The 54,335-nt window shown below is 62.8% G+C and carries 60 protein-coding genes and 1 pseudogene (2 of these 61 cut by a window edge); 33 read left to right on the top strand and 28 right to left on the bottom strand.

Features of this window, described 5'->3' with window-relative positions; all coding sequences use genetic code 11:
* A protein-coding gene (locus tag X268_RS22630; RefSeq protein ID WP_128926974.1) for a nucleoside deaminase crosses the window boundary here: on the bottom strand, positions 1 to 385 show its 5' portion. Its footprint begins 101 nt before the window's first position; 385 of the gene's 486 nt are visible here — the first part of the coding sequence; the start codon lies at positions 383 to 385; the stop codon falls past the left edge of the window.
* A gap of 290 nt (positions 386 to 675) precedes the next feature.
* Here X268_RS22630 and X268_RS22625 point away from each other — a divergent pair, with 290 nt between their 5' ends.
* Both X268_RS22625 and X268_RS22620 read left to right on the top strand, forming a co-directional pair.
* A complete protein-coding gene (locus tag X268_RS22625; protein WP_128926973.1) occupies positions 676 to 1,950 on the top strand; it encodes an allantoate amidohydrolase in 1,275 nt (424 codons plus the stop codon).
* Positions 1,951 to 2,043: 93 nt separating this feature from the next.
* The gene (locus X268_RS22620) at positions 2,044 to 3,417 is read left to right on the top strand and encodes a hypothetical protein (protein ID WP_128926972.1); all 1,374 of its coding nucleotides are present in this window, start codon (positions 2,044 to 2,046) and stop codon (positions 3,415 to 3,417) included.
* A gap of 10 nt (positions 3,418 to 3,427) precedes the next feature.
* On the opposite strand, the gene X268_RS22615 is transcribed toward X268_RS22620, so the two are convergent.
* Both X268_RS22615 and X268_RS22610 read right to left on the bottom strand, forming a co-directional pair.
* Entirely contained in the window at positions 3,428 to 4,747 is a 1,320-nt protein-coding gene (locus tag X268_RS22615) for a dicarboxylate/amino acid:cation symporter (protein WP_128926971.1), read from the bottom strand.
* A 212-nt stretch (positions 4,748 to 4,959) separates the two neighbouring features.
* Complete coding sequence (locus X268_RS22610; protein ID WP_128926970.1) at positions 4,960 to 5,181, bottom strand: hypothetical protein; 222 nt, start codon at positions 5,179 to 5,181, stop codon at positions 4,960 to 4,962.
* A 349-nt stretch (positions 5,182 to 5,530) separates the two neighbouring features.
* Between X268_RS22610 and X268_RS22605 the strand changes: the two genes are divergently transcribed.
* Positions 5,531 to 5,713: a hypothetical protein gene (locus X268_RS22605; RefSeq protein WP_128926969.1), complete on the top strand. Its 183-nt coding sequence runs from the start codon at positions 5,531 to 5,533 to the stop codon at positions 5,711 to 5,713.
* Positions 5,714 to 5,732: 19 nt separating this feature from the next.
* Here the strand turns inward: X268_RS22605 and X268_RS22600 are convergent, their stop codons facing one another.
* The 3 genes from X268_RS22600 to X268_RS22590 form a co-directional block, all read right to left on the bottom strand.
* The gene (locus X268_RS22600; protein WP_128926968.1) at positions 5,733 to 7,112 is read right to left on the bottom strand and encodes a vWA domain-containing protein; all 1,380 of its coding nucleotides are present in this window, start codon (positions 7,110 to 7,112) and stop codon (positions 5,733 to 5,735) included.
* Between the two features lie 5 nt (positions 7,113 to 7,117).
* Positions 7,118 to 8,065, bottom strand: a complete 948-nt coding sequence (locus X268_RS22595; RefSeq protein ID WP_164937868.1) for an AAA family ATPase — start codon at positions 8,063 to 8,065, stop codon at positions 7,118 to 7,120.
* A 148-nt stretch (positions 8,066 to 8,213) separates the two neighbouring features.
* Positions 8,214 to 8,414 (bottom strand): hypothetical protein, encoded by a 201-nt coding sequence (locus X268_RS22590; protein ID WP_128926966.1) that lies wholly within the window; start codon positions 8,412 to 8,414, stop codon positions 8,214 to 8,216.
* A 225-nt stretch (positions 8,415 to 8,639) separates the two neighbouring features.
* Between X268_RS22590 and X268_RS22585 the strand changes: the two genes are divergently transcribed.
* Positions 8,640 to 9,614, top strand: a complete 975-nt coding sequence (locus tag X268_RS22585; RefSeq protein WP_128926965.1) for a quinone oxidoreductase family protein — start codon at positions 8,640 to 8,642, stop codon at positions 9,612 to 9,614.
* A gap of 37 nt (positions 9,615 to 9,651) precedes the next feature.
* Here X268_RS22585 and X268_RS22580 read toward each other — a convergent pair whose 3' ends face one another.
* Both X268_RS22580 and X268_RS22575 read right to left on the bottom strand, forming a co-directional pair.
* On the bottom strand, positions 9,652 to 9,927 hold the full coding sequence (locus X268_RS22580) for a hypothetical protein (RefSeq protein WP_128926964.1): 276 nt from the start codon (positions 9,925 to 9,927) through the stop codon (positions 9,652 to 9,654).
* Positions 9,928 to 10,025: 98 nt separating this feature from the next.
* Positions 10,026 to 10,634 (bottom strand): S24 family peptidase, encoded by a 609-nt coding sequence (locus tag X268_RS22575; protein ID WP_035705094.1) that lies wholly within the window; start codon positions 10,632 to 10,634, stop codon positions 10,026 to 10,028.
* A 164-nt stretch (positions 10,635 to 10,798) separates the two neighbouring features.
* Between X268_RS22575 and X268_RS22570 the strand changes: the two genes are divergently transcribed.
* Both X268_RS22570 and X268_RS22565 read left to right on the top strand, forming a co-directional pair.
* Positions 10,799 to 11,329 carry a GcrA family cell cycle regulator gene (locus tag X268_RS22570; RefSeq protein WP_128926963.1) on the top strand — a complete coding sequence of 177 codons (531 nt, stop codon included), beginning with the start codon at positions 10,799 to 10,801 and terminating at the stop codon, positions 11,327 to 11,329.
* A gap of 42 nt (positions 11,330 to 11,371) precedes the next feature.
* Positions 11,372 to 11,947, top strand: a complete 576-nt coding sequence (locus X268_RS22565) for a hypothetical protein (protein WP_128926962.1) — start codon at positions 11,372 to 11,374, stop codon at positions 11,945 to 11,947.
* Positions 11,948 to 11,993: 46 nt separating this feature from the next.
* Here the strand turns inward: X268_RS22565 and X268_RS22560 are convergent, their stop codons facing one another.
* Positions 11,994 to 12,350: a hypothetical protein gene (locus X268_RS22560; protein ID WP_128926961.1), complete on the bottom strand. Its 357-nt coding sequence runs from the start codon at positions 12,348 to 12,350 to the stop codon at positions 11,994 to 11,996.
* A gap of 648 nt (positions 12,351 to 12,998) precedes the next feature.
* On the opposite strand from X268_RS22560, the gene X268_RS39600 reads away from it, so the two are divergent.
* On the top strand, positions 12,999 to 13,184 hold the full coding sequence (locus X268_RS39600) for a hypothetical protein (RefSeq protein ID WP_007601490.1): 186 nt from the start codon (positions 12,999 to 13,001) through the stop codon (positions 13,182 to 13,184).
* A 140-nt stretch (positions 13,185 to 13,324) separates the two neighbouring features.
* Positions 13,325 to 13,666, top strand: a complete 342-nt coding sequence (locus tag X268_RS22550; protein ID WP_128926959.1) for a phasin — start codon at positions 13,325 to 13,327, stop codon at positions 13,664 to 13,666.
* 291 nt (positions 13,667 to 13,957) lie between these two features.
* Here X268_RS22550 and X268_RS22545 read toward each other — a convergent pair whose 3' ends face one another.
* From X268_RS22545 to X268_RS22530, 4 genes are all read right to left on the bottom strand, one after another.
* Positions 13,958 to 14,275: a c-type cytochrome gene (locus tag X268_RS22545; RefSeq protein WP_128926958.1), complete on the bottom strand. Its 318-nt coding sequence runs from the start codon at positions 14,273 to 14,275 to the stop codon at positions 13,958 to 13,960.
* 37 nt (positions 14,276 to 14,312) lie between these two features.
* Positions 14,313 to 14,519, bottom strand: a complete 207-nt coding sequence (locus tag X268_RS22540) for a hypothetical protein (protein WP_128926957.1) — start codon at positions 14,517 to 14,519, stop codon at positions 14,313 to 14,315.
* A gap of 75 nt (positions 14,520 to 14,594) precedes the next feature.
* Complete coding sequence (locus X268_RS22535) at positions 14,595 to 15,425, bottom strand: alpha/beta fold hydrolase (RefSeq protein WP_128926956.1); 831 nt, start codon at positions 15,423 to 15,425, stop codon at positions 14,595 to 14,597.
* Between the two features lie 155 nt (positions 15,426 to 15,580).
* The gene (locus tag X268_RS22530) at positions 15,581 to 17,377 is read right to left on the bottom strand and encodes a ShlB/FhaC/HecB family hemolysin secretion/activation protein (protein WP_128926955.1); all 1,797 of its coding nucleotides are present in this window, start codon (positions 17,375 to 17,377) and stop codon (positions 15,581 to 15,583) included.
* Positions 17,378 to 17,507: 130 nt separating this feature from the next.
* Between X268_RS22530 and X268_RS22525 the strand changes: the two genes are divergently transcribed.
* Both X268_RS22525 and X268_RS22520 read left to right on the top strand, forming a co-directional pair.
* Positions 17,508 to 18,728, top strand: a complete 1,221-nt coding sequence (locus tag X268_RS22525; RefSeq protein ID WP_128926954.1) for a FecR domain-containing protein — start codon at positions 17,508 to 17,510, stop codon at positions 18,726 to 18,728.
* Positions 18,729 to 18,785: 57 nt separating this feature from the next.
* On the top strand, positions 18,786 to 21,527 hold the full coding sequence (locus X268_RS22520) for an EAL domain-containing protein (RefSeq protein WP_164937867.1): 2,742 nt from the start codon (positions 18,786 to 18,788) through the stop codon (positions 21,525 to 21,527).
* 17 nt (positions 21,528 to 21,544) lie between these two features.
* Here X268_RS22520 and X268_RS22515 read toward each other — a convergent pair whose 3' ends face one another.
* On the bottom strand, positions 21,545 to 21,805 hold the full coding sequence (locus tag X268_RS22515; RefSeq protein WP_128926952.1) for a hypothetical protein: 261 nt from the start codon (positions 21,803 to 21,805) through the stop codon (positions 21,545 to 21,547).
* A gap of 249 nt (positions 21,806 to 22,054) precedes the next feature.
* On the opposite strand from X268_RS22515, the gene rocF reads away from it, so the two are divergent.
* The gene (gene rocF / locus X268_RS22510; protein ID WP_128926951.1) at positions 22,055 to 23,032 is read left to right on the top strand and encodes an arginase; all 978 of its coding nucleotides are present in this window, start codon (positions 22,055 to 22,057) and stop codon (positions 23,030 to 23,032) included.
* Between the two features lie 358 nt (positions 23,033 to 23,390).
* Here the strand turns inward: rocF and X268_RS22505 are convergent, their stop codons facing one another.
* Positions 23,391 to 23,777, bottom strand: a complete 387-nt coding sequence (locus X268_RS22505; protein ID WP_245477606.1) for a hypothetical protein — start codon at positions 23,775 to 23,777, stop codon at positions 23,391 to 23,393.
* Between the two features lie 191 nt (positions 23,778 to 23,968).
* Here X268_RS22505 and X268_RS22500 point away from each other — a divergent pair, with 191 nt between their 5' ends.
* Positions 23,969 to 24,178, top strand: a complete 210-nt coding sequence (locus X268_RS22500) for a hypothetical protein (RefSeq protein ID WP_128926950.1) — start codon at positions 23,969 to 23,971, stop codon at positions 24,176 to 24,178.
* 245 nt (positions 24,179 to 24,423) lie between these two features.
* The gene (locus X268_RS22495) at positions 24,424 to 24,933 is read left to right on the top strand and encodes a PRC-barrel domain-containing protein (RefSeq protein WP_128926949.1); all 510 of its coding nucleotides are present in this window, start codon (positions 24,424 to 24,426) and stop codon (positions 24,931 to 24,933) included.
* Between the two features lie 183 nt (positions 24,934 to 25,116).
* Here X268_RS22495 and X268_RS22490 read toward each other — a convergent pair whose 3' ends face one another.
* Positions 25,117 to 25,452, bottom strand: coding sequence for a nuclear transport factor 2 family protein (locus X268_RS22490; protein ID WP_245477603.1), 336 nt, complete (start codon positions 25,450 to 25,452; stop codon positions 25,117 to 25,119).
* Positions 25,453 to 25,529: 77 nt separating this feature from the next.
* On the opposite strand from X268_RS22490, the gene X268_RS22485 reads away from it, so the two are divergent.
* Both X268_RS22485 and X268_RS22480 read left to right on the top strand, forming a co-directional pair.
* Complete coding sequence (locus tag X268_RS22485; protein WP_128926948.1) at positions 25,530 to 28,691, top strand: LuxR C-terminal-related transcriptional regulator; 3,162 nt, start codon at positions 25,530 to 25,532, stop codon at positions 28,689 to 28,691.
* A 127-nt stretch (positions 28,692 to 28,818) separates the two neighbouring features.
* A complete protein-coding gene (locus tag X268_RS22480) occupies positions 28,819 to 29,100 on the top strand; it encodes a hypothetical protein (RefSeq protein WP_128926947.1) in 282 nt (93 codons plus the stop codon).
* A gap of 17 nt (positions 29,101 to 29,117) precedes the next feature.
* Here X268_RS22480 and X268_RS22475 read toward each other — a convergent pair whose 3' ends face one another.
* The 6 genes from X268_RS22475 to X268_RS22450 all read right to left on the bottom strand — a co-directional run bounded on the left by X268_RS22475 (position 29,118) and on the right by X268_RS22450 (position 33,780).
* On the bottom strand, positions 29,118 to 30,332 hold the full coding sequence (locus X268_RS22475; protein WP_128926946.1) for a mandelate racemase/muconate lactonizing enzyme family protein: 1,215 nt from the start codon (positions 30,330 to 30,332) through the stop codon (positions 29,118 to 29,120).
* 144 nt (positions 30,333 to 30,476) lie between these two features.
* Positions 30,477 to 31,763: an NRAMP family divalent metal transporter gene (locus tag X268_RS22470; RefSeq protein ID WP_128926945.1), complete on the bottom strand. Its 1,287-nt coding sequence runs from the start codon at positions 31,761 to 31,763 to the stop codon at positions 30,477 to 30,479.
* 237 nt (positions 31,764 to 32,000) lie between these two features.
* Positions 32,001 to 32,186, bottom strand: a complete 186-nt coding sequence (locus X268_RS22465; RefSeq protein ID WP_128926944.1) for a hypothetical protein — start codon at positions 32,184 to 32,186, stop codon at positions 32,001 to 32,003.
* Between the two features lie 237 nt (positions 32,187 to 32,423).
* Complete coding sequence (locus X268_RS22460) at positions 32,424 to 33,050, bottom strand: general stress protein (RefSeq protein ID WP_128926943.1); 627 nt, start codon at positions 33,048 to 33,050, stop codon at positions 32,424 to 32,426.
* A gap of 48 nt (positions 33,051 to 33,098) precedes the next feature.
* On the bottom strand, positions 33,099 to 33,419 hold the full coding sequence (locus tag X268_RS22455; RefSeq protein ID WP_128926942.1) for a hypothetical protein: 321 nt from the start codon (positions 33,417 to 33,419) through the stop codon (positions 33,099 to 33,101).
* Between the two features lie 166 nt (positions 33,420 to 33,585).
* Positions 33,586 to 33,780, bottom strand: coding sequence for a hypothetical protein (locus X268_RS22450; RefSeq protein WP_128926941.1), 195 nt, complete (start codon positions 33,778 to 33,780; stop codon positions 33,586 to 33,588).
* A 128-nt stretch (positions 33,781 to 33,908) separates the two neighbouring features.
* Here X268_RS22450 and X268_RS22445 point away from each other — a divergent pair, with 128 nt between their 5' ends.
* The 3 genes from X268_RS22445 to X268_RS22435 all read left to right on the top strand — a co-directional run bounded on the left by X268_RS22445 (position 33,909) and on the right by X268_RS22435 (position 35,229).
* A complete protein-coding gene (locus tag X268_RS22445) occupies positions 33,909 to 34,136 on the top strand; it encodes a hypothetical protein (RefSeq protein WP_128926940.1) in 228 nt (75 codons plus the stop codon).
* Positions 34,137 to 34,567: 431 nt separating this feature from the next.
* Positions 34,568 to 34,816 carry a hypothetical protein gene (locus X268_RS22440; protein WP_128926939.1) on the top strand — a complete coding sequence of 83 codons (249 nt, stop codon included), beginning with the start codon at positions 34,568 to 34,570 and terminating at the stop codon, positions 34,814 to 34,816.
* 143 nt (positions 34,817 to 34,959) lie between these two features.
* Positions 34,960 to 35,229, top strand: a complete 270-nt coding sequence (locus X268_RS22435) for a DUF6894 family protein (protein ID WP_128926938.1) — start codon at positions 34,960 to 34,962, stop codon at positions 35,227 to 35,229.
* Here X268_RS22435 and X268_RS22430 read toward each other — a convergent pair.
* Complete coding sequence (locus X268_RS22430) at positions 35,223 to 35,450, bottom strand: hypothetical protein (protein WP_128926937.1); 228 nt, start codon at positions 35,448 to 35,450, stop codon at positions 35,223 to 35,225. The two genes, X268_RS22435 and X268_RS22430, sit on opposite strands and share 7 nt — an antisense overlap.
* Positions 35,447 to 35,647: a hypothetical protein gene (locus tag X268_RS22425; protein WP_128926936.1), complete on the bottom strand. Its 201-nt coding sequence runs from the start codon at positions 35,645 to 35,647 to the stop codon at positions 35,447 to 35,449. Before X268_RS22425 ends, X268_RS22430 begins: the two co-directional genes overlap by 4 nt.
* Before the next feature lie 335 nt (positions 35,648 to 35,982).
* Between X268_RS22425 and X268_RS39595 the strand changes: the two genes are divergently transcribed.
* The 4 genes from X268_RS39595 (at position 35,983) to X268_RS22410 (ending at position 39,899) form a co-directional block, all read left to right on the top strand.
* Entirely contained in the window at positions 35,983 to 36,156 is a 174-nt protein-coding gene (locus tag X268_RS39595; RefSeq protein ID WP_164937865.1) for a hypothetical protein, read from the top strand.
* 188 nt (positions 36,157 to 36,344) lie between these two features.
* The gene (locus X268_RS22420) at positions 36,345 to 37,124 is read left to right on the top strand and encodes a DUF4261 domain-containing protein (RefSeq protein WP_128926935.1); all 780 of its coding nucleotides are present in this window, start codon (positions 36,345 to 36,347) and stop codon (positions 37,122 to 37,124) included.
* Between the two features lie 315 nt (positions 37,125 to 37,439).
* Entirely contained in the window at positions 37,440 to 37,967 is a 528-nt protein-coding gene (locus X268_RS22415; protein WP_245477601.1) for an imm11 family protein, read from the top strand.
* A 321-nt stretch (positions 37,968 to 38,288) separates the two neighbouring features.
* Positions 38,289 to 39,899, top strand: coding sequence for a hypothetical protein (locus X268_RS22410; protein ID WP_128926933.1), 1,611 nt, complete (start codon positions 38,289 to 38,291; stop codon positions 39,897 to 39,899).
* Positions 39,900 to 40,040: 141 nt separating this feature from the next.
* Here X268_RS22410 and X268_RS22405 read toward each other — a convergent pair whose 3' ends face one another.
* The 3 genes from X268_RS22405 to X268_RS22395 all read right to left on the bottom strand — a co-directional run bounded on the left by X268_RS22405 (position 40,041) and on the right by X268_RS22395 (position 42,539).
* Positions 40,041 to 41,573 carry an FAD-dependent monooxygenase gene (locus tag X268_RS22405; protein ID WP_128926932.1) on the bottom strand — a complete coding sequence of 511 codons (1,533 nt, stop codon included), beginning with the start codon at positions 41,571 to 41,573 and terminating at the stop codon, positions 40,041 to 40,043.
* Between the two features lie 236 nt (positions 41,574 to 41,809).
* A complete protein-coding gene (locus X268_RS22400) occupies positions 41,810 to 42,154 on the bottom strand; it encodes a response regulator (protein ID WP_128926931.1) in 345 nt (114 codons plus the stop codon).
* A gap of 184 nt (positions 42,155 to 42,338) precedes the next feature.
* Positions 42,339 to 42,539 carry a hypothetical protein gene (locus X268_RS22395; protein ID WP_128926930.1) on the bottom strand — a complete coding sequence of 67 codons (201 nt, stop codon included), beginning with the start codon at positions 42,537 to 42,539 and terminating at the stop codon, positions 42,339 to 42,341.
* Positions 42,540 to 42,988: 449 nt separating this feature from the next.
* On the opposite strand from X268_RS22395, the gene X268_RS22390 reads away from it, so the two are divergent.
* From X268_RS22390 to X268_RS22365, 6 genes and pseudogenes are all read left to right on the top strand, one after another.
* Positions 42,989 to 43,372: a hypothetical protein gene (locus X268_RS22390; protein WP_128926929.1), complete on the top strand. Its 384-nt coding sequence runs from the start codon at positions 42,989 to 42,991 to the stop codon at positions 43,370 to 43,372.
* Between the two features lie 144 nt (positions 43,373 to 43,516).
* Positions 43,517 to 44,170: pseudogene (locus tag X268_RS40725) on the top strand (PBSX family phage terminase large subunit); the annotation flags it as partial.
* Between the two features lie 405 nt (positions 44,171 to 44,575).
* Complete coding sequence (locus tag X268_RS22380) at positions 44,576 to 45,004, top strand: GNAT family N-acetyltransferase (RefSeq protein ID WP_128929348.1); 429 nt, start codon at positions 44,576 to 44,578, stop codon at positions 45,002 to 45,004.
* 234 nt (positions 45,005 to 45,238) lie between these two features.
* Positions 45,239 to 46,504 carry a CaiB/BaiF CoA transferase family protein gene (locus X268_RS22375; RefSeq protein ID WP_128926927.1) on the top strand — a complete coding sequence of 422 codons (1,266 nt, stop codon included), beginning with the start codon at positions 45,239 to 45,241 and terminating at the stop codon, positions 46,502 to 46,504.
* Between the two features lie 126 nt (positions 46,505 to 46,630).
* The gene (locus tag X268_RS22370) at positions 46,631 to 47,836 is read left to right on the top strand and encodes an acyl-CoA dehydrogenase family protein (RefSeq protein WP_430648235.1); all 1,206 of its coding nucleotides are present in this window, start codon (positions 46,631 to 46,633) and stop codon (positions 47,834 to 47,836) included.
* Between the two features lie 9 nt (positions 47,837 to 47,845).
* The gene (locus X268_RS22365) at positions 47,846 to 48,403 is read left to right on the top strand and encodes a flavin reductase family protein (protein WP_128926925.1); all 558 of its coding nucleotides are present in this window, start codon (positions 47,846 to 47,848) and stop codon (positions 48,401 to 48,403) included.
* A 22-nt stretch (positions 48,404 to 48,425) separates the two neighbouring features.
* Here X268_RS22365 and X268_RS22360 read toward each other — a convergent pair whose 3' ends face one another.
* Positions 48,426 to 49,334, bottom strand: coding sequence for an NAD(P)-dependent oxidoreductase (locus X268_RS22360; RefSeq protein ID WP_164937864.1), 909 nt, complete (start codon positions 49,332 to 49,334; stop codon positions 48,426 to 48,428).
* 166 nt (positions 49,335 to 49,500) lie between these two features.
* Between X268_RS22360 and X268_RS22355 the strand changes: the two genes are divergently transcribed.
* The 5 genes from X268_RS22355 to X268_RS22335 form a co-directional block, all read left to right on the top strand.
* The gene (locus X268_RS22355) at positions 49,501 to 50,484 is read left to right on the top strand and encodes an ABC transporter substrate-binding protein (RefSeq protein WP_164937863.1); all 984 of its coding nucleotides are present in this window, start codon (positions 49,501 to 49,503) and stop codon (positions 50,482 to 50,484) included.
* A gap of 85 nt (positions 50,485 to 50,569) precedes the next feature.
* Entirely contained in the window at positions 50,570 to 52,264 is a 1,695-nt protein-coding gene (ilvD, locus tag X268_RS22350) for a dihydroxy-acid dehydratase (protein ID WP_128926923.1), read from the top strand.
* A gap of 121 nt (positions 52,265 to 52,385) precedes the next feature.
* The gene (locus X268_RS22345; RefSeq protein WP_128926922.1) at positions 52,386 to 53,231 is read left to right on the top strand and encodes an ABC transporter ATP-binding protein; all 846 of its coding nucleotides are present in this window, start codon (positions 52,386 to 52,388) and stop codon (positions 53,229 to 53,231) included.
* Positions 53,228 to 54,013, top strand: coding sequence for an ABC transporter permease (locus tag X268_RS22340; protein ID WP_128926921.1), 786 nt, complete (start codon positions 53,228 to 53,230; stop codon positions 54,011 to 54,013). Before X268_RS22345 ends, X268_RS22340 begins: the two co-directional genes overlap by 4 nt.
* Positions 54,013 to 54,335 carry the beginning of an ABC transporter permease gene (locus X268_RS22335; protein ID WP_128929346.1) on the top strand. 442 nt of this gene lie beyond the right edge of the window, so only the first 323 of its 765 coding nucleotides appear in the window; it begins with the start codon at positions 54,013 to 54,015; its stop codon lies off the right edge, out of view. The genes X268_RS22340 and X268_RS22335 overlap by 1 nt, the downstream gene beginning before the upstream one ends.

The following is a 54,335-nucleotide window of genomic DNA, read 5'->3' as shown; positions in this document are numbered from 1 at the left end:
ACGGCAGGTCGAGGGTGGGATTCTCCGGATGGTCGCCGGTGAGGCCGCGCAGGCGATGCTCGCTGAGGCCATAGACGACGCGGCCGATGCCGGCCCAGTAGATCGCGCCAGCGCACATCGCGCAGGGCTCAGCCGAGGAATAGAGCGTGGCTGTCGCCAGCACGTCGCGGCTGAGCGTGCGGCAGGCCTGGGTTGCCGCGAGGCGCTCGGCATGTGCGGTGCCGTCGCGATCGGGCATGTAGCCGTTCTCGGCCTCGATCAGCACCTTGCCGCCCGCATCGACGACGATACAGCCGAACGGATGATTGCCGTGGGTGAGGGAGCGGCGGGGGACACCGAAGGACAGGCGCAGAAAGTGTTCGTCCCGTTCGGATGCGCCGGTCATCAACCCTCCACGGTCAGTGTTCCACCACGCGCCGGCCGACCATGGCGAGGTCGCGCGCGCACGCCCATGCTTCATACACGAATTCGCCCTTGAGCATCACCACCGGCTGGTCCGAAGTTCTCGCCGAACGCATTTTCCGGATCGCCGATTGGAAATATTGAATATGCGAGGCATATCCGTTCCTGATAAGAAGAAATGCCGGACAAAATCGTGTCGACCGTGCCCGAGCGTGATGAGGACAGCGGCTGCTGCGGTCCGGAGACGGTTCAGAGAAGAGAGAGCTCATCGAGATGGCGGCCGCCAACGCCGTTCAAAATGCTTCATTCGGCGAAGAGATCGTGCGCCGGATTGACGATCTGGCTGCCATCTCGGAAGGAAGCGGCAACCTCACCCGCGTCTATCTCACCCAGGCGTTGCGCGAGGCGGCGGACCTCATCCTGAGCTGGATGCGCGAAGCCGGCATGAGCGCTCATCTCGACGCGATCGGCAATGTCTGCGGCCGTTACGAAGGCGAGCGGCCGGGCTCGCCCTGCCTGATGCTCGGCTCGCACTACGACACGGTGCGCAATGCCGGCAAATGGGATGGACCGCTGGGCGTGATCACGGCGATCGCTTGCATCGCCGACCTCAATCGCCGCGGCAAGCGCCTGCCGTTTGCGATCGAAGTCGTGGGCTTTGCCGACGAGGAGGGGGTGCGTTTCGCTTCGACCTTGCTCGGCAGCCGTGCGGTGGCCGGTACATTCGACGAGAGCGTCCTGAATGCGCGTGACCGCGATGGCGTGTCGATGCGCGATGCGCTCGTGCAGTTCGGCCTCAACCCCGATCGTATCGGCGCGGCCGCGCGGGCGCGGTGTGAGCTGCTTGCCTATCTCGAATTGCATATCGAGCAGGGGCCGGTGCTGGAAGCGCAGGATCTGCCCGTGGGGGTCGTCACCGCGATCGCCGGCGCTACGCGGCTCGCCGCGCGGCTGACCGGCATGGCGGGACATGCCGGCACCGTACCCATGGCGCTGCGCCGTGACGCGCTCGCCGGCGCTGCCGAATGCATCGGGGCGATCGAGCAGTTCTGCCGCACCGACGTGGCCGGCCTGGTCGGCACCGTCGGCTACATCGAGGCGCGGCCCGGCGCGACCAACGTCATTCCGGGGGAGGTGTCGTTCACCATCGACATTCGCGCGCCGACCGACCTGCACCGCAAGCGGGCGGTGGCCGATGTCGTCCGCCAGATCGAGGCGATCGCCAAGCGCCGGCAGCTTGCCCTTCAGCTTGACGTGACCCACGAGAACCGTACCGTACCTTGCGCGCAATGGCTCAAGGACCAGGTCGGCGAGGCGATCGCTGCGGAGGGCTTTTCTGTGTTCAAGCTGCCGAGCGGGGCAGGGCACGACGGCATGGCGATGGTCGACATCGCCGATATCGGCATGATCTTCGTCCGCTGCCGCGGCGGCATCAGCCATCACCCGGACGAGCATGTGGAGCCGGCCGATGTCGACGCCGGCGCGCGGGTGCTGCTGCGGGTGATCGAGAATTTCAGGCCGCGGGAAGGATCGGCCGGGGCAGGTTGATGCCCGCCGGAGGCCGGCAAGTCATCTGGAAGAAATACGAATCAGGCAAGGTTCGGATGGTGGCCGTACCATCGGAGTGATTCTAGCCCGCATATGAATAGCGATATCCCGTTGTCCTCAGATCGCGGCAACCGATTCTACCAAGGCGTGGCTGCGACGTTCTTCGCCAACGCCCTCCAGGCGGTCAATTTTCTCGGGGATCGTTTCCTGCGAAGATCGCATCATTCGTTGTCGACCATCGCGGACCTTTACCGGCATTCGATGGACAGCGCCTTTTCGCTGACCGAGGCCTTCCTCGTCACGGGCGCGCCGCACGCGTCCGCCTATTACCCGCGCGATTTCGCCTGGTTCTACCCTGATGTTCTCGACCCCGAAACCATCATGGATGCGCAGGATGCGGTGCGGCGGGCGCGGCTGCTCGACAGGAGCATCCGTTTGTTGCTGGAGGCGGTTCGCGCCGACGTCGTCACGACGACCATCGTCCCGGCAGGGCGCGGTCGATATCTCGGCGTGAATTACTTCTCGCGCCCGTCGGATACACTGCTCGGCATTCTGGCCGGCCTGCAGCAGATGATCCTCGCCGAACAGAAGGCGCCGTCCTATCTGGCGATGTCACAATGCGCGCATGCCGGCCGCCTGCTGCTGAGCGAATACGGCGGAGACCTGAAGCGTGCGATCCTGCGGCTCGCAAGCGAGCTCGAGCCGTTCGACCACGACGGCGCCTCCTATTTGCTCTGTGATGCCCGTCGCCCTCGTTCCGCTGCAACGGATACCCGCGCCGAGCGCCGGCGTTTCGTGACCAATGCCTGCGTCCATACGACCTTCGCCTGGAGCGTGCAGCTTGGAATCGTCGAAGAGAACCAGCTGAAGCGGCTGCTCGGGCGCGACCTTGCACAATACAAGAAGGATCTGCTCCATCTGTTCGGCAGGCACGGGTACATCAGGCATTCCCTGGATGGTCCGGAGGGCCCGCCGGCCTCCTCGGTCGCGCTCGATTTCGTCAGCGTGCATCGCGGCTTCTGGGACCTGAGCGATGCGAACGAGCGGGCGTTGTTCGCCGCCACGGCGGATCTGATCATCGCGGAGCCGCGCTTTCGCATCCCCTCTACGTTTCACTTCCTGGTGTCCGCGGATAATCCGCAAAACAAGATGATCCACAAGATCGCGGCGCCGGCCTACCAGGGACGTTCCTCCTGGCCGACGTTCAACGTCGAATTTGCGGATCGCATGCTGGATTATGACGAATTCTCGGGGAGCGATACCTACCGTTCCTGCGCCCAGGGAATATTGAAGGACATTCGGACCGCGACCGAGCTCCACGGCGGATATCAGGAGTTGATCTCGGAGCAGGGCCTTAAATACCGCACCTGGGCTTATAAGGGCGCGGTGGCCCACTCCTGGTTTCCGCGCTTCCTGTCGGTCTGGAGCAGGGCGTATGGAACGCCACTCCTGCAGTGGAGTGACTGACCCGCGCACGCTATCCGGCGGTCACGTCCACCAGTTCACCGCCTTCGAGCGCCCTGGCCGCCTTGGTGCGGTCGAGGTCGCCTTCCCAGGCCGCCACCACGACCGTTGCGACGCAGTTTCCAACGAGATTGCCGAGCGCGCGGGCCATGCCGATGAACCAGTCGACCGACAGCACCAGTACGAGGCCGATCGCGGGAATGCTCGGTACTGCATTGAGCGTCGCTGCCAGGATCACGATGGCCGACCCGGGCACGCCATGCGCGCCCTTTGACGTGATCAGGGAGACGCCGAGCACCAGCAGAAGATCGCCAAACGAGAGCGGCGTGTTGGTTGCCTGCGCGATGAACACGAGGGCAAGCGTCAAATAGATCGAGAAGGCGTCGAGGTTGAAGGAATAGCCGGTCGGGATCACGAGGCCGACGACCGAATCCTTCACGCCCATGCGCTCCAGCTTCTTCATGATCTGGGGCAGCACGGCGTCGGACGATGCGGTTGCGAGCACGATGGTCAGCTCCTCGCGGAGGTAGGCGAGAAACTTGAGGATGTTGATTCCGGCAAGCGACATCACGCCGCCGAGCACGCCGAGCACGAAAATGCCCACCGACACGTAGAACAGCATCACCAGCGAGACGAGCTGCTTCAGCGAGCCGACACCATATTTGCCGACGGTGTAGGCAACCGCGCCGAGCACGCCGAGCGGGGCGACGCGGACAATCAGGCCCATCACGCGGAACAGTACGGTGGAGGCCGCATCGATGATGGAGGTGACGAGTGCCCCCTTCTCACCGCCGACGAGCGCAAGGCCGACGCCGAACAGCACGGCGAAGAACAGCACCTGGAGCACGTCGTTGCGCGACAGTGCATCGAACGAGGTGGTCGGGATCACGTTCATCAGAAAGGCGCCGATCCCGCCACCGGACAGTTTGTGGGCATTATCGGCATAGGTGTTGAGCGCCTTGGCATCGAGCGTCGAGGGATCGATGTTCATGCCGTGGCCGGGGCCGAAGAGATAGGCGAGCAGCAGGCCGACCACGAGGGCGACCGTCGTCATGACCTCGAAATAGACCAGCGCCTTGACGCCGACCCGGCCGACCTTCTTGAGGTCGCCGGCACCGGCGATGCCGTGCACGACGACGCAGAACACGATCGGTGCCACGATCATGGAGATCAGCTTGAGGAAGGCGTCGCTCAGGATCTTGAGCCCGATGGCGAAGTCCGGGACCGCCATTCCCAAGATGACGCCAAGCACCAGTGCGGCAAGAACCTGGACGAACAGCGAGGTGTAGAGCGGCTTTGGCTCGGCCGCGGGTGCTGCGGTGATGGTGGACATGACGGGCTCCCCGTTTGACGCGTCTTGGACGCCATAGGAGGAGCAACTACTGTGCCAGAATGTCGCGGCAATCCCCAAGGCGCCGAACGTGCTGGGGACCGGACGCGGTGTTCGGGGATGCCCTGGACGTCGCTCTCATCCGGGCCCGAAGGCTGATCCTCGATTCAGCGCCCCACGGTGTATCGACCGCCGTTCGTCGTCATGTCTGCTTATCATGCCACAAGGTCGAGCAACCGGCATGAGCCGCGCACGAGAACTCTGCGCCCTGTCGGCGTCATCGCTGGCACGCCGTCATTGATCACAACGAGGTCGAGCTTGACGAGGCTGTCAATCAGATAGGCCTTCGAGAGGCGACCGTTCGATGTCGGTTTACGAAGGGTGCGCAAGGCTTCCCATTGGTCTGGCGAAAGATCGAAGTCGACGTCGCTGCTCATAGTGCCTCAAGCGATAGTTCCATTCCCGCGCCTCTGTTAGCGACGCTGCATGAAGACCATGCGACGACAATGAGTCGGGAATCCGGTGAGCTGCTTAGAACGTCTCTTCACAAATTGCCGCACTTCATTTCGAGACAGGAAGTCGGTCGTTTCATCACGAATATCGACCAGCGCCCCGATCAACAATTGATGATCTGCCATTGATGTTGCGCTGCGAGTTACCGCAGTGCACGGGAAGCATCGCTGTCCCATAATGCGTCGCGATATGCACAGAAATCATGAGGCGAGCAATCCGGGAGTCTGTTACGTTGGTTTCCGGGGAAGACTTCACGCGGCAGGAGTGGAGTGCATGAACAGGCTGGTTGAAATTCGCAGTCAGGAATCCCTGTGTCGGGAGCGTGCGGCGTTCGATTCCGAGCGCCGGGGTTTCTGGCTCGCGCAAGCCGAGGAATGGGAGCAGCGGGCGCTCGACGAAATTGCCTATCACTTCCGGGAGTGTAACCTCGGCGAAGCGGAGCGTGCGCGAAACTGACGTTGGCGGTGAGTGAGACCTACTGGTAGGTCGCCACGATATCCGACACGGCGCGCTCGAGCTGTTGTGCGGTGGCGCATTGGCGCACGACGGTGCAGAAGGTGCCGTAACGCGGCATCTCGGAATCGCCAAAGCCCCAGGCCAGCCGTCCTTCGGGATTGAGCCAGACCAGCCGCTTCGAGCGTTCCGAGATGCGGCGCAAGATGTCCGCGCGCGGGTCGAGATTGTTGCTGCGGGCATCGCCGAGCACGATCACCGTGGTCTGCGGCGTCAGCGCGCCCATGAAGTCCTTCTCGAAATCGCCCAGCGACGAGCCGTAGTCGGACGAACCGAAGCCGACCTTGGACATGATCTCGGCCATTGCCTCTTCCGGCGATTTAGCCTCCAGGATGTCGCTGACCTCGATCAGGTGCGAGGAGAAGGCAAAGGAGCGGACGCCATCGACCACTTCGTGCAACGAATGGATCAGGAGTAGGAAGAAATCGGAGACTTGGGCGACCGACCCGGAGACGTCGCATAGCGCCACGATTTTCGGCCGGTCGCGATGCTTGCGCTTCCATGCCGTGAGGAAAGGCACGCCGCCCCAGGCCGCATTGCGGCGCAGCGTGCGGCGGACGTCGAGATGGCCACGGCGCTGGCGCTTGCGCGGCTTGGAATAGCGCTCGCGCAGGCGGCGCGCGATCTGGCGGATGAGCGCGCGCATCTCGGCGACCTGGCGCCGCTCGATGCGGGCAAGCGGCGCGTTGCGCAAGATCTCGTTGCGGAGATTTTCGGCCTCCTCGCGGGCGTAGAGGGCAAGCCCCTGCGAGACCGTCTCGCGCACGGCTTCGCGCAAGGCGTCGAGCGCAGCGCGCAGGCGCTCGGCCAGCGCGGGATTGGCCGCGGTGAGCTGGTCGAGATCGTCTCGCAGCCGCTGGAGGCCCATGGCATCGAGGATACGGCTGGAAAAAATGCCGCGCTGGGTGGAGTAGCGAATGTCGGACAGGGAGGCCGCGCCGGAGGCGCTGGCAATCGCGGCTGCGACCGCGTTGCGATCTTGTGACAATAGCATCTGCGCCAGCGGACCCAGGCCTTCGGCAGGCTGCCCTTCCCCCGCCTCGCTCGCCGAGCCGGAGGAGGGCGGCTGATCTTCGCCCTTTCCAGCATCGCCGTCGCTGGCAGCTTCAGGCTGATCCTGCCGCGGCTCCGGCTGGCTGAAGAACAGATCGAAGCAGTCGCCGAGCGCGAGCTTCTCGTCCTGCGACTTGGCCAACGTCAGCAGCAGCGCGTCGCGCAGCACGGCGCGGTCGGAGATGCCGACTTTCGCGACCGCGCGCATTGCATCGATGCTTTCGGCGGGCGAAACGTGAACGCCGACGCCCCGTGCCGCCCGAAAGAAGCGATGGAGGTTCTCGCGCATCGGCGTCAACCGAAGACGTTTGATCGCGCCGCCTTGGCAATGAAGGTCGTCACCTGCGGCGCTGCCGCCTCGATATCGGCCTCGTATTTCAGCAGGACGTTGAGTGTGTCCTTGACGATCTCGGTATCGAGCTCCGTGGCCTGAAGCAGCACCAGGACGCGTGCCCAGTCGATGCTCTCACTGACCGAGGGCAGCTTCTTCAGGTCCAGCGAGCGGATCTCGTGGATGAAGCCGACCATCTGCCGGCGCAGCGTCTGCGAGATGCCGGGCACGCGGCTTTCGACGATGCGCTCCTCGAGCCGCTGCTCGGGGAAGCCGATATGCAGATGCAAGCAGCGGCGTTTCAGGGCGTCGCCGAGGTCGCGTTCGCTGTTGGAGGTGAGGATCACCGTCGGCGGCGTGATCGCCGAGACGGTGCCGAGCTCGGGGATCGTGACCTGGAAGTCGGACAGGATCTCCAGCAGCAGCGACTCGAACTCGGCGTCCGACTTGTCGATCTCGTCGATCAGCAGCACGCAGCCGCCCGGCTGCTCCAGCGCCTGGAGCAGCGGGCGCGGTTCGACGAACTCCTTGGAGAAGAACACGTCGCCGAAATCGTGCAACTGGTCGAGCGCGGCATGCAGCGTCTGCGCACCGCCCAAGACTTCGCCGAGCTTGTCCTTGAGGATCTGCGTGTAGAGAAGCTGCTTGGCGTATTTCCACTCGTAGAGCGCCTTGGCCTCGTCGAGGCCTTCGTAGCATTGCAGGCGGATCATCTTCATGCCGCGCCAGGCCGCGATCGCCTTGGCGAGCTCGGTCTTGCCGACGCCCGCAGGACCCTCGACCAGGATCGGCTTCTCGATCTGCTGCGACAAATAAACTGCGGTCGCGATCTGTCGGCTCGCGATATAGCCCTGTGCGGCGAGGCCGCTCTCCACTGCCTCGATCGAGGTCGAGGCCTTCTGATCAGCCACGAAAGGGCGCTCCCAAAGGTCTTGCTTGGGGCTTGTTCTGCCTGCGTTCCCGGCAAAGAACAAGCCTCGTTTGGGAGGCATCAGACCCGCGTGGCCGAAGTTTTTTCCGCTGAACGCAAATACTTGAGCGGATCACCGCTCGCTTGGGTCAGTGCCGCAGAACTTCCGGCTTGCTGATGGTCTGTCTGAGCTCGGCGCCGCAATCGGCGCATTCGTAGACAAAGTCGATCTTGGCAAGGCTCCAATGCGGCTCGACCTCGCGCACATACATCGGCAGGAACCCCATGCAGGTGGGGCAATTCACAGGCGCGATCTCGATATCCTGATGATGCTGTACATAAGCTGGCATCTCGGCTCTCCTTCGCAGGCGACCACCAAACCCCGCGCAGAAGCTACTGCCGCGCGCTCCGGGCGCGTCATCAACTCTTTCGAACGGAGACGGAACGGCGGACGTTTGTCGCTCGCTGTGACATTCTTGTTACGTGTCTGTACTGTAACGGGCGGATTGAATGCCTATTTTTGCGGCCAATCCAGCTGTTTAGGATCCTCACCCAACGATAAGGGAGCAACGCCCATGACGCATGCCATTCGTTTTCACAAGACCGGCGGTCCGGAAGTCCTGGTCTGGGAGGAGGTCAGCGTCGGCAAGCCCGGGCCGGGCGAGGCGCGCATCCGGCATACCGCCGTCGGCCTCAACTTCGTCGACATCTACAACCGTTCGGGGCTATACCCGGCGCAACTGCCGAGCGGCCTCGGCAGCGAGGCGGCCGGCGTCGTCGAGGAAGTCGGGGCCGGTGTCACCGATCTGAAGCCGGGCGATCGCGTCGCTTATGGCGCCTCGCCGCTCGGGGCCTATTCCGAGGCGCGGCTGATCCCTGCGGACCGTTTGCTGAAGCTGCCTGACGGTGTCGATGACAAGACCGCAGCGGCGATGATGCTCAAAGGGCTCACCACACAATATCTGATCCGGCAGACTTATCGGGTGAAGGCCGGCGATACCATTCTGCTGCATGCTGCGGCCGGCGGCGTCGGTCTGATCCTGGGCCAATGGGCCAAGCATCTCGGCGCGACTGTGATCGGCACCGTAAGCAACGACGAGAAGGCCAAGCTCGCCAAGGCGCATGGCTGCGATCACGTCATCATCTACACCCGCGAAGATTTCGTGAAGCGGGTCGACGAGATCACGGGCGGCAAGAAGGTCCCCGTGGTCTACGATTCCGTCGGCAAGGACACGTTCCTGAAATCGCTGGATTGCCTCGCCCCGCTCGGCGTCGCCGCACTGTTCGGTCAATCGTCCGGCGCGGTCGAGCCGCTCAATCTCGGCCTGCTGGCCCAGAAGGGCTCGCTCTACGTCACCCGCCCGACGCTGTTCACCTACGCCGCCAAGCGCGAAAATCTGGTGGCGATGGCGAACGAGCTATTCGACGTGGTCAAGTCCGGCGCGGTCAAGATCGAAGTGCACCAGACCTACTCGCTGAAGGACGCCGCTAAGGCGCATGCCGATCTTGCCGCGCGCAAGACCACGGGATCGACCGTGCTCCTGGTGTAACATCCGGCCGGACGGGGCGCGGGCGACCCGGCCCGCGTCACGCCCGTTCGTGCTTGCGTAGATCGCGGATGTGGTCGAGGCGGGTTGCCTGGAGGTCGACATCTTCGGGCGGGATCTTGGGCAGGGCGGCCTCGCTCAGGATCGCCTCGGTGACGTCTTCGACCACATTTTCCGCGATCTCGTGGATGAACGAGACATTCTGGTATTCGCCCGAGGCGATCCGCGAGATGACCTCGCGCCGCGTGATTTCGGGGTCGACGACCGCTTCGCGGCCGCGCCGTCCATAGTCGATCATCACGACGAAATACTGCATCAAACGACCCTGCCGCGCCCCGTCACCGGGAACGCGGCAGAGTATTTCCGAAAATCGAAATCAAGTCAAGGGATATTTCCGAAAAACGGAAATTTCCGTCACTTGCCCTTCTTGCGGGGACGCGCCGACTTGGCGCGCAGCCGCTCGAGCTGCCCCTTGGGCATCGACAGGCAGATCTCCCCGACCCAGTCCAGCTTGACGCCGACGATCGGCTTGGCATTGAAGCTGGTGAGGTTGACGACCGACGGGCTCTTCCCGCGTTCGATGGTCTTCAAATAGCGCTCGCCGGTCTTGAGCCGGACCACGGCCTCCTCGCCGTAGAAGCTCGAAAGCGGATGGCGCTGGTCCTTGTAGACCACGATCACGTCGCCGCTCTCGTATTTGGGCAGCATCGAATCGCCCACGATCTCGAATGCGACGGTTTCCTCCATGATCGGGAAGGGCAGCGTGATGTCACCGAGCCCCTCCGGCGGAACCTGCTCGTAGTCCGGCTCGATCACGGCACCGGCGCCGACGCGGCCCATGATCGGCGCGAGATTGAGCTCGAGATATTCCATGATCGGAATGATCTCCGAAGCCTTCACCAAGCGCTCGCCGCCGAGGATTTCCGAGACCGCGCCGGGCCGCACGCCCATGGCCGCCGCAAGGCCGCCCTTGCTCTTGCCCGTCTTCTCCAGGCCCCGCTCGATCATTGCAACGTCCAACATGGTGATTCCCTCGATTGCGCACCGTCCTGCCTCTTGTAATCCGAAATTCGGAATTGATGCAATTATGAATATCAGAAATCATACTTGACTCTGTCTTCGGAATAACGGAATGTGGCGTTCTGCCTCCGATCGCTCGATGGGAGGGCGTATCACAGGACAACAACATGGAACCGGGCCATTGGCCGTCGGAGCACTCCGACGCGCTTCGCGACTATTTTCGCAAAGGCATGTCTTATGCGGAAATCGGAAGGCAGATTAACGCAAGGTTTGGAACGGCTTACACGCGCAATGCGGTGATCGGCCGCGCCAAGCGGCTCGGGCTTGTCATATCGGAATGGATCACGAGCCCGTCGCTCGCGCCATACTTGCCGGGAGAGGCTCCAGTCTCGCCACGCCGCGCGGTGTTACCGAACCTGAACGTCCCGCCGAAGTCAGCGATGAAGCCGGCGGCGCCTCTGAAGTTGCGCTGCGTCGGCGTCCGGCCGCGCCTGATCGAACTGGTCGAACTCGAGCCGGCCGACTGCCGCTATCCCTACGGCGGCGACAAGGACGGGGAAGAGATCGCCTTCTGCGGCCATCCGTGTCAGCCGGGCTTCAGCTATTGCGCGCCGCATGTGCGCCTGACGCGCCGCTCCGGTGCAGCGTCCGCCCGTGCTTCCGGTCCCGTGGTGCTGAGGCTGGTTTCCGTCGCCTGAGCTCCCACCCGTTCCATTCTCAATTTCGCAAGGAGTATCCGAGTGGCTCGTGTCCGACGCAGCAAGTCCTACAAATTGGCACAGATCTACGACCGGCGGTCCCGCGAGGTGCCGTTCAATGCCGAAGTGGCGGAGGCCGAGGTCGACAATCCGCTGGCGCTCGATTCCGGCGAGAAGATCCTGGTCGTCCGGTCGATCCGTGGCGATCCGCTGGGACGGCTGCACTCACACCATCAGATCGACGAGGCGCAATATCGCGGCGGTCGTGCCTTTCAGAACGATTGGGAGCGGGCGGAGCGGGGGCCTCAGGCGATGGACCCGACCCGGGAATATGTCGATGGTGCGCGTACGCGCGAGCCGGTCACCGAGAGCCAGCGCCAGGCCGTGTTACGGTTGAACCGGGTCGAGCGCGAACTTGGCACCGACGGTGCCGCGTTGGTGCACGACGTGCTGGTACTGGGCCTGACCATGGACCAGATCGCAGAGCGTCGGACCGTCCGGACGCAACGCTGGAACGATTACTTTGCGCGGCGTTTTCGCGAATGTCTGGACCGGCTTGCGCTGGTCTACGGTTTTGCGACGGAAACGGGGGGCCAGCGGGCAGGACGGCGCAGTTGACGGCGGCAGGCCGGCGGCCTCGACCGCCGGCCTGCCAGTCAGCCCATCATGGATGCGGTACGATCTGGTAGGTCGTCGTATAGGGCTCGACGCGGAGCGAGGCGTTGGCCAGAAGCCCGATCTTGGCGGTCGGCGCCTGCTGCAATTCGCCGTTCGGGCTGCGATGCACGTTGTATTGCCAGACCGTGAGGTCGCCCTTCTGCGCCAGCGCGTGCGCAACGGCGCTCGCATCATTACCGCCGAGCGCCTGAAGCTCATCAGCCGACAATCCCACCACGATTTCGTCCTTGATGGTGATGATCTTGAACAGGTTCATTCTGGTCTCCTGCGCCCATGCGCCTTGTATCGAGAGGGTGAAGAGCGTGAACGCGGCGCCCTTGATGAGATCGCAGCGAGAAATCATTCCGTCGTCCTCTGGTGCTGATACGCGCCCGAATCGAGAAGTCTTCAGCCATGGCGCCCGTTGTCTGCGTGACTGTGTCGCAACGGCTTGGTCGTTCGCTCATGGATAACGGTTCATGGGCGCAAACGTATCCGGACCGACGAATCCGAGGCGACAGCCCGAGATCAGGACGCTGGTGATCGGCTTGCGGGATTGATCGTCGTTCCATCGCTGATACAACCGCCGGGATCGGACTCAACAATTACGTGTATGCACCGGAGGGTGCTAATGCGCGGCCGGTGTCCGTTCATGTCGGAAACAAGCCGAAACGTTGTGCCAATTGACAGCGATCGGGGCTGTGTGCGTGATTGATGCCGCTTCTTGACGCAGGTGGGTGACGGCCGTCGATATTCCTGTTATCCGGAATCGCCGTGGTGCGATGCAGACCAAGCATCGCACGATCCACCGTTGGACTTGCCGGATGGGTTGTTCCTTGGCATAATTGCAACCATCTGGTTGAGCCCGTCGTGTGGACATGTCGTTCAGCGTGCCAGCCGGTCGGGGCCACCCGGCCGAGAATTCGTCGCCATAGGGTCCTGTTGTGGCGTCTTGTTACGGCGTTCGGTTCTTGACTGGATCACGAAGGCCGATGCTTGTCATAGGTGCGAGATGAAGAACCTCAATTTCGCGGCTGAACTGCATCTCAAGCTCGGCGCGCCGGCAAGCGGCACGGTCGAAAGTCTTCGCCTGCTCCGCGCGTTCCTGAAGCTCGCGCCGCGACAGCGTTTCGAGGTCATCAAGCTGGTCGAAGACCTCGCCACCGAAGAAGCGCTTCCCGAGCACCCTTTGTCCTGAGCCCGGCCGCTCGCCGGCCTTTTACCGTCGCTTTCTCATCCTGCCCGGAGCCGGCCTCCGGCGAGGTTTCCCAAGGGCTGGCCGCTGGAAGGCGATCCGGCAAATGTGGTATTCAGTTGGGAAACGGGAGGAGTGCGACCATGATCGAACCGAAGCTCGAAGTTCCGGCCGAACTGCGGGACTTGGCCGAGAAGACGATTGACCAGGCGGAAAAAGCATTCGGGATGTTCTTCGAAGCCGCCACCAAATCGATGTCGTCCGTTCCGGGTGCGGGGACGGAGGTCTCAAAACAGGCGCTGGCTTTCACCGAGCAGAACATGAAGTCGGCCTTCGAGCATGCGCGCAAGCTGGTTCATGCCACCGACCTTCAGGAAGCGATGCGGATCCAGTCCGATTTCCTGCGCAGCCAGTTCACCAGCGCCGGAGATCACATGCGCCAGATGACCGGCAGTCTCATGCAACCGGGCAAGGGCAAATCCTGATTCTCGGCTTGTACACAGCGTGCCCACAAATTGATCTTGCGTGGCGCGGCGATCCGCACTTCGATGTTGGTGCAGATCCATGACGGGCCACCGAGTGACCACATTCGCCGTCCGGCATCCCTTCTGCTGATCCCTGTCGGTCCTCCGGCAGGGATCTTTATTTGGGGCAGGTGTCGCGCTCGGCGCGCGACCAAAGCGCGATGGGATCCAGATGAATCGTCATCGCGCTTTAGGTCGTTGTTTGCGTATGATCTTTCCGGAAAACCGCTTCGCACTTTGCCGGATCATGCTTTAGCGCAGCGATGCGATGTAGGCCGCGATGTCGCCGGCTTCGGTCCGGCTCAAGGGGAAGTTCGGCATCTTCGGGTGTGGATCGAGCAGGAAGAAGGCGAGCCTCTCCGCACTGAAGTCTGGCCTGCGCGCGACGGAGGCAAAGGAGGGGACGTCGGCGCTCGCCTGGGTCTGGCCGTTCGCGACGATATGGCAGCTTGCGCACCAACGCTTGGCGAGGTCGGCCCCGTGATCCGCATCGGCTGCGAACGCAGAGGGCGCGCCTACGCTCGATGTTACGGCAAGCAGCAGGCAGATTCGTCTCAAATGCGCGTACATCGCGTAACCTTCATGCGTTCTTTGGCGGCTGCCATGCCTATCCGCAGCACGATCCCGGAAATTGTGAGAGATCAATGCGGGCGATGATCGACCGCAGCAGCTTGCGGGCCGAACGATAGAGGCGCCGTACGAGTGCCGGCATTCTCGCCGCGGGAAGATCAAGGCTTCCTGCGCCAAGACTGCTTGCATCGAGACTTCTCGTATCGAGACCTTTGGTATCAAGACGTTCGATATAATGCGACACGTGTTTCTCCCAGGCCATAGGGTCTTCTACCCTGCTGCTTCGGAGCCGCCTTGATCTGCCGCAAGGCGTTCCCGGCTAATAATCGCCCGGGTTCATGATCATCGGGCTCTTCGTATCGGCCGGCGCGAGCGCGCTGCTGGCGCTGTCACCCAAAAAGCGGTCGAGCGTTTCCTGGATCTTCTCCTTGACCACGTTGGGGCCGCGATCGCTCATTTCCGTGTGTTGCGCGCCGGTGTGGACGATGACGATACCGCGCGCCTTGGCTTCTTCCGGCGTCGGCAGCACGCCGGGATCGGTCACGAAATGTGGGTCCTTCGACCGGAACGACAAGATCTTCATGCCGTCGTTGAGCACGAAAGGCACCCTCAGATTGTCGAGCGTGATCACCTTCGACACCAGTTCCGGATGCTGATGGGCGACATACATGGAGACATCGCCGCCGTTGGAGTGGCCGACGAGGGTGATGTGGTCGTAATCGACGTTCTCCTGCTGCCGCTTCAATGTGTCCAGCACGAAGAGAATATTGGCCTCGCAGCGGATATAGACCTCGCGCCGACCGACATATTTCTGACCGACATGGGTCATCAGCGGCGGGGCGCTCGGCAGGTCCTGCTGGATGCTCGCAACCAGGTAACCGCGCGCGGCGAGCAAATTGGCAAGGAAGGAATACTCGGTCGCCTTGACTGTGTTGCCGTTGCTGATGACGGCGAGCGGGAGCTTCCAGAGACCGAGATTGGCCTTGGTCTCGTAATCGCGCCGTACCGCCAGCTCGACCGAGATCGGCCGTTGCCGCGAGGCGTCGAACAGCGCCAAAGTCTCATGGCGGATCGCGAACCGACTAACGACAAGATATTCCCCGGCGCCGAGGACGCACAGAAACGCCAGGATTGCAAACACCCTCTTCATGGCTTGGTCTCAAATCACGTTTGGCTGAACATGGATATTGGGGACTCCCGGATCGAGCGATCGTGAGCAGGTTACGGGATTAAATTTAGGCAACTCTGTGAGCAAGGCCGCAAAAGGGCCGCATGCCGGAGCGACTTGCGCAAACGACCGGGCGGCTAGAGGCAGCCCGACCCGCCGCGCTCGGGGCAGAGCCGGAATGCGCTCGACAGCGTGAACAGGAAGCGGGGGCTGCGGCGCTCATTGTCCAACGCCCGGTAGCTCAAAGGCACGGCCACGCCGAGATCGGCCTGAAGATCGTGGGGCAGGAAGAAGCGTACACCGGCTCCAGCCGACGTCAGCGAGAGGCCGTCGCTCAAACGGTAGCCGTCGTTCCAGACGACGCCGGCGTCGCCAAAAGCGTAGAGCTGATAACCGGTCCAGTAGCGGAAATTGAGCTTCTGGTCGAAGCGCAGTTCGAGCGAGCCGGCAAGGCCATTGTCACCACTGATTTCGGCCGCGCCATAGCCCCGCCCGAAGGCCGCGCCGCCGAGATAGAATTGCTGCGAGGTGAACAGCGGCCGCGACGCTGTCTGGCTTGCCGCGACGAGCTTGACCGACCAGGCGTCATTGAGCGTCTGGTAGCGCGTGAACCAGAGGTTCAGCACCGAGAAGTTCGAGGAGGCGCCCTCGCGCGACAACAGATCGTCGCCGAAATGCGAGGCGCCAAAGACGTCGAGGCCCTGGCGGTAGGTCAGAGTCGCGAAATTGGTGCCGCCGAAGTGATCCTGCAGCCTGTAGTCGGCGGTCAGGCCCGCAGTCCTGATGTGGTCGTTGTACCAGGGGCCGTAAAGGTCGTGCTCGGACACATTGCTGAAGGTCGCTGCCGCGGTCAGTGTGAGGGTGGAGGATTGTGATTGCAACGGAACGATGCCGGCCCGCAGCTCGAAGGCCTCGGTCGTCGTGATGTCGCTGTCGAGGCGGCGGGCATCGCCCGGTCGGACCGCGCTGTACAGGATGGAAGCGCCGAGGCGTACGCCGTCGACGCCAACGGGCGCGTCATATGATAGCCGCGCAAAGCCGAGCTCGCGAGGATCGTTGGCAATGCTCGACAGATTGACGGCCAGCGTGTCTCCGGGCGTGAGGTACGAATTGAACGCGCCGGTGGCATAGGTCTGCCACGGGCCGACCGAGGATGACCCGAGATTGTCCAGACCGAACGACGAAAAGACGTGCCAGGTCTTCAAATAGACGATGAGGCGGAAGCGGCCGGTGGCACCACCGATCTCCTCCAGCGCGGTGTCCGAGATCCGGACCCCCGGTCTGCCGTTGATCAGGAAGAGCTGGCGTTCGAGCGTTGCAAGGCGCGACGGCTGCTCGGCCAGAACCGGCCCGAGCATCGGCCTGACGCCAAACTGCTCGGCGCCGTCGCCTTTCAGCTCGGCCTCCACGATGGCGCCTTCGATCACCTGGATCCGGATCCGGCCGTCGGCAATGTCCTGCGGCGGCACGATCGCCCGGCTCAGATGGAAGCCGTCGGCGCGGTAGAGATCGCTGATCGCACCGGCGATCGCGGCGAGATCTGCCTTCGAGACTTTCTTGCCAAGATAGGGCTGGTAGACCGCGGCAACGCGATCGCGCGAGACGGCGTCGGCACCCCGGACGTCAACGCCGCGCAGGACGAATTGCGGCTTGGTATCGCCGCCCGTGTTGGGCTGGCTAACCGTCGGCAACCGGACCGGCGGACGGTTCAGCGTTTCCCGTTCGGTTTGGTTTTCAAAGTATTTCTCGGGCTGGCGCGGATCGAAACCCGGCTGGTTCGCCTGCTGAGCGAGTGCCTGGGGGATTCCCGCAAAAATCGATACCAGCAGCACTGACGCGGTAACGAAATGCCACATCGCCACGCGCGCGGCGAAACGTTCCCCGTAGTCCGACGGAGATGTTGCCACGGGGCGGTAAGAGTTCGTTAGCTGCATGATTTTTCTTAGTTTTTTATGGTCAATGATTGGTTAATGCCGCTCCTCCGCTGGCCGCTTCCTGCTAATCCTCTCTTGAGTGATATCGGATACCCCTCAGATCCGGCGGTAACGGGGACTGAGGATCGTCATGCTCGGCAGAATCGGAATGCGGCGCGCCTTCGTGGCGGCGCTGACCCTTGGAATGGCTTCCGGTGCATTCGCCCAGGAGGATGGCGTCTGGTCGATCAGCAAGGTGACCGGTGAGGCGTGGGTGGCGACCGACGGCGCACAACAGGTCTCGCTGAACCAGGAAGAGACGCTCAAGCCTGGCAATACCATCCGCACCGGCCGTAATGGTCGGGTGCTGCTCGTCCGTGGCGAGGAAACGATCCTGATCTCTCCCAACTCCGTGGTCGGCTTGCCGGCCGAGCAGAAGGAGGGGCTCTCGACCACCATCATCCAGCAGGCGGGTTCGATTCTGCTCGAAGTCGAGAAGCGCAACGTCAAGCATTTCGAGGTCGAGACGCCTTATCTCGCCGCCGTGGTCAAGGGGACGCAGTTCAGCGTCACGGTGGGTGCGCGCAGCACCAAGGTCGGCGTGCTCCGCGGCCAGGTCGAAGTCTCCGATTTCAGGACGGGACAGATTGCCCAGGTCATGCCGGGGCAAGCGGCCACCGTCTTTGAGCACGGCAAGCCCGGTCTCAGCCTAAGCGGTGCAGGGACGTTCAGTCCGATCGAGCACGGAAAGCCGCGCGCGCCGACAATCGACCGTGTGCCGGTGCCGAGATCAGGCCTGTCCGCGCCGCGCAATGCGGCGAACGGCCATGCCATTCACGCGCTCGGTCCAATCGACAAGGGGACTAAGGTAGCCGGCGCGCCGAAGCAATCGCATCAGGCGGCAGGAGGTCATGTTTCCAAGGCCGGCGTCGTGCGCATTTCGAGCTCGCTGGGCGAGGTCAAGCTGAACGTCCACAAGGTCACGCGCGGACTCGCCCACGGCGCCGTTGTTCCCGGCCAGGTCCGCAACGCGAACGCCAACGCAACTGTCGAGACAGTCTGGAGCGACAGCAAGACCAGCACGCCGGCGTCGAACAGCACCGTCCAGACTGCGGTGACGACAAGCGGTGTCGTCGCGGCAGGCAGCAACGGCTCGTCGAACCCAGGCGCCGCAATAGCGGCAGCGGTAGCCAACAACGGAAACGCCGGCGGCAACGGAAACTCCGGCAATGCCAACAATGGCAACGGCAATGGCGGCGGCAACGGCAATGGCAATAACGGCGCCACTGGCAATGGCTGGGCCAACAACGGAAACGGCAATGGCAATGGCGGCGGCCATGGCGGCGATGGCCGTGGCCACAACAGGCACTGAGGCAATTCCCAGGGGATGAGGGACGCACCCGTTGACGCGGGGGCGTGGGAGGATCGGGTGAGACGTTATCGGCCGCATATTCTTGTCGTGATCGCGCTTGCGATCGTGCTGTCCACGGGATGGCATGGTGCGCTTCGCAACGCGCTCACCGATCTGCGGTTCGCCTGGCAATCGCGTGACGCCAGCGGCAAGGTCGTCGTGGTGGCCATCGACGCACTATCCATCGATCAGATCGGAGTGTGGCCGTGGCCGCGTACGCTCCATGCGGAACTGCTGCGCAGGCTTGAGGCGGCGGGAGCGGGGGACATCGCATTCGACGTCGATTTCAGCACGCCCTCAGATCCGGGTTCCGACGAGGCCTTCGTCAAGGCCCTCCGCGATGCCGGCGGCTCGACGATCCTGTCGTCCTTCAAGCAGCCGACACCGAACGGCGGGGGGCCGCACGTCAATCGCCCCTTGAAGCCGTTCAGCAACCAGTCGTGGCCGGCCGTCGTGAACGTCGCAGTCGAATCCGACGGGCTGGTTCGCCGCTATCCCGTCGGCGAGAAGCTCGGCGATGCCTTGATGCCCTCGATGGCCGTCGTACTGGCCGGACAGGACGCCAACCGGCGGTCGCCCTTCCTGATCGATTTCAGCATTCGTGCGGCCTCGATTCCGAGCGTCTCCTATGTCGACGTGCTCCGCGGCGATCCTGCTGCTCTCGACAAGCTGAGAGACAAGAAGGTCATTATCGGCGCCACGGCGCTCGAGCTCGGTGATCGGTTCAGCATTCCTAACGGCAAGATCGTCTCGGGGCCGGTCCTTCAGGCGCTGGCTACGGAATCGATTCTCCAGGGCCGGATGCTGCGCTGGACGTCCGATATCGGCATGATCCTGGGCCTCGGTGTGATCTGCCTGCTCATGATGTATTCGTGGCGCCGCTTCGCGCCGGGAATACGCGTTGTAGCGCTCATTGCCGCCGGAGCAGCCGTCGAATTGGCGGCAATCTTCGTCCAGGCAAGATTGTCCCTCGTCATCGACACATCGCTCCTCCACATCGCGATCATCGCCTATCTGACAGCGATTGCGCTGGACGAAATCGATTTCCGCAGCCTACTCGGGCGCATCGCCGAGAGCCGCTTTCATCGCATCGCGATGTCGCTTGGCGACGGTCTCGTCTGCACCGACGAGGATCACAAGATCACGGTTTGGAATCCCGGCGCGAGCGCGATCTTCGGCTACACGCCGGCCGAGATGATCGGCCGCCCGTTCGAAACGCTGTGCGCTGTGCCGGCGGATGGCCATGCACGACCGTCCATGCACGACGCCGCGCGCCAGGCACTCCTGGTTCCCGGCGGAGCGGTCGTTGTCGAGTTCGAGGGCCGGCGCAAGAATGGTGAGACCTTCTCCGTCGAGGCGAGCTTCTCTGGCTGGCAGGGAACGGACGGCTTTCAATACGGTGCGATCCTGCGCGACATCTCGGTCCGCAAGCGCGAGGCCGAACGCGTCAAATATCTCGCCGAATACGACGCACTGACCGGTCTTGCCAATCGCAACACGCTGCATGCGCGCCTGGTCGGGATGATTGCGGACGCTGAACGACGGCCTCGCGAGGTCGCGTTGCTCGTGATCGGGCTTGACGGCTTCCAGCGCATCAACGACATGTGGGGACATTCGGCAGGAGATCTGGTGCTGCAGGCGGTCGCGGCTCGCCCGCGCGATCACGCCGGAGAAGGAGCGATCGTCGCCCGTCTCAGCGGAGATGAATTCGCCATTGCGCGCGAGGGCGCGGATGGCGGTGAGCCGGTCGTGGCGTTCGCCGAACGGATCGCGGGGGCTTTCGAGACACCGCTCACGACGGGCACGCGTCGGCACCGCGTCAGGATCAGCATCGGCGTCGCGGTCTATCCCGAAGGCGGGCAGGGCGCCGACGATCTTCTCAGCAATGGTCACCTGGCGCTCAGCAGGGCGAAGATGACGCGGCGTGGCAGCCATCTGATCTTCGAGGCTGCGATCAGGCAGGAGCTGGAGAACCGGCTGACGTTGGAGAGCGAGTTGGCGCTTGCCGCGGATCGCGGCGAGTTCGAACTGTTCTACCAGCCCCAGGTTCGCCTGATCGACGGCAGCCTGGTCGGGGCCGAAGCGCTCATCCGTTGGCGGCATCCCGTGCGCGGCTACGTCTCGCCGGGAGAGTTCATGCCGGTCGTCAACACCTCTGCCCTGTCCGAGCGGATCGCAAATTGGGTGATGGAGACGGCCTGCCGTCAGGCCCGTGCCTGGGAGCTCTCCGGCCGCAACGTGCGGGTCGCGATCAACCTCTCACCTTCGCAGCTTCAATCCGGCGATCTCGCGGATTCGGTTGCCGCGCTGCTCGAAACGTCCGGGCTCACAGCATCGCTTCTCGAGATCGAAGTCACGGAAGATATCCTGCTGCAGGACGAACGTCGCGTGCTCGCCATCTTCAAGCGGATTCAGGAGCTCGGCGTCCGCGTCCTGTTTGACGATTTTGGTACTGGTTACGCGAGCCTGAGCTATCTCAAGAAGTTTCCACTCGACGGGCTCAAGATCGACCGCTCGTTCGTGTTTGGTCTACTGGCCAATTCCGAAGACGCTGCCATCGTCAGCTCGACGATCGGCCTCAGCAAGCAGCTCGGTCTCACGGTCGTAGCGGAAGGCATTGAGAACAAAGCCACTGCCGACTTCCTGGTCAGCATGGGATGCGAGGAAGGGCAGGGATATTTCTTCGGCCGTCCGATGCCCGCCGAGGCCTTTGAAAAGCAATTCCTGGCAAGTGAGCTCGACGCGGTCAGCGCAGCCTGAGCAAGCGGGCCGGGTTTCTAGCGTCGGCGCGCGACCGCGACACCAAAGAGAAAAGCGACGAACAGGCTGGCAAGCGGAGCTTCGCGCGTGATGGCTGCAACGGTCGCGAGAGCCCCGCCAGGCTTCCGCGATTCCTCGACGACCGAGGTCAGACGATCGACAGCTGCATGCAGGCCTCCGGCGACTTCACCGATTGTCCGGGATACGTCCGTTGCCGCGTCGATGGCACGTTCGGCCACGCCTGGCGGGGAAGGGGATTGCGGTATCTCCGTGCTCAAGCGCGTGACCTCCAGTCCTGATGATGAAGACCGGCACCTTTGGCTATCCGCGCGAGCGCTCGTTTTGAACAGCGGGCCCGAAGACCTTTGGCTATCCGCGACAGGCGCCGTAGTTTAACGGCGGGTGCCGGCCTTGGATGAGCAATTCAGCGCGCGGGATTTTGTTCCTCCCGCAGTGGAGCCCCCGTGAAACGACGGAGGCGAATCTCTGTTAGGCTGGCTCAACGTTGTTGACGTCAGGAGGCAGCGGTGACCGATCGGACCACGACGGATCGAGCCCGGCGCATCGCCTTGCTGGGTGCTCCCATCGACATGGGGGCATCGCAGCGCGGCACCTTGATGGGCCCTGCGGCGCTGCGGACTGCGGGCCTTGCGACCCTGCTCGAAAGCTTGGACCTTGAGGTCGTCGACCACGGCGATCTTTCCGTCAGCGAGTTCCGGGACCTCACCGACAGGCCGCCCGAAAGAGCCAATCACTACCGCGAGATCCAGCGCTGGACGCGCGTTCTGAGCCGCAGAGGCTATGAGATCGCGAAGACCGGTGCGTTGCCGATCTTCCTTGGCGGCGATCACACGCTGTCCATGGGATCGGTCAATGCCATGGCGCGTCATTGGCAGGAGCGTGGACGGGAATTATTCGTTCTCTGGCTCGATGCCCATGCCGACTACAACACGCCGGAGACGACGATCACCGCGAATATGCACGGCATGTCCGCCGCGTTCCTGTGCGGCGAACCGGGCCTCGACGGCCTCCTTGGTGACGATCCCCGCGCGTCGATCGACCCGGACAGGCTGGACCTGTTCGGCGCGCGTTCGATCGACAAGCTTGAAAAGGAGCTGATGCGCGCGCGCCGGATCAGGGTCGTCGACATGCGCCAGATCGACGAGTTCGGCGTCGCCGTATTGATCCGGCGCGTCATCGAGCGCGTCAGGGCGAGCAACGGGGTGCTGCATGTCAGTTTCGACGTCGATTTCCTTGATCCGTGCGTGGCGCCAGGCGTCGGCACCACGGTGCCCCGTGGCGCGACCTATCGCGAGGCACACCTGATCATGGAGCTGTTGCACGATTCCGGCGTGGTCGGATCGGTCGATATCGTCGAGCTCAATCCGTTTCTGGATGAACGTGGTCGGACGGCGCGCACGGCTGTCGAGCTAATCGGCAGCCTGTTCGGCCAGCAGATCACCGACCGGCCGACGCCGAGCAACGCGATCGCGCCGGGCGAGTAGAGCGATCATGGTATTCTGCCATCTGGGGCGACGTGGCGGTGCCCGGAACATTCTTGCGATTGCCAAGTTTTCCCGATGCCCTTCCCCAAGGGTGACCCCGGTGGGCCCCAGCTCAATGCCCCCACATATCCCCCACGAGCTGGGGCCCCTTTTTCATAGTGAGTAGCAAGGGCGCCCGCCCACCCTCGCAGAGCGGTCTCCCGCGCGAGCCTTCAGACAAAGCTTCGAGGGTAAGCACGCAGACGGTCGGCCATCGATCGGCAAGTGCCGTTCTTCGGCGTCTGGCGAGCGAAAGCCCCCAATGAGATAGGCCGCGCCCATCCGGAGCGCGGCCTGCTTTGCGTCAAATCCGCCGCTCTCACCAATGGCGGTAGTGCCGATACACGTGCCGCCGAACGACCGGATAGGACCCGCCGTAATAGGCGTAGGCGGGGCGCACCACGCGGCGATAGCGATAGCCGTAGGAAACAGGCGCCGTGTAGTACGTGGTGGTGTAGCCGCCGCCCCAGCGATATGGCTCGTCGTAGCCGTAGTCGTAGGCGTAGGGGCCGCCATAATAGCCGGGGCCGCCGTAATAGCCGTAACCGGGTCCCCACCCGTAGGCAGAGGAGGCAAGCCCGCCGATGACCGCGCCTGCGACCAGGCCGCCGGCGATGCCCGGTCCCCAACCTCGCCAATGCGCCTGGGCGGGAGACGTTGCTGCGATCGAGCCCAGACCAAGCGAGCCGATCATCAGAGCTGACATTGCAATCTTCTTCATCGAGACACCTTTCACATGACATTGCTTCTGCCCCTGAATTAACGGGAAGAATAAGCAATGGTTGCTGCCGGTCCCTGGCGGCGAGGCGCATCGCGTTACGTGACAAATCGGGAAAAAGTGGAAACTTTACGAGTGGCTTGAGTTGGCAAGCGACTGGGACGTTTTCGGACTTGGACATGGTTGACGAAGTCGCTCTGAAGAAGGCCGCCGAGACCGCCTGGACGGTGTACCGGGCGCGGCACCCTGACGTCGATGCTCGCGACAGCCGTCGCTGTCTGTTGGAGCGCCACTTGCACAGGAGGTGGGAAGAGAGCGAGAGCGACGCGGAAGAGCTCGCCAGCTTCGGCATCGCCTACCTGCACCGGCTTCCCAGGGACGAATGTTGACGGGCATGAAGATGCTCATCGCCTGCGTGGCCCGCGGAAGCACGCGGCCGACCTGGACCCTGCTTGCGATTTCATCTGTCATCTCTGCGGTCATCGTAATCGCCTTGCGCATCTACTTCGGGGGCTAGATCGAGCAGCCAGATTGCGGCTCGGCTTCCGAGAAGCTCAATAGGGAACAAGTGGAACGTCCGGACGTTTTTGGGCGGGCATCCATTCGGATGCTGGCTCACTGGAGGAGACGATCGATGAAGACAATTTTGGCCGCAGCTCTGATCAGCAGCGCTCTGATCGGCGGCGCCGCGTTCGCGCAATCCCCCCCGCCCGCCAGCACGGCCGCGCCCGCGGCCACCGCACAGCCGGCGGACAAGATGATGCTGAAGGACAATTGGCGCGCCTCGAAGCTGATAGGCCTGAACGTCTATAACGAGGCCAACGAGAAGCTCGGCGACATCAACGAACTGCTGGTCGACAAGAGCGGCAAGATCAACGCGGTGGTGGTCGGCATCGGTGGCTTCCTGGGAATGGGCGAGCACGACATCGCCGTCTCGATGGACAAGCTGAAGTTCGTGGAAGAGCCGGTCAAGACCAGCTCGACCACCACTTCGACGACCCCGCGCGAGACGACAACCGGCGCGGCTTCGACCAACACCGCGAGCCGTAACACCAAGGATTGGGTCCCCGACCACGCCGTCATGAGCGGCAACAAGGAGCAGCTGAAGGCGCTCCCACAGTTCAAGTATTCGGACTACAACTGACAAGACGGAACGCTGTCGAGATCGAGGGCCTCCATCTGGAGGCCCTCTTTCTTTCAGAACGCCTCAGTGAGGACGGTCGAGCTGCGTGAGCCTCGCATCATCGACAAGATCAAATCAGACAGACGTGCACCCCAATTTTTGCGCGTCGCGGAATTTCGCCTCTGCGGGCCCAGTAAGCGCCGCCTAGTGTAAGGGGCTGCAATCCACCAGCTTGATCCTGCCGGCGGCATCAAACGCCAGAAGCGCACTCATGATGCCATTGCTTGTGACGTAAGAGATAACTGTTCCCCTGTCCGAGGGATTGAGGTCGTCCAACATTCCCGCCGGGTATTTTTTGAGGCGATCGATCCAATAGGCGCGAAGCGCCTCGCGGCCGGTGATGGTTTGGACGCCGGCGCAGCCGCAGTGCACCACCGCATCTTCGGCATGTAGCGCCATGATCGTTTCGAGATCACCCGCGCGGTAGGCATCGAGCCAGTCGACCGCCGCAGCCATTGGGTCAAACGAGATATTTGTCACTTCCGCGTCCAATCCGATTTAGGTCGAGGAACCAAATCGACGGATCTAATTTTAGTATCCCACCCGGCCACGGCCATATGCCGAAGGACATAGAGGACCGGGCCGAGGCAAAGTCGATGTTGGACGCGTCCGCCAGGGAAGGGATACTCAAACCTATCCGGCTAGTAATCGTCGATCGGCAGCCGATCGTTCTGCAGGGACTGAAGTCAGTCCTTGGGACCCAACAGGATTTCGACGTCGTCGCAGCGTCCAGCGACGGGGTAAGCTGCCTGGAAGCCATCAGGCGTTTGACACCCGACATCGCGCTGATTGCCGATACCCTGCCGGATCTGACGGCTGCCGAAATCCTCGCGATCGCAAAGGCTGAGAAGCTTTCCACGCGTCTGGTGTTCTTCACCGAGACCGAAGGCGCCTCCGATCTGACCGCGGCGATCGCGGCCGGCGCCTGCAGTGCGATCTCGAAATATGTCGCGCCCGCCAACATGCTGCACGCGCTGCGGTTGATGACGAAGAGCGGTGTCTCGCTGGAGCCAAGTGATCTCTCGCCAAAGCCCGATGACGCCGACGGCGGCAAGATCGAAAAGCTGCTCGAGCTGTTGACGGATCGGGAACGTCAGATTGCCCGGCTGGTGTCCGAGGGACTGTCGAACAAGGAGATTGCCCGCAAGCTGAACGTGTCGCAGGGGACTGTGAAAGTCCACCTCTACAACATCTTTCAGAAGCTTGAGATCACCAACCGCACGGTGCTGGCGACCATCGCGTTGTTGCAACGCACCTCGGCCTTCGGCGCACTCGCGCTGGCCTTCCTGGCGTTCGCTGTTGCGGATGAGCTCAAGGCTTCTGAAGCGAGCGACATGTTTCCGAACGCCGAAGGCGCCGGTCACGCCGGCGAGCACCCCGGCTATGAGGTCTGGAAAAAGGCCATTCTCCAGCGCCTCGTTGTCACGGACTCCCATGAGGCGCCGCAGTTCGCAGAGAGGCACTTTGTTGCCAAGGCGAGCGAGCGTACGAACCCGGCGGCGGCAATCGAAGCCCTGCGCGCGGCCGAGCAGTTCATGGGCGCCAAGCCTTGGAAAGACTACGCTCCTGTCGGGTCGATCACGCCGAATTTTGCAGCGCTCCTGCCGCAGCAAATGAGCGACGCGCGAATTGAAAGCGAGTCGTTCCCGCAACACCAATTCCCGCGGTTTGCAGCCAATCCGACCATTCATGATGGTTACGGCACTTTCGCAGCTCTCGCCGCGGCCTTGATCTACGCACTGAGCGAGTCTGATGCCGTAGCGAAGTCGCTCGATCCGGCGCACGCATCAATCGATAGCATCTGGGCAAGCCTCGGAGAAACGGCGACGACAAAACTGGCCGCCGTCAATCAGGCAGACAAATCAGCCCCGGATTCTCTCTCCCACGATTTTGGATTGCATTCCGTCTCTGTGACCAATGCCAGCGATATCGCGCAAGAAGGCGTTCAGGGCCACGCCGGTCCGGACGCCGCGGGCCTCAATCTTCAGAGATCCGCCGGCGTGTTGGTCTCAGGTCCCGATCCCAGTCCGGCCGGATTCAGCCGCGATCAGCTGATCGGTGGCAACGTCGAGGACTTGGTTTTTCGCACTCCGATCGATTCCAGGTCCGGCCCGTCCGACTCTGTCGTGGATGTCGCATCCGGGCCAGGCCGGCTCAATCTTGCGGCCTTCGGAGCGCTGGCCTGGCTGCATCTGACGGCAGCCGCCAAATCCATTCCGCCGCATACCCTCGCATGGGTCTACGATGCCGCGACCAATGAGACGATCGTGTATGTGAACACCACCGATCGCGTCCTTGATGTCGGAGATCGAGCCCTGATGGAAGTTCATCTGCAGGGGATCGTTTCCATTGCGGAGGCGGACGTCGTTCAGCCGGAAGGTGCCGCTGTCGCGGTCACGCTGGAGCAATTTGAACAAGCGCTGGCGTCGGCGGTCGCAACCGATGAGGCGGGGCTGATGACGGGCAGTCCTCATGTGGATCAGGGTTCGACCGGGTCGGCTGGAGTTTGGAGCGCTTTTGCCGACGGCGGGATGGGCTTCCAATTCGCACAAGTTCGGACGGGCTTCGAGACGTCGGGAAAGGCCAGCGCTTTCACGAGCGAGGCGCCGGATACGACGGACGTTAGCACCGGTGCGTCGAATGGATCGGTTCAGGGGCCATCAACTGCGCCCGGTCAGGGCGCATCCGTTCCAGTCGTTGAAAAGCTCAGCGCGAAGAGCGAGCCGATCAATGCGGGCAACGGCGCTCCTTCGACACCGCAGAACGAGTGGGTCCACCCTGGTCTCGCGTCTGCCGTGGATACCGGCGGTGGGAACTCCTTGCACGCTTCGGAGCCAGGAGCGCAAGAGCCTGCTCCACAATCGAATGAACCCGGCAACGGCGGCGGCAAGGGCGCCGAGCAGGAGGCTTCGGCCTCGAAGGAGACGGCAGAGTCGGCGGTCGAAAAACCATCACCGCCGGTGGAGCATGGCATCTCGGGACAGGGCGAGCACGCCGCCCCTGCCAATGCACAAGCAGCCGACGTCATTGTGGCCGGCGGCAGCCACACGCAACATGCGTCTGAGCAAGGGGCGTCGAAGGCGGCGGCCAGCGAAATGGCCGAGACGGGGGCCACAGCGCCCACCGGCATCGGCAATGACACTGACCCTGAGCCCCCGGCTTCGATTGATTCGGCGGACGCGAAAGCGGAAGTAGAGGCCGGCGGTGATCACGGCAACTCGGCACATGCGAGTTCTGCAAACGCGCAGGAAACAGACCAGAACGTCGTCACCGCGGACGGCGGACAGCATGGTCATTCGCCCGATCCAGGCAACGGCGTCGGCGATCAGCATTCGCCGGCGTCGGGCGATCCGGACAGCGCGCGAGCGGTAGAAAAAGGCGGCGGCGAAAACGGCAATTTGGGTCAACCCGCAGACGGACATGCGCAGCAGGCAGCGCATTCCGGTGCGGCTGGATCACAGACTGCCAAGCCGGCTGAGGTTGCATCTGCGAGTGGTGCAGACCACGAAGCGGTGTTCCGCTTCGGTGGCGAGGTCATTCCTTCCCCGCTCGCCACGATCGAGCCCAACGATCCTGGCGAACCGCACGCACCAATGAGCCAGAGCACGCGCCTCCAGATGATTGTCGAAGGCGTCTTCGTTGCCGCGAACGAACATGTGGTGGAGCAAAGCCATCAGGATCCGCATCACGGGCCTGCTCCCCATGATTGGCAGATCTGAATCGTCCATCCTCATCGAGTGTGGAGGAGTCTGCCCGGGTCCCATGTTGGAACCTGCTTGGCAAAAGCCGGAACCGGGAGGGGCGCCTTCGAGTTAACCTGCGATAGGAAAAACGGCGGCTCCCGAGATGAGTGGTCCTTTCGCGAGATCTTTGACGACCGCCCTGCGGCATCCCGGCGTGATCGCCCTGATCGTGGCGGCCGTGACGATCGCAGCCATGCTGATCGTCGATCACGGGCCGTGGAGCCGCGCCAAGACCCAGCCGGCGCATGTTGCGATGTATGCGACCACGGGCGAAGCGGCGCGGGCCGCCGGCGCCAAGGTGCTACCGACCGCTCCGAAATCGCCGATCGAGCCGACACGGGCGGGGCCCAAGACGTCCCCGACCGTGAATCCCGTGACGCCGTAGCCGCTCGACTCGTCCCGTCAGCTCTTGCGACCGTAGTTCAAAAGCCCGCCGCTGGTCTTCGGCGGATGGGCGCGCAGGGCTTCCTCGTTCGGTTCGGTGCCCCAGCCAGGGCGGTCCGGCACCACCAGATGACCGTTCTCGATCTCCGGCTCATGGGTGAAGAGCTCGCGATCCCAGGCGAGACGATCGATGTCGATTTCCATGATGCGCAGGTTCGGAACGGCGGCGCAGAAATGCGCGTTGGTCATCGAGCAGAGATGACCATAGAAATTGTGCGGAGCGACGTTGACCTCGAAGGCTTCCGCGGCGGCTGCGATCTTCATCGATTGCCAGACGCCGTTCCAGGGTGTGTCGATGATCGCGACGTCCGTGGCCTGCGCATGAAAATAGGGCAGGAATTCGCGCAAGGAGAGCAGCGTCTCGCAGGAGGAGATCGGATGCGGACTTTGCCTGCGGATGTAGCCGAGCGCTTCCGGACTAAAGCTGTCGATCTCGACCCAGAACATGTCGATGTCGGCTATGGTGCGCAGGATCTTCAGATAGCCTTCGGTCTTGGCGTTGAAGTTGCAGTCCAGGAGGATGTCGACGTCGGGGCCCGCACCGTCACGGATCGCCTCCAGATGCATGTGCAGGTCGCGCAGGATCTTGCGGTCGACGTTGATCTCGGGGACGAAGGGGGAGCCGAAGCCGGGGCGCCAGCCGGTCGGCTTGCCGTCGTCATAGGAAAAGATGTTGGTCTTGAGCGCGGTGAACTTCTTCTCGCGCACCTCGCGTCCCATCGCCTTGACCCCATCGAGGCTTTCGATCGGCGGCTTGTACCAGGACGGATGATTGATCCGCCATGTGGCGCAATGCGACCAGTAGACCCTGATGCGGTCGCGGATCTTGCCGCCGAGTAGCTCGTAGCAAGGCACGCCAAGACACTTCCCCTTGGCATCGAGCAGTGCATTCTCGATCGCCCCTAACGCCTGCGCCACCACGCCGCCGGCAGCGGGACGTGTCGCGGCGAACAGTTCGGAATAGATGCGCTCGTGTTGGAAGACGTTCTGCCCGATCACGCGGGCCGAGAGGCGCTGGATTGCAGCTCCGACGCCGGGCGAGCCAAAGCCCTCGTCGAACTCGCTCCAGCCGACGATGCCGTCCTCGGTCGTCAGCTTGACGAAATGGTAGTTTCTCCAGCCAGCATCGCAGGCGAGGATTTCGAGGTTTGTTGCTTTTGATGATTGAACCATGTCGCTCCCCGTCGCCCGGTCGGGCCTCTTTGGCGGACCGATCTGAAGCCGGGCCTGGCCGCATTGTTAGGGCAACCGAAGGCCGGCGTGAAGGGCGCGGCGACGCGGGCCGGGAGCACTCCGATGATGTTTCGCGTGGGCTCGTCAGCCGATCACGGACGAGCCGAGCAAGGCGAGGACGGCCAGCGCCATCAACGCGGTGCCGAGCCAGCCCAGCGCGATCAGCCATGACCGCGCCCTGAAGCGGCCCATGATCGCGCGGCTCGAGACGATCAACATCATCATCGCCATGATCGGCACGGCGACGATGCCGTTGAGCACCGCGCTCCACACCAGCATGTGGATGGAATCTATTCCCGTGAAGCCGAGGCCGAAGCCGATGATGGTTGCCGCGGCAATGATGGTGTAGAAGCCGACCGCCTCGTCGGGCTTGGCCTCCAGCGTCGCGCGCCAGCCGAAAATCTCGGCGACGCCATAAGCGGCCGAACCCGCCAGCACGGGGATGGCGAGCAGTCCCGTGCCGATGATGCCGGTCGCGAACAATGCGAAGGTGAAGTCCCCTGCAAGCGGTCGCAGCGCTTCGGCCGCCTCGGTCGCCGAATTGATCTTGGTGACGCCGTTGGCGTGCAGCACGGACGCCGTGGTCAGGATGATGAAGAAGGCGATGCCGTTGGACAGCAGCATGCCCGAGATGGTGTCGGTCTTGATGCGGTCGATCTCGTGCGTGCCGCCGCGCTTGAGCTCGCGAAGCGGCTTGTCGCGCGTGCCCTGGTTCATCTCCTCGACCTCCTGCGAGGCCTGCCAGAAGAACAGATACGGGCTGATGGTGGTGCCGAGCACGGCAACGACCATCATAAGATAGTCGGCGCTGACATTGGCCTCGGGCCACACCGCGGCGAGCAGCGCCGTGCTCCATGGGATCTTGACGGTGAAGGCGGTCGCGACGTAGGCGAACAGCGCCAGGGTGAGGAATTTCAGTACCGGCGAATAGCGGCGATAGGGCAGGAAGACCTGGAGCAGGGTCGAGCCCGCCGCGAAGATCAGCGCGTGCTCGTGGTTGACCCCGCCGATGACGAGCGAGAGCGCCTCGGCCATCGCGGCGATGTCGGCGGCGATGTTGAACGTGTTCGCGGCGACCAGCATGGCGACGAGGCCCAGCACCGCCCAGCGCGGTGCGACCTTCATGACATTGGCGGCGAGCCCCTTGCCGGTGACGCGGCCGATCTGCGCGCTGACGAGCTGGATGGCGATCATGAAGGGCGTGGTCAGAAACACCGTCCACAGCAGCCCGTAGCCGAATTGCGCGCCGGCCTGCGAGTAGGTGGCAATGCCCGACGGATCGTCGTCGGCAGCACCCGTGATCAGCCCTGGCCCCAGCCGTTGCAGCAGCGTCGGCGTGGATTTCGTCGGGGTGAGGGCGCTGTCGCTCATGGAAGGAGGCCTCGGTCGCAGACGGTGTGGTCATAGCAAATGCTAGAGCGGGAACGTAAGTTCCCTGCCGCAGCGAAGTCTTGCGATTTCTGAAAAGGCTAATTCAACTTGACCGCCGGGCAAAACAGGTGTAGATTGCCATCATCGCAACAACTCGATCACCGAACGGCGGCCCGGCGTTTGTCCGGTCCGGTCGGGGAATCTTGCTCGCCAGGGATGAAGGCTTGCGGCGCGTTGCTACTTGACGCTGACGAATGTGCCCCAGGCGGCAGCCAGCGCCGCGCCGGAAAAGACGATCAGCGGATTGTCGCAGAATGCGCCCCCATAGGTGCACATGGTGACGCCGAGCGAGCCGATCTCGTGATGACTCGCGGAGTAGAACAGTCCCGACAGCACCAGCAATGCAGCGGCGACGTAGTACATGACGGTCTCTCTCCCAAGCTTTCACGCTTGCTTCCGCGCAAGCGGGCCATGTCCCAGGATGGCGCGAAGAGATTTCGTTTCGCCAAATCCGCTTTGCTGCATTTAAGATAAAGTTTGACCTGTCGGGCAAAACACCGGCAAGATATCACGATGGGCGAGCTGCCGCATTGTGATGGTAGCTGGCCGCGACGATAAAAAAGGCCCCGCATGCGCGGGGCCTTTGTCGTGTCAGAGCGCCTATCGCCGCCCGCCGACGCCGTAGAGCTCGCGCTCCCGGCCGATATCCTCCGGAGACAAAGGCGGGCTCGCCGCATCGAAATCGGTCCAGCCGGTCTTCTGCCAGGCCGCGCTGCGGTCCTGCAGGTTCACGGACTTCTCGTGGAGCAGCGCATCGAGGCGCGCGCGGTCCTGGTCGGGCACGCGCGCGGACACCAGCGTGCCGCCGCGGCGAACGCCCTCGGCATAGCGCGAGGCATCTTCCTTGGAGACGCCGGCCTCCGTCAGGGCGCCGACGATTCCGCCCGTGGCCGCGCCGGCGGCTGCGCCGACGGCGGTCGAGGCCAGCCAGCCTGCCGCAACGACGGGCCCAAGGCCGGGGATCGCGAGCAGGCCGAGACCGGCGAGCAGACCGGCCGCGCCGCCGACACCGGCGCCGATGCCGGCACCGGTGCCGGCGCCTTCGGCGCGATCGTCGACGCCGTCGCGGTCACGGTCGACCTTGCCGCGCGACGAGCCGTACCAATTGTCCGAATTGTTGGCGACGATGCTGATGTCGGAGTGCGGCACGCCGGCGCTTTCGAGCCGGGTGACGGCCCGCTCGGCATCGGCGTAATTGTCGTAGAGGCGTGAGATGGTGATTGTCATTATTCTCTCCTGATTGCTTGGCGCGTTATCTTGCTCGTCGCTTGCGCGTTACTTCGCGGGATTGACGTTGCCCTGGAAGTCCAGGCTGACGTCGGTCTTGGTGCCGGCCTTGTCGGCCTTGCCGCGCCACACGCCCTGGTCGTCCTTGTGCAGGCCGGAGACGTTGGAATATCCGGCGCCCTCGATCCGCGACTTCGCCTGTCCCTCGGTGAAGCTGTTGCGGCCCTCGACCGGCTTGTTCGAGTTGTTCTGATCCGAGCTGTTGACGGCGTTGTTGCCCGGCCCGCTTTGCGCAGGCTGCGACTGCGCGCTTGCGGGCACCGCTCCGAGCAGCAAAAGGGTCGTTGCAAGTAGAGTGAGACGTCGCATGTTCTTGTTCTCCGGCAGTGAATGTGCCGGCGACAACAAGCGAGATTCGAATTGGTTGCGAAGCGCGAAGCTGCCGAGTGCCGCAGCCTTTCTCGGGCAAGATGGCCCACGCGCCTCGGAGAATTTAGGAACGTTTGCCGCTTTCTCTCGTTTGGGCGCGCACCAGTTACTTGGTCGACTGGGCTTCGGCTTGCGGCCGGGCGGGCTCCCAAGGTGCGGGAAGGATGACGCGGATGGGGCGAGCTTCACTGGCGCCCTGGGTGGCAGGCCGCGCCTGATCCTGGGCCGGCTCGGCCAGCGCCACCGAGATGAGCGCGATCAGCATCGCCAGCGAGGTCGTTACAAGTCTCACATCCAGCATCGCATCCTCCGGTCTGCGCACCAACGCGAGCCGTGGCGCTTGGTTCGGTTCGCCGTCGGGAACAAGTGGCAATTCTTCGAGTTTGTAGAAGACAGATCCGGACGACCGGGCTGCTGGAGGAGGACACGATGAAGATCAAGACCATCATTGCCGCTGCCGTGCTGACGTCGTTTGCGGCGCCTGCGTTTGCGCAGGCGTTCTACGTGGTGCAGGACGTCAAGACCAAGAAGTGCACGATCACGGAATCGAAGCCGACCACCACGGAGACGACGGTCGTCAGCGGCGACACCGTCTACAAGACCCGGGCTGAAGCCGAGGCCGGCATGAAGACCGTCAAGGTCTGCACGTCGAACTGAGGAGAAGATCGATGCCGGTCCTTCTGCTTTGGGCCGTTCCGGCCGTCATCGTTCTCGGCGGCGGCGTCTATCTGATCGGCCACATGCACTGAGGCGACAATCGGCGTCGCAGACCTGCGATGCCGAGCTTTCGAGGGAGGCCGCGCAAGCGGCAAGCAGAAGCCCGCCTGGAGCGATCCGCGCGGGCTTTTGACGTTGAGAATTGGCAGAGGCGGCTCAGCCCGACGAAACCCGGCTGAAACAATGCTGAAACCCGATTGTCCTGAACTCCGCGCGCCCGGGCCTCGACCAACGGAGCGAAAAGGAGATCATCATGATTCAAGTCGGTTCGAAGGAAGAGGTCGCGCTCTTGCTGGCGCTGTTCGGCACTCACACCCAGCCCGTGAAGCGCCCGCAGCCGAAATCGCAGCAAAGGTGAGAGGCTGAAATCCATGCCTGGTCTGGCCGAATGCCAGAGCCTGCTCAGGCTCCTGATCGCCAGGGGCGATCCCAAGGGCATCCCGCTCGCCAAGGGCGCCATCGATGACTTTCTGAACACTGCGCCGCGCAGCGCCCGCGGGCGCGGCCTGCGCGTGCTGCAGCGCGACGCACTCGACCAGCATGATGTCGCGGTCGGCGTGCAGCGCTCGTTCGCCGAGACGGTGGACGCCTATATCGAAGGCAAGCTCGCCGAGGAGTAGGGAAGACCACGCGATTCTGCGGGTCTGGATCTGCCCGGACCAGTCCCCGGCCCGGTTCCCGGAACATGTTGATGCCCCTGATTTTTTGTTCGGCTAGCAACTTTTGCTCGCGCCGCGCCTAATAGGCGAAAAGGATGCGAGCTATGCCGCGATATTACTTCGATCTCCGGGACGACAAGGGAATTGCGCCTGACGAGGAAGGGCTGGAATTATCAAGCCCGCGCGCGGTTCAGGCCGAGGCCGCCAAATCCGTGGCCGACTTTGCGCGCGACGCGATCTTGTCCGCGCCGCCTTCCGGCGGCAGGCAAACGATGGCGATCGACGTTCGCGATGACAAGGGGCCTGTCATGCAGGTGACGTTCGCGTTTGCGCTCGAGACGTTCACGCCGCGAGCGCCTCGTCGCGATCATTGACGCGTCAGTGTCGGCGGGAATGGCCTCGCCGATGGCGGGGAGGATTGCTCGGAGTCCAGCACGGCGATCTTGCGGCCGAGCTGCCAGACTTCGACCTTGCCGTGTCGCGTGAACTGCTGTGCGAAGATAAGGGCTGCGTCGTCGGACGAAGCTTCGAACGCTTCGGCGGAGCGGAAGACGCCGTCTTCGCCGACGAGGTAAGCGCGATATTGCTGTGTCATGTCGGTGCCCTCAGGCCGGGTGAGCGCAGCCAGGCATCGATCTGCATGGCCGTTTCGTCCTGCCGCGCCCGGCGCAGCAGCATCTCGCGGCGGCGTCCCGGCGCGAGCGCGCGCGCCTCTTCGCGGCAACGTGCGGCTTCATCCGCGAGCCTGTCGTTGAGTGTGGTGGTCTGTTTGAAACGACGGCGCTTCAGCATGGCGGTGCTCCCTCGTTGGAGTGGGGGCGGGAGCGCAACTGGCGTTCTCATCACCGATACTTGCCACGGGCCTTGCGGTGATGGATTAACCCTACGCCCGGCCCGGCGGGGAGTCAGTATCTTTTGATACGGTGCACGAATTATTTTCGGGCGCTCTTCCTGCGCCTTTTGAGCCACTTACTCACCTTTAGCCGCGCGACCATCTACGTTCACTTTTGAACCAAAACCACCCCAGGCTGTTGGCAGGACATCACCGGCCGAGGCTTTCGTGCGTAGGCGCTGGTGGCTGAGAGACCGAGCGCGCTCCCGCCTGCAATGCGAAGGGAGCACGTCGGATGCGTGTCTATCGGCCGTTGCCCGCCGATCACGAGCAGGTGGAGTTCGCGCGACAAGGCGTGCGCGAGGCCCGCGAGCTGCTGAAGCAGCCGCCGCCCGATACGTTTCTGGGACGCAAGACCCACGAGCCCTTCCCGGAAGACCCCGACGCTACGCCGAGCGAGGCGCCTTGACCGTCAGCGCAATGGCGATGGTCGGCGGTAGGCCGGCTTGAAGCGTGCGCGTGGTTGCCCCTCCAGCCGCTGTCGTAACCAAAACGTCGGTTGACGATGTTCTCTTTTTGTTCTATGTAAGCGATGCTTCAACCTTTGGGCGAGTACCCGTCGGTGCTCCGCCTGCGAAAAATTCCGCGGGGCAGTCGATGAGTAGCGCGCTTCTCGCTTTGGTCTTATTGGACAATCCGGCGACGCCGGACATGTCAGCGGTTGCCAAGGCCCTTCACGCCCGGCATCCGGAGTTGGCGACGGAGGCGATCGGGGACGGACGTACGCAGCAGGCGCAGGCAAACTCGCCGCTCATTCGCTGCGGTAACGAGCTTGTTGCCGTCATGTCGATGCCGGCCCCCATTCCGCAGGATCAGGGGCTGTGGGCGCGCGCTGCCACGAATTGGCCGGAGAGCAAGGCGGTGGCCGTCCGGCATCGTGGTCATCTGATCGTATCGATGCTCGGAAAGAGCGAGCAGCCGCTGGTCTCCGCACGCATGACGACCGCGGTGATCGGTGCTTTGATTGCGACGATGCCGGAAGTTTGCGGCGTCGTGTGGGCCGGCGGGGTCGCGCGCCCCGCCGATCTCTGGCTCGATATGTCCCGCGATTCCTTCGCACCGTTTCCTGACTATCCCTTCACGCTCTGGATCGACATTCTTCCGTATCGGTCAGGTGACAAGATCGGCGCGGTCACGATGGGACTGTCCGCCTTTGTCGGCCGCGAGATCGAGTTCGTGACCGGCAAGCTCACGCTGCCGGCGTTGTTCGACAAGGTGGCCGGCCTTTCCGTCTATCTGATCGAGCATGGCAGCGTGGTGAAGGACGGCGACACGATCGGGGCAAGTGCGAGCGAGCGGATCCAGGTGCGTCACAAGAACTCCGATGCTTTTGGTGGGCTGCCGGTGTTTTACTGTGTGGATGAGTTCAAGCACTGATGCCGATGCGCGACTTACGATCGGGACTTGCCGCCAGAGTCATTGCTCGAATTCGAACGTTTGACACGTCGGGCAAGACACCGGCAGAATGGCATTATCGAAGGAGTCCGATGCAAGCTCGCGGGATGCCGCGGGCTTTATTGTTGTGCGGAAGTCTTGAGGGCTTTCAAGCTCTGAGAAGCGCGTGAGCCGCGCGATAGGTCAAGGGAGCGATAAAAGATGCCATTACCAGGTCTTGGAGGGCGAAAGAAAAAGGCGTCGAAGCTCTATAAGATCGGAAGAGATTATAGAATTAGTACGTCGCCCGGTTGGAGCATGGAAAATTTCGACGCCTTGGGCGTTGGCCCCGTGCTGTATTCACCACGTGGCAAGCGGAGCTTTCCTCCGCTCTTGGAAACGCCGCGGCTGCTGATCGCCAGATCTCTCGGGCGGCCGCCGGCCGACTGGGAGCCATTTCACGACTTTTGGCTCGTGTCCGATCGGATGAAGCACGTTCTCGAGACGGTGGACAGAGAGGGGGTTGCTTTTCTGAGATGCGAAACGCGGTCGCTGAGAGGAGAAGCACCGGTATATTGGCTTTGCGATATCGTCCGCGAGCTCGACGCCATTGATGAGGAGAAATCGAATTTCAAGCTCCTGGACGATGGGACTGATTTCAGGCGGTACAACGGCACGGCGATGGACTCCAAATTCGTTTTTCGCGAAGATGTCATCGGCGCGGCTCATGTCTTCCGAGCCCGCTTTTTGAACGAAGTTATTTGTGATCAAGCAATGAAGGACGCCTGTAAGGCTGCCGGCCTGAAAGGCCTAAGATTTGGAAATCCCTACATCAATTGGGGGTAATCCTGGCCTAGCTTTCTTGCACTGAGATACGTCTAAACTCTCATGAGGCTCGGTGATCTATCGACGCACGCGAAATCGTCCGCGTTCGAAGGTCCTTGCGCGTTATCGGCGCTGGGTCTTCTCCCGATCTTCGTGATGTAACCAAACCTCCGCTATCCCGAACGCTTCCGGCAGACGCCGAACGTCGGCCGCAGCTTCGTGCCACAACGTTCTTCCGGCGCGACTGCACCGATACGACGCGCAAATCCAGCCGGTATTCCCGCTGGCCCCCCAAACAGCACTCAAACCAGGAACACCGGCTGCAATTCAGGAGCAGCTCGGATGCTTGCGCACGGCAGGAGCCGCAATTTCATGTTTCATAATCACCACATTTTACTTCAGCATTTCGCCGACCACCCGGTTATCCGCTTCTTACGTGGGCGGTTCGAAGTTGACGGAATTAGAAATCGTATGAATTTGCCCTCCACGCAGTGGGTGGCAACCGATCTGAATGCGAGCCCTCATACTGGCGGTCATCTCGGAGCATATCATGATGGGTTCGGCGATTACATAAAGCAGGTGGAAAGTTCTCCGAGGTACGCAGCGGCTCTCGCGGGTGACGTGCATGAACTCGATGAGCTGGTTTCGGATGTGAACGCGCTTGTGGCGGCTGCCAAGTACGCGCTGGCGAACGGTCATCTTTTTGCCAATACCCCGACGGGGATGACGCCAGAAAACGCAAATGCGGTGAGCAAGCAATGGTTCGACAACTGGAGAAAATATGCCGCCGATAATCAGACGCAGATCCAGCAGATGCAGGAGACAGTGGACCAATATCTCGCCGCTGGTCACCCGGATGCGGCCTTGGCTTTTCCACTTCTCTCACCGACCAGCGGTCTCAGCATGGCAGAGAGAATCGAGATCTTAAAGCGTTTCCCGAAAGGCTCTCCGATCTCGCTGCAATTCACCAACGTTGGACCTGTCCCTGACCTGCCAGGCCTCGTTCCACCCTTCGTCAATACTCATTTGCCAGGCTTTATTCCTCCTTCGCTTGAGGGACTGAACGAACCGGAAGGATTTACGCCCACCAATCCGCTTCTCACGTATGGGGTGCCGGGATTTCCGGCGATCAATCCTCAAGGTTTTGGACAACTACCTCCTACCACCGTGGGGGCTGAGGATCCTTTGGTGCTCAAGTTTGATCCAGTAACTGGTTGGCCACTTCCATTCTCCGAACGCTCCCCGATATTGGACCCCGGCGCTCCGTCTCATGCGACGCCGCCGCCTGGCCTCTATATGGGAGCGGGACTTGCCGCAGCTGCGGTGTTGGCGCCGCAATTCTTGCCTGTCTGGGCTCGGATGGGGGTTGCTGGGCTAGCTGCTGGCGCACCGACGCTGGCAACTGCCGGGACGGAGGGCGGAGGAGTGTTCTCCACCGGGGCGCCCCCATATGATCCCTTCAATCGCGACCAGACGAGCAGCTTCAGCGGCGGCTTAAGCGCGGGCCCTTGGGGGAACGAAGATACCAAGACGATCGCAACGCCCTCAATGGCGGACCACCGCGAAAATCAGGACAAGATCTCTGAGGAACCAACTCAGCAGCCGCACGCGCTTAAATCAGGAGCCTCGCGTTCGACTGGATCAGTCGCGCCCGAAGACGTTCGGCGTCTCGCTCGGGTCAACGAATCCAACGCGGGCAGCGCATTCACGTCCGGGAATGCGCCGGTCCCGTATCTGCCCTCTACGGAATTCGACCAGCGATTTGGCAATTGGGCGGTGCCGTCTGCAAACAGCGAGCAACCGCAGCCGAGAAAGCCGATCGCTACCTTCGCTGGCGAGCCGAGCTATCTCATTCCACCTCCCATCTTCGGAGTGGACGGACGAAGCGGTCCGCACGAGGATGCGGAGGAGTGGTTCTCACGTTGGATACGGCCGTTGCTTCCACCGCAGTAACGATTGGTACGGGATAGCGTACGCCATTCGAGATCGTTCCTTTGACACGTCGGGCAAAACACCGGCAGAATGGCATCGTCGAAAGAATTGGTATGGATCCTGCGGGATGCCGCGGGCCCTTTTGTCTGGATGGCTGTGACGTTAGGCCGCCGCCGGTCCAAACCATCGTATCAATGCCTCCTCGAGCCCATGCTGGCTCTCGTCGCCCACCCACGCGACATGCCCGTCGGGCCGCACCAGCACCGTGCCGGGCGCGACGACTTGTCCGATCGCCGGAAGCTCCCAGGCGCCATCGGTGTCGGCCTCGGCGACATCGACACGGTCTTTCCACGGCGCGATATCGATGCTGCCTTGCTTGCCGAAATTGAGCAGCACGCCGCGCGCGCCGTGCAGCAGCGTGAACACTCTCAGCTTCCGTCCTTCGATCGTCAGATCGAGATCGGGCATGCGCCGGCCGAGCAGCGCCTGGCCTTCGCCGAGATCGTACGCGATGTCGAGCCCGCTCATCATCGCACCAAAGCGCCGGCGCGGTTCGTCCATGGCGAGCAATTCGGAGACGACGTCGCGCGCGGCCTTGAGGCCGTCCTCGCCGCGACGGAGCAGGGCGATCTGCGCCATGGTGTTGCGCAGCACGCGCGCGGCCACCTTTTGGCGTTCGGCGTAGTAGCTGTCGAGCAGGGTGCCCGGCGAGATGCCTTTGACCACCTGCGCCAGCTTCCAGCCGAGATTGACGGCGTCCTGCACACCGAGGTTGAGGCCTTGCCCGCCGACGGAGTGATGGATATGCGCGGCATCGCCGGCGAGCAGAACGCGTCCCTCACGATAGGACGCGGCCTGCCGCGCCGCATCGGTGAAGCGGGAGATCCAGGCGGGATTCTTGACGCCGAAGTCGGTGCCGTAGACGGCGACGAGGGCCTCGCTGAGATCGCGCAAGGTCGGCTCGCCGGTAGCTGCGAGCGTTGCTTCGGTCAGGACGACCAGCACGCGTCCGCTCTCGGTCTTGCTGAGGCCGTGAAAACCGAGCGCATCGTGACGCAGGCCGAACTGCGGCTCATCGCGCATCTCGACCTCGGCCATGAGGTTAAGAAGCGTCGGTGAGGTGCCGGGGAATGCGATGCCGGCCGCCTTGCGCACCAGGCTGCGGCCGCCGTCGCAGCCGACCAGATAGTTTGCACGCAGGCCTTCGCCGTCGGACAGCATGACCTCGACGCCGGTCTCGTCCTGCGCAAAGCCCGTCACCTCGCGCGCACGATAGAAGGTGACCTCGAGCTCCGCGGCCCAATCGGCCAGGATGCGCTCGATGTGGTTCTGCCGCAGCGCGAGCCCGTAAGCGTGCCTTGTGGGGAGATCGCTGATGTCGAGCCTGGTCCAGGCAAAGCCGGCAAGCTGGACGATCTGCCCTTCGCGCAGGAAGCGTTCGGCGACACCGCGCTGGTCGAGCAGCTCGATGGTGCGCGCGTGCAATCCGCCCGCGCGCGTTTCGACCAATGTCTGGTCAGCGCGGCGCTCGACGACGGCAACGTCGACATCGGCGAGCGCGAGCTCGGCCGCCAGCATCAGGCCGGTCGGCCCGCCACCGGCGATCACGACGGCATGGTCGGTCAGCGTCCGGTTGCGCGCGTCGGCATTCTGGGCCCGGCGGCGTGAACGGGACGTCGGAAGCAGGACAGGCATATTGACCCCCTCGGCTGGTTACTTTGGATGCTTGCTGGGTCGGAGGTTCTACGGCATGGCCAAGGGCTTGAAGCAAGCCCGTTGCGCACCACATATTGAGCTGGGAGGAGGGGAGTCCTTCGTGCGCGTTCGCCGCGTTGACACGTCGGGCAAAACACCGGCATATTGGCATCATCAAGAATTCGGTTCATGCCCGCGCGGAAAGCCTCCGCTGCGGGTTTTTTATTGGGCCTGATTCAGTGAATGCCTGTGGTCCGCTGCAGGATCGCGGCGAGTTCCTCGAACGAGAACGGCTTCCTGATCATCGGCAGGCCGCCGCGCCGGGGCTCGCGACCCGACAGTTGCAGCATCGTCAGCTCCGGGCGGACGCGCTTGGCCAGCTCGGCCAGTTCATGACCATCCATGCCGGGCATGTTGATATCGGTGATGAGGACGGAGATGTCCTGGTTCTGCTTCAGCCGGTCGAGTGCATCCTGGCCGTTCTGGGCGCTGATCACCTGGCAGCCGAGATCCTCCAGCATGCCCACGATCACGTCGAGAACGGCGAGATCGTCGTCAACAACCAGGACAGTGTGCCTCATCGCACCAACGTTCCTTCCATGCGAAGGCCTCAACGCGTCGCTCGTCGGGTAAGTTCCGGTGAGCCTAAAGCGCGATGAGATTTAGATGAATCGTCGTCGCGCTTCAGGTTGCTTTTGCGCATGATCTTCCGGGAAACCGCTTCGCACTTTGCGCTAACGCGGCCCTTCGGGTCCGGATCATGCTTTAGTCGTCCTTCGACAAATCGCCGGGCTCGGCGAGAAGGTTGATGGCGCCGCCCTCGCCGTGCACGAGGTCGCGGCCGCTGTCCGCGGTTTCGGCAGACTCTTCGACGACGGACGCTCGGCTGTCGCGCGCCTTGCCGGCGTGCGGCCTGTCTTCGTTGCGCGGCTGGCGAGATGGCTTGCGAGCTGGCTTGGGTGTCATGGCGATCCTCCCGGTCGACTAACTTGCGTCGAGCGCGTTCGTTCGTTTGACACGTCGGGCAAAACACCGGCAGAATGGCATCATCGAAAAGAGTTTGGTTCACCCGCGCGGAACAATCCGCCGCGGGTTTTTTCGTCCTCGTTTTCGCAATCGGACGGCGGCGGCGCATTACGGCCACGCACTCGACAAACCTGGAGCGCCGATCGGCGCGCCGTCGTCCGTACCATTGCTGGCCGTGCACGCGCGAACGTGCCGGTCCGCGGCGCAGGGCCAAGGGCCCGCGCCGCTGCGGTCTCCGGGAGACACGGAGATAGGGTTCGCGCCCGAAACGATCGCGCCTCATCGCGCGATCTGCCGCGCATTTCCTTTCGTGGAGAGATCATGACAGCCTATCTGATATCCTTGGCCCTTGCTGGCCTGGTTGCCATCGTACTGTGGGAGACGTTGTCTTGAGTGAGGAGATCGAATGCGTGCTCGAACGCGAGCCGGCCCGCTTGCCCGTCGCGAGAAAGACGTCGAGGGCGCGCACCCTGACCGAGATTCGCTCGCTCGCGCGCAGCCACACCAGAACGGCCATCAGGGTGCTCGTCGGCGTCATGCGCAGCGAGGACGCAACGCCGGCGGCCCGCGTCTCCGCTGCCAACGCCATCCTCGATCGCGGCTGGGGCAAGGCCGCACAGTCGGTCGAGAACGGCGAAGACGGATTGCTGGAATTGGTTCACCGGATCGAACGCATCATCGTGCATCCGGGGAGCTCGAACAGCACCGACGTCGTTCACGACGCTTGGGGCGGCGGAGATCTCGATTTCAATCCCGTCTCGATTGATCGTTGACCCGTCGGGCAAAACACCGGCATAGTAGCATCATCAAGACGAGTTGGTTCAGCCTGCGCCGAGCGATCGGTCGCGGGTTTGTCGTCTCGATGATGCTTTCCTCAGTTCCTGGTCTGCTTGCTGGACCGGCGTTGCCCAGGGCAGGTGCGCTGCACCCAGGGCGAGCGAGCGCATCCATTGTCCATCCTGAAAATTCCGACGGCGAAGATCTTCGAGCCGCTGCTGAAACCTGCGCGCTACAAGGGCGTTTACGGCGGACGCGGCTCGGGCAAATCGCATTTCTTCGGCGAGCTTCTTGTCGAGACCTGCCAGGCCGAGCGCGGCACGCTCGCGGTCTGCATTCGCGAGGCGCAGCGGACGCTGGCGCAATCGTCGAAGCGTCTGATCGAGGGCAAGATCGCAAGCCTGGGCCTCGGCCACGGTTTCAAGCTGTTCAGCGACAAGATCGAGACGCCCGGTGACGGGCTCATCATCTTCCGCGGCCTTCAGGACCACACGGCCGACTCGATCAAGTCTCTGGAGGGGTTTCGCATCGCCTGGATCGACGAGGCGCAATCCTTGAGCGCGCGCAGCCTCGCACTGCTGCGGCCGACGATCCGTGCCAAGGATTCAGAGCTCTGGGCGAGCTGGAATCCGCGACGCAAGAGCGATGCAATCGACGACTTTCTGCGCGGGCGCAAGCCCGAGGGATCTGTGGTGGTCAAGGCGAACTGGCGCGACAATCCCTGGTTTCCGGACGTGCTTGGGGAGGAACGGCTGCTGGATCAGAAGCTCTACCCCGAGCGCTACGATCACATCTGGGAGGGCGAATATGCCCGCGCTTTCGAGGGCGCCTATTTCGCTTCGCTGCTATCGGAGGCGCGTGCCGGGGGGCGGATCGGAAAAGTCTCGGCCGATCCTCTCCTGCCGCTCCGCGCCTTCATCGACATCGGTGGCGCGGGCGCTGCGGCGGATGCCTTCACGATGTGGATCGTGCAGTGGGTCGGCAGCGAGCTCAGAGCTGACTTTCAGCATCTGCGGCGCTGGCGGAAAAGCGTGGAACAGGCGCAGAGTTATACGTTCAAGGCCGTGATTACTGTGGTCGCCACGGGATTGATGGGGGCCGTTTGGCTAGGCGTCAAGGTCGCGCTGGGCAAGTGAGACGTTTTCGGCGGCGACGTCACCGCACGATGGAATGAGTTGTCCGTCGCCAATGGGTATGGCATGTACAGAATTCGTATCGTCGATGCGTCTGACGAAGACGTCGCCGACACCTTGGCCGATCTGCACCAGCTGACGTTCTTCGATGCTGCGGCAATGCCCCAGTTCGAGCTTGGAGCGTGGTGGCTGGCCTATCACGGCGATGACGCGGTCGCCTTTGCCGGGGTTGTGCCATCGACGCATGTACGAAACAGCGGTTACTTCTCCAGGGTTGGTGTCTTGCGCCGGCATTGGGGGCGCGGGCTGCAAATCAGGCTGATGCGAGCGATCGAAGCGAGGGGGCGGCGCGTCGGATGGGACAGTGTCGTTTCGGATACGACGGACAATCCCGTGTCTGCCAATAACTTCATTCAGGCAGGTTATCGGCTCTATGAGCCCGAGGTACCTTGGGCCTGGTCGCATACACTTTACTGGAGAAAGTGGCTGCGCTGAGCGCTGGGGAGCGTTTCCCGCGACGTGGAACGTGGCATGAAATGGCTCATCAGAGGCGTGGCGCAGCCCATATGCGCAGGATGGCGAGAAGCCCGGCAGCCCGACGGTTGCCGGGCTTCTCTTGCGTTTTAGAGGCATGCGGGTGAAACACTTGCGAAGTGGGCAGCGTCAGGCTTTAAGCATGCTCTTGCAGGAAATTCGGCGGCCATAAGCCGATGTAAGGGAGAACCATCGATGCCCAACAAGCCTCAATTGCCGGAACGTTCGTCGCGGGCGACGGGAGGGCCGACTGCGCTCGATGGTCTGCTGGTCATCGATTTCACGCGTGTCGTCGCCGGGCCGGCCTGCACGCAGACACTCGCCGACTTTGGCGCGCATGTCATCAAGATCGAGAATCCCGACGGCGGCGACGACACCCGCGCCTATGAGCACGCCGAAATCGGTGGCGAAAGCGCCGCCTATCTCAGCCTCAATCGCAACAAGCAAGGCATTGCGCTCGATCTTTCCGTCCCGGAAGCCCGCGAGATCGCGCTGGATCTGATCCGCAAGGCGGATGTGGTCGTGGAGAATTTCTCGAGCGGGGTCATGAAGAAGTTCGGACTCGACTATGAGACGGTGGCGCCCCTCAATCCACGGCTGGTCTATTGCTCGATCTCCGCCTACGGGCGCTCCGGACCGTTCGCCTCGCGCCCCGGCTTCGATCCCATCACGCAGGCGGAGAGCGGTTTTATGTCGCTCAACGGATTTGCCGACGGCCCGGCGGTTCGTACCGGCCCGCCCATAGTGGACATGGCGACGGGGATGTCTGCCTGCAACGCCATATTGTTGGCGCTGCTGGCGCGGGACCGGCTCCGCCGCGGGCAACATGTCGAAGTCGCGTTGTTCGACATCGCAATGGGCATGACCGGTTTCTTCGGCATGGCCTATCTCATCAACGGCGAAAACCCCGGCCGGTTCGGCAATTCGCCGAGCGGATCTCCCACCGTTGGCGTCTACGAGGCCTCCGACGGGCCGCTTTACATGGCTTGCGCCAACGATCGGCTCTATCGCCGGCTCGTGGTCGAGGTGCTGAACCGGCCGGATCTCATCACCGATCCGCAGTTTGCGACGCGCAAGGCCCGTTCCGAGAACAAGGAGCTCTTGCGCGCGGCCATTGCTGAAGTCTTTGCCAGCGATACGCTCGAGAACTGGATGGCGAAGATGAAGCTGGCCAATATTCCGGTCGGCTATCTCCGGACGGTCGAGGAGGGGTTCAACGCGCCCGAAGCCCGCGAGCGCCATCGGTTGAACCGGATTCCGCACCCGACAGCGGAATGGGTGCCCAACATCGAGCCGCCGATCACCATGAGCCTGACCGGCGCTGTCGATCCCATTGCGGCGCCGCTGTTGGGCGAGCATACCGAGAACGTCTTGCGCAATTTGCTCGGTTGTGACGAGAGTCGGATCACGGAATTGACCCAGAAGGGGGTCTTCGGCGCCGGCAAACCCTCGACGAGCTAGGCCCGCGCGGTCAGTCCGCCCACGTGCGAAATCCATGCCGGCTGCATTGGCTTGATTTGGTGAAGCGTCGGCCGCATAAATATGCGAACGTGAGGGACACGAATGGCGCCTGGTCGAAAGCCGAGCATGGGTCAGTCCACGGAGCCGGACGCCGGCGAACGTGCCTATGCGGCAATGATCGCGAAGGCCCGGGCCCTCGTGCCGGGACTACGAGAGCGGGCGGTACGAACGGAGGAGCTGCGGCATCTCCCGTCGGAAACCGAGAAGGATCTCCACGACAGCGGCCTATTCCGAATGCTCCAGCCGGCGCGGATCGGCGGCGCCGAGCTGGACTATGTCGCTCTCGTTGACTGCGCCGAGCTGCTCGGACAAGCGGATGCGTCGGTGGCCTGGAATCTCGCGAATCTGGCGAGCCATCACTGGATGCTCGGCATGTTCGAGCCGAAGGCACAGGATCTGGTCTGGGGCCGTGATGCCGACGCGCTGATCGCCTCTTCGTTCATCTTTCCTGCCGGGCGCGCTACGAAAGTCGACGGCGGATACCAGCTGCGCGGCAGCTGGCCGTTCTCGTCTGGAGTTGCCTCCTGTGAATGGAACATGCTGGCAAGCGTGGTCTATTCCGAAGACGAGGCGGACGGCATCGAGTATCGGATCTTTCTGCTGCCCAAGGGCGATTACAAGGTGCTGGATACCTGGAATGTCGCGGGGTTGCGCGGAACCGGATCTTGCGACGTCGAGGTCAGGGATGCCTTCGTGGCTGACCACATGACGATCGCTGTTGGTGATCTCTCCGGCGGCCCGACGCCAGGAAGCAAGGTCAATCCAAATCCTCTATACGCGCTCCCCGTGTTCTCGCTGTTTCCCTACGTCCTCTCCGGTGTCGCGCTGGGGAATGCGCAGGCATGTCTCGACGACTATACGGAGGTCGCACGTCATCGTATTTCGACCTATAACCGCGCCAAGCTGAGTGATTTTCAAAGCACTCAGATCAAGATCGCGGAGGCCTCGGCGAAGATCGACGCCGCACGCCTGATCATGCGGTCGGCATGCCTCGATGCCATGGAAGAGGCGCGGCGCGGGCGCATTCCCGACATGGCGACCAAAACCCGATATCGGCGCGATGGATCGTTTTCAGTGAACTTGTGTACAGACGCGGTCTCGATGCTGTTTGCGGCGAGCGGCGCGCGCGGCCTGTTCACGACCGGCGCGTTGCAGCGGCAGTTCCGCGATGCCCACGCGATCAACTCGCATCTCGCGTTCAACTTCGATGCGGCCGGGACCAACTATGGACGCGTGGTACTGGGCCTGCCGTCCGAAAATCTCACGCTGTGAGGCCGGCTGATGAATGATCTGCCGCAGCGCCCAGCCGGTCCCGATCCAGCCAATGAACTCGCGAGCGACAATTCGTCGATCGATCCTCGCGACTTCCGCAACGCGCTCGGAACCTACGCAACCGGCGTGACGATCATCACGGCCGCAGCGCCTGACGGCAAGCCCTACGGCCTGACCTGCAATTCGTTCGCCTCCGTTTCGTTAAATCCGCCGCTGGTGCTGTGGAGCTTGGTCGTTTACTCGTCGAGCTTGACTGTCTTCCAGAACGCCAGCCATTTCACCGTCAACGTGCTTGGCGCTTCGCAGCAGGCGCTCGCGAGCAAATTCGCGAAGTCCTCGGATGACAAGTTCACCGGCGTTGATTGGGCGCCGGGCCTCGGCCAGGCGCCGGTGCTTGCTGAGAGCGTCGCCAATTTCCAATGCCGCTCGGTGAATCGCTATTATGGCGGCGACCACGTCATCTTTCTCGGCGCGGTCGAGGCCTATACCTACAACGCGACGGAGCCGCTGCTGTTCGCGCGGGGTGCGTTCGGTCGATTTCTCGCGGACCATGAGCGCAAAAAGTAGCGTGCTCTTGCGCTTTGACAGCCTAGGGCGTTTCCGCTGAAAGCTTGTAGATCTCCAGCGCGTCCGCTTCAGCTCCGCGTGCGGCCTTCGCCAGCCTGAATAATTGTCCCGCGAGCGAGGCCATCGGCACCGGCGTTGACGTCGCCTGCGCGACGTCAGCAACCGTATCGAGATCCTTGAGCATCGTGGCAATGTGACCCAGCGGTGGTGAGTGAATGCCTTGCGCCATCCGCGGGACGAAGAGCTGAAGCGGAATGGAATCCGCAAAGCCGCCGGCGAGCGCTTCGGGCAGGCGGTTGGCATCAATTCCGGCGTTGACGGCGAGGCGCGTGGCTTCGGCCAGCACAGCCATCGCGCAACCGACGATCACCTGATTGCAGAGTTTTGTGGTCTGGCCGGCGCCGATCGGGCCCATGTGGGTGAACCTGCGCGCCATGGCCAGCACGTAAGGTCGGACACGCTCGATATCCTCTGCTTCTCCTCCTGCCATGATCGCAAGCGTGCCTTCCTCGGCACCCTTCGTCCCACCGGACACCGGTGCATCGATCCAGCCGGCACCATTCGTGTCCTTTAGTCGCTTGGCGAGGTCGCGTGCAGCGTCGGGATGGATCGACGAGAAATCGACGACAAGCTTGCCTGCGCCGGATGCTGCTGCCAGGCCGTCGGGTCCGAAGATGACCTCCTCGACCGCCGCCGCATCCGTCACGCACATGAAGGCGATATCGGAGCTCGCCAGGAGATCGCGGGGCGTGAGCGAACGGCTGGCGCCGGCCTCGACAAGCGGAGCCACCTTGCCCTCCGAACGGTTCCAGACCGTCACCTGATAGCCAGCCTTGAGCAGCCGCCGGCTCATCGGCGTTCCCATCAGCCCGAGGCCGAGATAACCGAGCCTCTCGGCGCTTTGCGGGTTTGCCTTGCTCGCATCAGCCATAGGTTGTCTCCTTCTGTCGCAGCGCGGCGCCGCCTTACCATACATTGCGCATCAGGCGGCGAAACCGTCGGCCTCGCATGGCTTGCCTGATTGTTTGAACCATGAAACATTTGCGGCGGTCGGGTTGGGTGGCGCCGGTCGGCGCCGGAGCAGCGGAGTGGGCACGATGCGAACCGTTTCGAAATGGATCCTGGCTTTGGGGGCGGCAGCCGCCGTGAGCGCGGGGGCAAGCTCGTCATGGGCGCAGCAGACGATCCGCGTCGGCTGGACGATCCCTGCCGAGGAGTCCAAATACTGGATGATGCGTCGCCCAGCTGAATTTCCGAGCATCGGGAAGACCTACAACATCGAATGGACCCAATTCCAGGGCACCGCGCCGATGACGCAGGCCCTGGCAGCCGGCGCACTGGACTGCGCGACGCAGGCGCCGCTGTCGCTCTCCAACGGAGTGGTCGGCGGCAATCTCAAAGCCTACATCGTGGCGCAGCATGTGTTCGAGAAGCCTGGCGGCTTCTCGGTGTATTGGGCCGTCAAGGATGACTCGCCAATCAAGTCAATTGCCGATCTCAAGGGCAAGACGGTCGGCATTTCCGTGATCGGCGGTGGCACACAGGGCCCGTTCAATTTGCTTCTGAAGCAGAACGGTGTCGATCCGGCCAAGGATATCAAACTGGTCGAGGTCGGCTTTGCGGTCTCCGAGGATGCGCTGCGCCAGGGCCGCGTCGATGCCGTCAACATGAACCAGCCGTTTGCCGCCCGCGCGGAGGCCAAGGGTGGCACCAGGAAGCTGTTCTCCCTATCGGAGGCCATGCCGAACATCGTGCATATCCTGGAGGCCTGCCGCGCCGATTTCGTGGACAAGAACCCGGAGCTGGTCAAGGCCTATGTCCGCGATATCACGTCGGGCATGAAGAAGGCGCTGGCAAACCGCGAGGAGACGCTCAAGGTCGTCAATGAAGTGCTGAAGGCGCCTATCCCGGTGCTCGAGACCTATCTGCTCAAGGACAATGATTTCGGCCGTGATCCAGGCGCAGCGCCGAACTTCCCGGCGATCCAGAAGATGCTGGACATTTACGCGGAGACCGGAATGCTGCCGAAACTGGATGTCGCGCAGTTCAAACACCCGTCGATCGTCGCTCCGCTGCAGTAGGCGATCGAGTGGATAAACCGGCCCAATCGGCCAAGGATCTCGCGGCGTCTCGGCATCCGGGCCGCTGCATGAAGAAAATGCGTGCATGAAGAAGCTACGATCACGAGTCACGACAGACGGCCTCGACCGGGCCCCGCACCGGGCCTTCATGCGTGCCATGGGGCTCGACGACGCTGCGATTGCCAAGCCGATGGTGGGCGTCGTCAGCATGAAGGGTGAGCAGACACCCTGCAACATGACCCACGACTTCCAGGTGGCGGCGGCCAAAACCGGGATTGACGAGGCCGGCGGCACGCCACGGGAGTTCTCGACCGTATCGGTGTCTGACGGCATCAGCATGAACCATGAGGGCATGAAGTTCTCGCTGTTTTCGCGTGAACTGATCGCCGACTCGATCGAGGCCGTTGTCCATGGCCTCGCCTACGACGCGTTGATCGGATACGGCGGATGCGACAAGACGCTTCCCGGCGTGATGATGGGCATGGTTCGCTGCAACGTGCCCTCCATCTTCATCTATGGCGGGAGTTCGCTGCCGGGCCGCGTTGACGGGCGTATGCTGACGGTGCTCGATTCCTATGAGGCTGTCGGCAGCTTCATGACCGGAGAGATCGACGGCGTCACGCTCGAGCGGATCGAGCGTGCCTGCCTGCCGACGATCGGCGCATGTGCGGGTCAGTTCACCGCGAACACCATGGGCATGGTCTCGGAAGCGATGGGCCTGACCATGCCCAACGTCTCGATGGTGCCCGGCGTCTATGCCGAACGTGCCCAGATCTCGCGACGCGCCGGCCGCCTGATCATGGAGATGCTGGAACGTGGCGGGCCGTTACCGCGCGACATCGTGACGCGGAAATCCCTGGAGAACGGCGCGGCGATTGTTGCGGCGACGGGAGGCTCGACCAACGCCGCGCTGCATCTGCCGGCGATCGCGAACGAGGCCGGCATTGCGTTCACGATCGGCGACGTCGGTGAGGTGTTTGCAAGGACGCCGTTGATTGGCAATCTGCGCCCCGGAGGCAAGTACACAGCGAAGGATGTTTATGACATCGGCGGCGCCGCCGTGGTGATCCGCGAGCTGATCCAGAGTGGGCATATCGAAGGCAGCTGCATCACCATCACCGGTCGTACGCTTGCTGAAGAATACGGCACGGCCAACGCGCCGGACGGTGAAGTGATCTACGCGTCTCGAGCACCGATCATGCCTGACGGTGGCGTGGCGGTGTTGAAGGGCAATCTCTGCCCCGACGGCGCCGTGATCAAGGTCGCAGGTTTGAAGAGTCAGTTCTTCGAAGGCGTGGCGCGCGTGTTCGAAGATGAGGAAGCCTGTGTCAAAGCGGTTCGGGATCGCACTTACAAGGCGGGCGAAGTTCTCGTGATCCGCAATGAGGGACCGGTCGGTGGTCCCGGCATGCGTGAGATGCTCGGCGTTACCGCGCTGATCTACGGGCAGGGCATGGGCGAAAAGGTGGCGCTGATCACCGATGGCCGGTTCTCCGGCGCCACCCGCGGCATGTGCATCGGTTACGTGTCTCCCGAAGCATTTGTCGGCGGTCCGCTGGCACTCGTTCGCGACGGTGACGGGATCCGGATCGATGCCGCCAATCGACGAATGGATGTCCTGCTTGACGAACATGAGCTGACCGCGCGGCGCCGCGATTGGAAGCAGCGTCCACCGCGTCACCGTGCAGGGGCGCTTGCAAAGTATGCCCGGCTGGTGGGGCAGGCGCCGGGCGGAGCCGTTACGCATGAAGGCCCCGCGGAATGGCCCTGGTTCGAATGATGTATTGCGCCTGTGCGAAAACGTCGTCCTGTCTGGCAGGCTTCTTGCTAAGCTCGTGCCGCTGACCGAGCAGGTTCAGCGGGTTCGTCGAGGGAAGTTCGCGTGAGTGAGGCGAGACGGGATGACGGTAGTGCCTGCGAGATCGAAGGAACGGGTGAGCCCGGTGACGTCACGAGAGCCGGCTTCTGCAATCATCGAGATCGACCAGGTCTCGCAGGTCTTCAAGACCTCGGCGCGCAGGGATCATGTCGCGCTTTCGGACATTTCGCTGACGATCGAGGAGGGCGCATTCGTCTCCATTCTGGGCCCGTCCGGATGCGGCAAGTCGACCCTGCTCTATATCGTCGGTGGTTTTATCAACCCGACCAGCGGCGCGGCGAAGATGAAGGGGCGGGGGATCACAGGCCCTGGCCCAGATCGCGGACCGGTGTTTCAGGAGTTTGCGCTGTTTCCCTGGAAGACCGTGCTGGGTAATGTGATGTACGGCCCGCGCCAACAAGGCGTGCGGGCTGCCGAAGCGGAAGCGCAGAGCCGCGTCTTGATCGAAATGGTCGGCCTCAAGGGCTATGAGAACTTCTATCCCAAGGAGCTGTCGGGCGGCATGAAACAGCGCGTGGCGCTGGCACGGACGCTCGCCTACCATCCCGAAGTTCTGCTGATGGACGAGCCGTTCGGTGCACTCGACGCGCACACCAGGACGCGCCTGCAGAACGACCTTCTCAACATCTGGGAGCGCGATCGCAAGACCGTATTGTTCGTCACCCATTCAGTCGACGAAGCCGTCTTTCTCTCCGACAAGGTCGTCATGATGTCGAAATCTCCCGGTCGCATCCGAGAGGTCATCGATATCGATCTGCCGCGGCCGCGCCGCCGAAACGAGCTGTTGCTCGATCCGCGCTACCAGAAGTACGTCGTCGATATCGAGCGCATGTTCGATGAAAGCGACAAATCCGGGCCTGCCTCATGATGTCGCCGAGTGTCTCGATCAGAAGAGCCGCTCCGGTGCTGGCCTGTATCGGTTTGCTGGCGGTGTGGCAGGTTGCCTCGCTCGCGCTGAAGAACGACAGTTTCCCGACAGCGATCGAGGCGATCCGGGCAATCCCCGATATTCTTGGCGACAAGGACTCCCTCATCAACATCCTGGCCTCGCTGCGCCGCATGGCGCTTGGGTTCTGTCTGGCGGTACTGGTTTCGATTCCGCTCGGCCTGTTGATGGGACGCAGCCGGGGCGTCGCGGCGTTTTTCAATCCGCTCCTGATGGTGATCTATCCAGTGCCGAAGGCTGCCTTGATGCCGATCATCATGCTCTGGCTGGGTGTCGGCGATATCACCAAGACGCTGGTGATTTTTCTCGGTGTCAGCCTGCCCGTGATTTACCATAGCTTCGAAGGTGCCAAGGCCGTCGAAGAGAAGATGCTGTGGTCAGGTGCCGCGATGGGGCTCTCGCCCCTACAACGCCTGGTGCGGATCGTGTTGCCTGCGGCGCTGCCGGAAATTCTGACTGGATGCCGCACGGGGCTAGTGCTGGCACTGATCACGATGATCACCAGCGAAATGATCGCCCGCCAGTCCGGCGCCGGGAATATCCTGTTCAATGCGCTGGACATGGGACAATACGACACCGTCTTTGCGATGATCATCGTCGTGGGGGCGATGGGAATCTGTCTCGATGCGATTTTCGAACGGATTCGTGCCAGGCTTGTGCGTTGGTCCGAGCCGCAGTTCGACATGCCGCTGAGCTTTTCGTGATGTCTCGCGTTTTTTCCCCGAATGTTCTTCTTGGGATTGCCCCCCTCGCGCTGGTCATCGCCCTGTGGCAGGCCCTGGTGTCGTTCGGCTTTGCGCCCGCGGTCTTGCTGCCGCCACCGGGCTTTGTCTTCAGCCGGCTGCTTCAACAACTCGTGACGTTTGCGTTTCAGCAGGAGATCGCGGCAACGCTGGTCCGTCTGTTTGCAGGGTTTGCGATTGCGGTCGTGCTCGGCGTCGGTATCGGCATTGCCGCCGCCGCTAGTCCCGCGATCAATGCCGTGGTTCGGCCGATCGTCCGCGTGCTGGCGCCGCTGCCCAAGGT

The sequence above is a fragment of the Bradyrhizobium guangxiense genome (assembly GCF_004114915.1).
GTDB classification, from domain to species: domain Bacteria; phylum Pseudomonadota; class Alphaproteobacteria; order Rhizobiales; family Xanthobacteraceae; genus Bradyrhizobium; species Bradyrhizobium guangxiense.
Note: the sequence above shows the minus strand (reverse complement) of the source record. Positions and strands in the feature narration are given on the sequence as shown.

Excerpts from the sequence above, each read along its gene's own strand:
- X268_RS39600 (WP_007601490.1), top strand. The coding sequence starts at position 12,999 with ATGAAGAACCTCAATTTCGCGGCTGAACTGCATCTCAAGCTCGGCGCG.
- X268_RS22395 (WP_128926930.1), bottom strand. The coding sequence starts at position 42,539 with ATGACACCCAAGCCAGCTCGCAAGCCATCTCGCCAGCCGCGCAACGAA.
- X268_RS22420 (WP_128926935.1), top strand. The coding sequence starts at position 36,345 with ATGAGTAGCGCGCTTCTCGCTTTGGTCTTATTGGACAATCCGGCGACG.
- X268_RS22475 (WP_128926946.1), bottom strand. The coding sequence starts at position 30,332 with ATGGTTCAATCATCAAAAGCAACAAACCTCGAAATCCTCGCCTGCGAT.
- X268_RS22485 (WP_128926948.1), top strand. The coding sequence starts at position 25,530 with ATGCCGAAGGACATAGAGGACCGGGCCGAGGCAAAGTCGATGTTGGAC.
- X268_RS22360 (WP_164937864.1), bottom strand. The coding sequence starts at position 49,334 with ATGGCTGATGCGAGCAAGGCAAACCCGCAAAGCGCCGAGAGGCTCGGT.
- X268_RS22500 (WP_128926950.1), top strand. The coding sequence starts at position 23,969 with ATGGTTGACGAAGTCGCTCTGAAGAAGGCCGCCGAGACCGCCTGGACG.
- X268_RS22450 (WP_128926941.1), bottom strand. The coding sequence starts at position 33,780 with ATGCTGGATGTGAGACTTGTAACGACCTCGCTGGCGATGCTGATCGCG.
- X268_RS22465 (WP_128926944.1), bottom strand. The coding sequence starts at position 32,186 with ATGTACTACGTCGCCGCTGCATTGCTGGTGCTGTCGGGACTGTTCTAC.
- X268_RS22370 (WP_430648235.1), top strand. The coding sequence starts at position 46,631 with ATGGGTCAGTCCACGGAGCCGGACGCCGGCGAACGTGCCTATGCGGCA.
- X268_RS22570 (WP_128926963.1), top strand. The coding sequence starts at position 10,799 with ATGGAACCGGGCCATTGGCCGTCGGAGCACTCCGACGCGCTTCGCGAC.
- X268_RS22410 (WP_128926933.1), top strand. The coding sequence starts at position 38,289 with ATGCTTGCGCACGGCAGGAGCCGCAATTTCATGTTTCATAATCACCAC.
- X268_RS22470 (WP_128926945.1), bottom strand. The coding sequence starts at position 31,763 with ATGAGCGACAGCGCCCTCACCCCGACGAAATCCACGCCGACGCTGCTG.
- X268_RS22615 (WP_128926971.1), bottom strand. The coding sequence starts at position 4,747 with ATGTCCACCATCACCGCAGCACCCGCGGCCGAGCCAAAGCCGCTCTAC.
- X268_RS22435 (WP_128926938.1), top strand. The coding sequence starts at position 34,960 with ATGCCGCGATATTACTTCGATCTCCGGGACGACAAGGGAATTGCGCCT.
- X268_RS22455 (WP_128926942.1), bottom strand. The coding sequence starts at position 33,419 with ATGCGACGTCTCACTCTACTTGCAACGACCCTTTTGCTGCTCGGAGCG.
- X268_RS22545 (WP_128926958.1), bottom strand. The coding sequence starts at position 14,275 with ATGTACGCGCATTTGAGACGAATCTGCCTGCTGCTTGCCGTAACATCG.
- X268_RS22460 (WP_128926943.1), bottom strand. The coding sequence starts at position 33,050 with ATGACAATCACCATCTCACGCCTCTACGACAATTACGCCGATGCCGAG.
- X268_RS22425 (WP_128926936.1), bottom strand. The coding sequence starts at position 35,647 with ATGCTGAAGCGCCGTCGTTTCAAACAGACCACCACACTCAACGACAGG.
- X268_RS22505 (WP_245477606.1), bottom strand. The coding sequence starts at position 23,777 with ATGTCAGCTCTGATGATCGGCTCGCTTGGTCTGGGCTCGATCGCAGCA.
- ilvD (WP_128926923.1), top strand. The coding sequence starts at position 50,570 with ATGAAGAAGCTACGATCACGAGTCACGACAGACGGCCTCGACCGGGCC.
- X268_RS22560 (WP_128926961.1), bottom strand. The coding sequence starts at position 12,350 with ATGATTTCTCGCTGCGATCTCATCAAGGGCGCCGCGTTCACGCTCTTC.
- X268_RS22625 (WP_128926973.1), top strand. The coding sequence starts at position 676 with ATGGCGGCCGCCAACGCCGTTCAAAATGCTTCATTCGGCGAAGAGATC.
- X268_RS22550 (WP_128926959.1), top strand. The coding sequence starts at position 13,325 with ATGATCGAACCGAAGCTCGAAGTTCCGGCCGAACTGCGGGACTTGGCC.
- X268_RS22380 (WP_128929348.1), top strand. The coding sequence starts at position 44,576 with ATGTACAGAATTCGTATCGTCGATGCGTCTGACGAAGACGTCGCCGAC.
- X268_RS22375 (WP_128926927.1), top strand. The coding sequence starts at position 45,239 with ATGCCCAACAAGCCTCAATTGCCGGAACGTTCGTCGCGGGCGACGGGA.
- X268_RS22605 (WP_128926969.1), top strand. The coding sequence starts at position 5,531 with ATGAACAGGCTGGTTGAAATTCGCAGTCAGGAATCCCTGTGTCGGGAG.
- X268_RS22440 (WP_128926939.1), top strand. The coding sequence starts at position 34,568 with ATGCCTGGTCTGGCCGAATGCCAGAGCCTGCTCAGGCTCCTGATCGCC.
- X268_RS22495 (WP_128926949.1), top strand. The coding sequence starts at position 24,424 with ATGAAGACAATTTTGGCCGCAGCTCTGATCAGCAGCGCTCTGATCGGC.
- X268_RS22415 (WP_245477601.1), top strand. The coding sequence starts at position 37,440 with ATGGAAAATTTCGACGCCTTGGGCGTTGGCCCCGTGCTGTATTCACCA.
- X268_RS22580 (WP_128926964.1), bottom strand. The coding sequence starts at position 9,927 with ATGCAGTATTTCGTCGTGATGATCGACTATGGACGGCGCGGCCGCGAA.
- X268_RS22535 (WP_128926956.1), bottom strand. The coding sequence starts at position 15,425 with ATGAAGAGGGTGTTTGCAATCCTGGCGTTTCTGTGCGTCCTCGGCGCC.
- X268_RS22530 (WP_128926955.1), bottom strand. The coding sequence starts at position 17,377 with ATGCAGCTAACGAACTCTTACCGCCCCGTGGCAACATCTCCGTCGGAC.
- X268_RS22590 (WP_128926966.1), bottom strand. The coding sequence starts at position 8,414 with ATGCCAGCTTATGTACAGCATCATCAGGATATCGAGATCGCGCCTGTG.
- X268_RS22610 (WP_128926970.1), bottom strand. The coding sequence starts at position 5,181 with ATGAGCAGCGACGTCGACTTCGATCTTTCGCCAGACCAATGGGAAGCC.
- X268_RS22445 (WP_128926940.1), top strand. The coding sequence starts at position 33,909 with ATGAAGATCAAGACCATCATTGCCGCTGCCGTGCTGACGTCGTTTGCG.
- X268_RS22600 (WP_128926968.1), bottom strand. The coding sequence starts at position 7,112 with ATGCGCGAGAACCTCCATCGCTTCTTTCGGGCGGCACGGGGCGTCGGC.
- X268_RS22575 (WP_035705094.1), bottom strand. The coding sequence starts at position 10,634 with ATGTTGGACGTTGCAATGATCGAGCGGGGCCTGGAGAAGACGGGCAAG.
- X268_RS22405 (WP_128926932.1), bottom strand. The coding sequence starts at position 41,573 with ATGCCTGTCCTGCTTCCGACGTCCCGTTCACGCCGCCGGGCCCAGAAT.
- X268_RS22355 (WP_164937863.1), top strand. The coding sequence starts at position 49,501 with ATGCGAACCGTTTCGAAATGGATCCTGGCTTTGGGGGCGGCAGCCGCC.
- X268_RS22345 (WP_128926922.1), top strand. The coding sequence starts at position 52,386 with ATGACGGTAGTGCCTGCGAGATCGAAGGAACGGGTGAGCCCGGTGACG.
- X268_RS22365 (WP_128926925.1), top strand. The coding sequence starts at position 47,846 with ATGAATGATCTGCCGCAGCGCCCAGCCGGTCCCGATCCAGCCAATGAA.
- X268_RS22340 (WP_128926921.1), top strand. The coding sequence starts at position 53,228 with ATGATGTCGCCGAGTGTCTCGATCAGAAGAGCCGCTCCGGTGCTGGCC.
- X268_RS22525 (WP_128926954.1), top strand. The coding sequence starts at position 17,508 with ATGCTCGGCAGAATCGGAATGCGGCGCGCCTTCGTGGCGGCGCTGACC.
- X268_RS22400 (WP_128926931.1), bottom strand. The coding sequence starts at position 42,154 with ATGAGGCACACTGTCCTGGTTGTTGACGACGATCTCGCCGTTCTCGAC.
- X268_RS22480 (WP_128926947.1), top strand. The coding sequence starts at position 28,819 with ATGAGTGGTCCTTTCGCGAGATCTTTGACGACCGCCCTGCGGCATCCC.
- X268_RS22620 (WP_128926972.1), top strand. The coding sequence starts at position 2,044 with ATGAATAGCGATATCCCGTTGTCCTCAGATCGCGGCAACCGATTCTAC.
- X268_RS22585 (WP_128926965.1), top strand. The coding sequence starts at position 8,640 with ATGACGCATGCCATTCGTTTTCACAAGACCGGCGGTCCGGAAGTCCTG.
- X268_RS22430 (WP_128926937.1), bottom strand. The coding sequence starts at position 35,450 with ATGACACAGCAATATCGCGCTTACCTCGTCGGCGAAGACGGCGTCTTC.
- X268_RS39595 (WP_164937865.1), top strand. The coding sequence starts at position 35,983 with ATGCGTGTCTATCGGCCGTTGCCCGCCGATCACGAGCAGGTGGAGTTC.